Raw genomic sequence first — 40,941 nt, forward strand, 5'->3', positions numbered from 1 at the left:
CCTGGACCAGCCCCACCGGCCACACCTACCGCGCACCACCAGGCCACTACGACACCCCCCGACCAGGCCGGCGAACCCCCGCCGTTCGAGGGAGATCGTCGAGACCCCGTCGTACCTGCCGGGCGAAACTGTCAGACCGTCGCGCGATGCTGTCGGCGTCGAGAGGGGAACGCTATGACCGAGCGCATGTGGATCAAGTCGCACGTCGAGCTGCTTCTGCAGCGCGAATGGGACGTCTGCCGGGTGGTGGCCGACAGCGACGGCGACTTCCCGTTCCGGCACGGCACCGCGGCCTGCTACGTCTCGGTCCTCGACACCGAGCCGGCGATGGTGCGCGTCTTCGCGCATGCGGCCTTCGGGTTGAAGCCGACGCTCAAGCTGCTGCGCGAACTGAACGACATCCAGCACCGGTCGCTCAGCGCGCGGGTCGAGGTGCGCAACGATGTCGTGGTGGTATCGCAGACGCTCAGCCCGCTCGGGTTGACCCAGCCGGTGCTGGCGCAGGCGATGGACGCTGTGGCCACCGTCGCCGCCGACGTCGGCATCCTGCTCGCGGGCATGTTCGACGGCCGCACCCCGTTTCCGGCCGTCGTGCCGGACAGTGAGGACGCGCCCTGACGCCCCCTCAGCGGGTGACGGGCCGGGACTCGGCTCCGCCGGTCACCGCGCGCAACACCGACCCGGCCATGCCGAGACCGCGGAAGTTGCGCGCGATCGCCAACTGGACGACGTCGACACCGTCCTCGCCGCGATCCAGGATCAGTAGGCCCGCTTCGACGCCGTCGGCGATCACGATCTCGTAGCTCGCATCGGGGTGCGCAGCCTCGAGCTGGTGACGCCGCGCGCGGTATTGCGCGTCGAGAAGAACCGTCCGCACATCGGCCGGCAGGACCCACAGGTCGTCGCGCGATTCGGCGAAGAGGTTGCGCAGATATTCGTCGTCAGCCGGCGTCGCCGCCCGACGGGTCACCGTCGCCACTTCCGTCAGCATGGTCATGCCGACATGCCCTCCATCGCCGCCGACCCGCCGTTCGGACCGGCGCCAGTCAATTAGTTGAACGTACGAAGATCACGGGCGATACGTTTCACACTCGATCAAGGTCTTTGGTCCCGAGCCCGACAAATGCGCCGACCGTGATGTAACGGGTCGGCGGTCGGACATGCTGGATGCGCCACCGCTGATCGCAAGGAGGCTCTCGAAACCGTGCGCCGCTACAGCAGCCGACCGGTCACCGCCGAGCCCGACGAACACGCCGAAGGCCCGTGCTGGGACGCCCGCACCGGCCGCCTGCTCTGGATCGACCAGTACGCCGGGCTGGTGACCGTCGGCGACTTCGACCCCGCCGCTGTGCAGGTGAAACCGGCGCGCACCTACCCCCTCGGCTCCCCTGTCGGCGCCGTCGTCCCGAGCCGCGCGCTCGGCGGCGGATGGCTGACGGCCAGCGCGCAGGGCTTCGCCCACCTGGCCGAGGACGGCGCGGTCACCCCGCTCGCACAGCCCGAGGCCGACACCCCGGCGCGGACCCGGATGAACGACGGCAAGTGCGACGCGCTCGGCCGGTTCTGGGCCGGCAGCATGGCCTTCGACACGACCGAGGGTGCGGGCTCCCTCTACCGGCTCGACCCGGATCTCACGGTGACGGTCGCGCTGCGCGGTGTGACCATCTCCAACGGGCTGGCCTGGTCTTCCGACGCAACGCAGCTGTACTACATCGACACGCCGACCCAGCGGGTCGACCGGTTCCGGATCGCATCCGATGGCACGCTGCACGACCGCACGCCGGTGCTCGCCATCGAGGACGGCTTCCCCGACGGAATGTGCATCGACGACGAGGGCTGCCTGTGGGTCGCCGTCTGGGGCGGGCACGCCGTGCGCCGGTATTCCACGCAGGGCGAGCTGCTGGCCGTCGTCGACGTGGACGCCGCGCAGGTGAGCAGCTGCTGCTTCGGCGGACCGGACGGCCGCACGCTGTTCATCACCACATCCCGGGAGGGCTACGGCGCCGCCGAGCTGGCGGCCGACCCGCACGCGGGCAAGGTGTTCTGCGCCGCCGTCGACGTGTCGGCCCCGCCTGCGGCCGCTTTCGGCGCGTCCCCGTCCTGAGACGGGGCGTGCATCTGGCTTTCCAACGTTGCAAACTAGACAGATCACCGGCGGCCCGTCTCGCGGAGGAGCTACATGACGACCAAGGAATTCCCGTCCTTTCCGGTTGCCGGCTCCGAGTACGATCTCGAGCCGATCGTCCGCGACATCTACACCGACGGCATCACGGCGCTGAAGGGCGCGTTCTCCCGCGGATGGGTCACTCAGCTCGGCGAGGACGTTCTTGCCGCCTTCGATGAGGCCCGCTCCCGCGAGAACGGGGCCATCGGGCGCGGACCGAACCGGTGGTACGTCGAGGTCCACCCGGAGGCGTTCCGCGGGTTCGTCGAGCTCGTCGACCATCCATGGGTGCGGACGGTCAGCGAGGCCATCCTGGGCCCGGACTACCGGATCGTGGAGATCGGCTTCGACATCCCGTTCCCAGGGGCGATGTACCAGCCGTGGCACCGCGACTTCCGCTCGCCGCGCGAGACGACCGAGGAGCACCGACTGACCTCGTTGGCCTTCAACCTCACCACGGTCGACACTGAAGAGGACATGGGCCCCTTCGAGATCGCCCTGGGCACGCAGTTCGACGACCATCCCGACTTCGACCACGGGATGTTCCCGCCGAAGTCGTTCTATCCCCGCTACGAGGAGCGGGGAGTGCGCAAGTACCCGAAGATGGGCGACATCTCGGCCCGCTCGGCGCTGACGATCCACCGGGGCACGAAGAACCACTCCGAGAAGTTGCGGCCGGTGGTCGTGCTCGGCATGGACGGCCCGGAGGCCAACAACAGCGAGCATCACGACCTGGCGGTCACCCGGCCGTACTGGGAGAACCTGCCCGAGCGCGTGCGCCGGCACCTGTCGTGCCCGATCGTCGACGAGCTGACGCCGATCACCCAGAAGCACGATATCGAGGGCCTCGTCATGGGCGAGGCCTGAAACCTACGGTTCGGTGTTGACCCGCGCTGTGCCGCCGGCCCGCTTCGCCTTCAGCTGCTCCATCGCGTCGGCGATCTTCTTACGGTTCTCCGGCTTGCTGGCCTCGCGCTGCGCCACCTGAACGAGCTTGCCGAGGATCCCGATCTTCACTGCCTTGCTGATCAGTCCCATAAGTTCTCCAATCGATTCCTGACGGTTTACCCGAGCCTACGTAGATCTCACGTCCGTCCGTCCGTTACCCGCCGTTCGTGGCGGCCGGGAAGATCGGCAACAGCGGAATCTTGCGGTTGATCTCCCGCGTCTCGGCCAGCGTCTCGCGGGCGACCTCCAGTTGCTGCTGCTGGATCTGCCGCGACGCGCGCAAGGTGTCCAGTGTCTGGACGGCCACGGCCAGTGCCGCCTGGCCGGTGGTCAGCGTCTGCCGGGCAACCGTCAGCGTGGTTTGCGCGATCTCGACCCCGGCGCGGATGGCGCGAACGACGCTGTCGACCTTTCCTTGGAGCTGCTGCAGCGGTCCCAGCGAGGCCACAACGCGACGAACGGTATCGAGCACAGCCGTCGTCTGATCGACCAGCTCACTTGTGTGATCAGCGGTCGTCCGGGCGAGCGTCTGGGATTCCCTGGCCACCGTGAGGCCTTGCTGCTGGATCGCCAAGGACTGCTCGGTCACCTTCAGCTGACTCGTCGTACGCACCAACTGACGGCGCAGGGTGGCCACGGTCTGCCCGATGCCGATTTTCGACCCGTGCAGGTCGGCCCGGACGTGGGCCAGGTCATCGCGCGCGCCGCGGGCGGGACCGAACAGCAAGGCCGAGACGGCGGTGATCGCCACCGCGACGATGACCAGGACCGCGACGATGCGACGCTTGCGGCTCAGCATCGGCCCGCTGTCTACGTCGGCCCATCCGCGGGTCGGGTGGGGGCGGCTGGGCTCGGGCATGGCTCATCCTTCGGGTCGGTTCACTATCTCTATCCCGTTCCGGCCGGCGGGATCACATAGGCGAACCGGTCGACCGATGCGACGCTCGACACTCCGTAGGCGGTCGTGACCCTGATGTCGACGAGGCCGGCGGCGTGGGCCGGAGCCGTGATGTAGATCGTCCCGCTCGACGAGACCTGCAGGGCCGTACCGGCCACCGTCCCGAAGCGCACCCCGGTGACGGACACGAAGTTGCTGCCGGTGACCCGCACCCGCACCCCGCCGGCGACGTCCCCGGCATTCGGGCTCACGGCGGTGACGACCGGCGGGGCCACGTAGCGGAAGGTGGCGGCGGCAACCGGTGCCGACGTGCCGACCGTCGTGGTGACGCGAACCCCGACCACTCCGGCCGCGTGGGCCGGCGCCGTGACGGACAGGCTGGTCGACGACGAGACGTGCAACGACGTCCCCGCCGTACTGCTGAACGTCACCTTGCGCACGCCCCGGAAATCCCGTCCCGTGATCGTGACCCGCGTGCCGCCGGAGGTCGGGCCGGACCGCGTCGAGAGCGCCGTGACCGAGGGCGGCTTACCGTGCGCGTAGAGGTCCACGAACATGTACCCGTGCGACCGGTAATAGCTGATGATCGCCGGCAGCGCAGCCACGGTCGCCGGGTTCCCGCCGGGCTGGTTGTGCATGAGGATGACCGGGTGCGCCTGGGTGCCGCCCGCGATCGCGCGGCTCTCTATGCGGTGGACCCAGTAGGAATCGCCCGACCCGGCCGCCTTCCAGTCCTCGGTGTCGACCGACCAGTTCCACACCCACATGCCCCGGCTCTGCGCGAGCTGCAGCGTGTCAGCGTTGTAGTTGCCGTAGGGCGGCCGGAACAGGCAGGGCTCGGCGCCGGTGATGCCGGCCTGCTCGGCCCGCTCGCGATCCATCTCGCTCGCCTGCCCCGTCCGGCTGAGCAGCGGAAGGCTGGCGTGGTCCCAGGTGTGGTCGCCGAGGGCGAACCCGTAGGACTGTTCGCTGCGTACCGTCGAAGGCAGACGCGCCTCGTTCACGCCGAGGTTGAAGAACGTCGCCGTCACGTGGTTGGCCGCGAGGATGGTCATGATCCGGCCGGTGTCGCGCCCGGGCCCGTCGTCAAAGGTCAGCGCCACCGTCTTGGCGGTGATCGCCGGCGCCGAACGGTGGACCCCGTAACCGGCGCCCGGGCAGGCGGTCACCGCTCCCGCCGGCTGGATCGGCAGGATCGCCAGCCCGGCCAGCGGTAGCAGCGCGGCCACCCCGAGCCTGGAGGCCAGCGATGGCCGACGCGACGACACGGAACCCCCAACCCGACCCCCGACACGGCGAAGATCCAGGGCGGAATCTACCTCGGACGGTCCTGTTCTTCGGGGACATCCGGCCAGATTCCGCTAAGCGGGGAGCAGACTGGGTAGCCCTTTACCGAGACGACCGGACTCACAGTGAGGAACACCGAAATGAGCTTCATGGACCGCGCCCGGGAAAAGGCCGACGAGCTGGCCAAGAAGGCCAAGCCGATGGCTGAGGACCTGGCCAGGAAGGCCAAGCCGATGGCCGAGGACCTGGCCAAGAAGGCCAAGCCGGTTGCCCAGGACCTGCGGCAGAAGGCCAAGCCCGCCGCCGAATCGCTGCGCGAGCGCGCCGGCGCCTTCGCCCAGAACGCGAAGAAGTCCCGCGACGGCGGCGGGGCCGGAGCCGGCGACGCCACCGTCGGCCCGACCGCGGCCGGCGCGACCCCGACCGGCGCGACGCCCGCCGGCCCGACTCCGTCCGCACCGGATCCCGCCGAGCACATCGACGTTCCCACGGTCAACGACCAGGGCGAAGGATCGGTCTGAGCCGCGTCAGAGGGAGACGGGCCGCGGCTCGGTCGCGTCGCTCCTCGGGTCGATGAGGATCTTCGCGTGGGTCTCGGGGTCGGCGAGCGCGGTGAACGCCTCGTCGACGCCGGCCAGGCCCACTGAGCCGGTGACCACCGGCGCCGCCTTCACCTTGCCGTCGGCGAGCAGGTGCAGCGCATTGTGGAACTCGATCGGCGTGTAGCCGAGCACGAAGCGCAGGTCGATCTCCTTGTTGATCGCCATGACCGGCCGGATCCGGTCGGGCTGCATGCAGACGCCGACAACCACGACACGAGACGCGAGCGGCGCCCCAGCGATCAGCTGGTCGATCACCCCGGGGACGCCGACGCACTCGAAGATCACCGGATGCTTCGGCGTTGCCGCGCCAAGGGCCTCGGCCGCCTGGTAGATGCGGTTCCACGGCACGAGCGGGATCCGGCGCAGCTTCTCCATCGAGCCGACGGCCAGCTCGAAGAGTTCCGGAGCTCGTTCGATGTGGCCGTGCCCGGCTGTGCGCTCGAAGGGCGACTCGACCGCGGGGTCTACGACGACGTCGGCACCGCAGGCGGTCGCGAGCGCGCGGCGACCGGCGGAGAAGTCGCTGGCCACGACCGTGCGGACCCCGCGCGCCTTCAGCATCGCGATGACGGCCAGTCCCACCGGTCCGCAGCCGATGACGACTGCCACCTGGCCGCGGCCGATCTGGCTCCGGTTGACCGCGTGCAGCCCGACGGCCATCGGCTCGGTGAGCGTGGCCAGCTCGGTCGAGAGCCCGTTGGGCACCGCGAAGGCGAGCGATTCCTCGACCAGGATCTGCTCGGCGTACCCGCCCGGGGCGGCCGTCGACAGACCAGTGGGATGGACCGCCGATCCGTTGCGCAGCAGCGGGAACGCGACCACGCGCGTGCCGGCGCGGAACCGGCTCGTGCGCGGGCCGGACTCGAGCACCTCGCCGCAGAACTCGTGGCCCAGGACGACGGACTCGCTCGACCGGAACATGCCGTCGTAGCCGACCTCGGCGGTGATGTCGGCGACCTCGTCGCAGTGGTGGCGCGCGTGCAGGTCGGAGCCGCAGATGCCGCAGCGCAGGACCTCCAGGAGCAGCTGCCCGCGGGCCGGCCGCGGTGACGGCAGGTCGACGACCTCAAGCTTCGCGTCGGTGCACGTGACTGCTCTCATCGGACTCCTCCGGCGGTGGGCGTGACGCTCGCCGTTCCCAGTCGGACGGGCAGGGACGCCCAGCCGCGAAGCACCCGGGTGGGCCGGCGCGCGCCCGGCCCGGCCGCGGTGAGGTCGGGGAAGCGGTCGAACAGGGTGCGCAGGCCGACCTCCCCCTCGGCGCGGGCCAGGGCCGCCCCGAGACAGAAATGCCGTCCGCCGGAGAACGCCAAGTGCCGGCTCGCGTTCTCGCGGCGCACGTCGAAGGTGTTCGGATCGGCGAACACGGCCGGATCGCGATTCGCGCCGGCCAGGGTCATGACCAGGAAGGAGTCCTTGGCGACGGCGCGCCCGGCGACCTCGACGTCGCGGTTGGCCACGCGTCCGGTCAACTGCACCGGCGACTCGAGGCGCAGGATCTCGTCGACGGCGTTGGGCCAGCGCTCGGGCTCCGCGCGCAGGATCTCGAGTTGGTCAGGATGGTCGGTGAGCAGCCGCACCCCGTTGCCGAGCAGGTTGACCGTCGTCTCGAAGCCGGCGGCGAGGACGAGCCCGGCCGTCGCGCGGATCTCTTCGTCGGTGAGGTGCTGACCGTCGGCACTGGCCTGGATCAACTTGCTCATCAGATCGTCGCCGGGTTCGCGGCGCAACTTGGCGATGTGCTCGCCGAGCCAGCTGTCGAAGGCGACCAGGCCGCGCTCGACAGTCAGGAACTGCCGGTACGGCAAGGCGAAGTCGAGACTGGGGGCCACGTGGTCGCCGAACTCGAGGACGAGGTCGCGATCGGCGTCGGAAACGCCGAGGATGTCGCTGATGATCGCCACGGGCAGCTTCGCGCAATACCGCTCGACGATGTCGACCGGACCGCGCTGGGTGCTCAACTCGTCGAGCAAGCGGTGCGCGACCGCTTCGATGTCGCCCCGCATCGCTGCGACGGCGCGCGCGGTGAACACCGAGGACACCAGCGTGCGGTAGCGGGTGTGCGTCGGTGGCTCGACGGAGAGCAGCGACGGCGGCTCGAGCGGGTGCAGGGCGCCGGTGCGGGTGTTTCGTTCGATCCACTGCAGGCGCGGCAGCACGCTGGCGCTCACCGAAGTGGTGCGGAAGTCGTCCGACCGCAACACCGAGTGGGCGACGGCGTGCGACGCGCTGATGAAGCCGAGCCGCGTGGGGCTCAGGTCGCCACGCGCGCGGATCTCCTCATAGATGGGGTACGGGTTCTCGCGTACCGACGGGTCAGAGATCAGCCGAGCCTGCGGATCGCCCTGGGCCGCCCATCGCCGCGTGGCGAACCGGCCCAAGCCGTGCAACACCACCCACCGCGCCCTCATCTTCATGCCTTCACTCTGGCAGACGGTCTGGACGGTCGTTCCCGACCGTCGTAGTTTCGACCGATGAGCGGCGTACGGGTGCTGGTCGGCACGCGCAAAGGTGCATTCGTCCTCACGTCCGACGAGCAGCGACGCGACTGGGACGTACAGGGCCCGCACTTCCCGGGCTGGGAGGTCTACCACCTCGCCGGATCGCCGGCCGATCCCGACCGGCTCTACGCGTCGCAGTCGACCGGCTGGTTCGGCCAGCTCATCCAGCGCTCCGACGACGGGGGGCGGACGTGGGAGCCGGTCGGCAAGGACTTCTCCTACGCCGGCGTGCCCGGCACCCACCAGTGGTACGACGGAACGCCGCATCCCTGGGAGTTCGCCCGCGTGTGGCATCTCGAGCCGTCGCCGACCGACCGGGACACGGTGTACGCCGGCGTCGAGGATGCGGCCCTGTTCCGCTCGACCGACGGCGCCCAGACCTGGGAAGAGGTGCGCGGGCTGCGGGAACACGGATCGGGCTCGCACTGGCAGCCCGGCGCCGGCGGGATGTGCCTTCACACGATCGTCCTCGATCCCACGAACGCCGACCGGATGTTCGTGGCGATCTCGGCGGCCGGCGTCTTCCGCACCGAGGACGGCGGCGCGACCTGGCAGCCGGCGAACAAGGGCCTGCTCTCCGACGGCATCCCGTCCCCGGCCGCCGAGGTCGGCCACTGTGTCCACAACCTGGCCATGCATCCGTCCCGGCCCGACACGCTGTTCATGCAGAAGCACTGGGACGTCATGCGCAGCGACGACGGCGCCGATTCGTGGGAGGAGGTCAGCGGCAATCTGCCGAGCGATTTCGGCTTCCCGATCGGCGTGCACGCGCATGAGCCGGAGACGGTGTACGTCGTGCCGATCACCAGCGACTCGCACCACTTCCCGCCCGAGGGGAAGTTGCGGGTGTACCGCAGCCGCACCGGCGGCGGCGAGTGGGAGGCGCTGACCAACGGACTGCCGCAGGAGAATTGCTACGTCAACGTCCTGCGCGACGCCATGGCGATCGACTCGCTGCCCGACTGCGGCGTGTACTTCGGGACGACGGGCGGGCAGGTGTACGCCTCGCCCGACTCAGGTGACAGCTGGTCGGCGATCGTCCGCGACCTGCCCTCGGTGCTGTCCGTCGAGGTGCAGACGCTGTGAGCGACGCCTACGGAGCGAGGCTGTGAGCATCCGGGTCACGCTGCCGGCTCACCTGCGCCAGCTCGCGAAGTGCGGGCACGAGGTCTCGGTGGACGCCGAGGCCACCCAGCGGGCCTTGCTCGACGCGATCGAGCAGACCTACCCGGCGCTGCGGGGAACGATGCGCGACCCGGCCACCGGCCAGCGGCGACCGTTCGTCCGGTTCTTCGCCTGCGGCGAGGACCTCTCACACGACTCTCCGGACGGCCCCCTTCCGGACGCCGTCGCCGCCGGGAAGGAGCCGTTCATGGTCGTCGGCGCCATGGCTGGGGGGTAGCAGGGGCAGCGTGCCACGGACGCGCGGAGCGCATCCACAGCTCGGGACCCGTTCAGAATGCGGGTGGGTTGGGCACGGTCTACGGTGCGGGGTTGACGTCAGGAGCTAACAGTGCGATTGACTTTTTACGGAGTTCGCGGGTCGACGCCGTCCTTCTGTGAGGCGAACCAGCGCTACGGCGGCAACACGGCGTCGGTGGTCCTCGAGGAGGAGGGCGAGGAGCCGATCCTCTTCGACCTCGGCACTGGGCTGCGCCCGTACGGTTCGACCTGCCCGATGGACGGCACGTTCGCGGCGACCGCGTTGGTCACCCACATCCACTGGGACCATGTGCAAGGTTTGCCGTTCTTCGCTCCGGTCCACGTCCCCGGCGCCCGCCTCGATGTGTACGGCCCCCACCAGGAAGAGGGTCCCCTCGGCGAGGTGTTCGGCGACCTGATGCGGCCGCCGTATTTCCCGGTACGCCCGGACGAGCTCGGCGGCGACGTCCGCTTCGTCGACGCCACCCGCGACACCTTCGTCGTCGGGTCGCGCAAGGTGATGGTCCGCCCGGTGCCGCACAAGGGACCGACGGTCGGCTACCGGATCGAAGGTGCCCACGGCAGCGTCGCCTACGTCTCCGACCACCAAGCCCCGCTGTCCCTCGACACCGTCGACGAGAGCGTCCTCGAACTGGCCGACGGCGTGGACGCCCTCATCCACGACTCGCAGTACACGCCGGCTGAGTTCCAGAAGAAGAAGGACTGGGGGCACTGCACGCTCGACTACGCGCTGCTCGTCGCGCGAGAGGCGAAGGCCAAGCGGCTGATCACGTTCCACCACGACCCCGCGCACTCCGATGACGATCTGGACCGGTTGACGGCCGAACTGCAGGATTCGGCCAAGGAGTCCGGCGTCGAGGTGCTGGCCGCCCACGAAGGCCTCGTCCTCGACCTCTGAGCCCGCCCCAACCGTCCCGTGTCGACGTGCGTACGCTCGACCGAGGAAGATCGCGGCGCCGTAGCGCGCGCTCGGCTAGCGAAGGGTAGAGCCTCGTGTCGGTCACGCTCTCCAAGGGCGGGAACGTCTCGCTGTCCAAGGAGGCGCCCGGGCTGACCGCGGTGGTCATCGGGCTCGGGTGGCAGGCGCGGACCAGTTCCGGCGCGGATTTCGACCTGGACGCCTCGGCCCTCATGCTCGGTCCGGACGGCAAGGTGCTGTCCGACGCCCACTTCGTCTTCTTCAACAACCTGAGCAGCCCGGACGGCTCCGTGGAGCACTCAGGCGACGACCTGACCGGTGGCTCCGGACAGACCGACGACGAGCAGATCAAGGTCAACCTGCTCACCGTGCCCGCCGAGGTGCAGACCATCGTGATCGCGGTGTCCATCTACGACGCCGACAACCGCCGCCAGTCTTTCGGGCAGGTGCGGACGGCGTTCATCCGCGTCGTCAATCAGACCGACGACCGCGAGATCACCCGCTACGACCTCACCGAGGACGCGTCCACCGAGACCGCGATGATCTTCGGCGAGCTGTACCGCCGCGACGCGGAGTGGAAGTTCCGGGCCGTGGGTCAGGGTTACAGCGACGGGCTGCGGGGCATCGTCCGCAACTTCGGCGTCAACGTCGCCTGAGCGCGCATCATGTCCTGATGGACGCGCGGCGCCGGCTCGACAGCGAACGCGAGCGGCTCACTCGAATTCTCGTCGCGGCGTTTCCATCTGCGTCACCCGCGCGCATCACCGACAGCGTCCAGACGTTGATCGCCTTCGTCGATGCGTTTCCACCGTCCGCGCGGCGCGTCGTCCGGTTGAGTTCGTGGCTCCACGGGCGTCGTCGAGCGACACGCATCCCAGCGGTGGCCCGCATCGCCCGGCTCTGCCTCGATCTCGCGGTCATCGCCTATTACGAGCAGCCCGCGGTGCGGGCCGAGGTCGGGTACGAACCTGATCCCTGGATCGCCGAGCGAGCCGCGGAGCGGGAGGCACGGTGGTCTCCGGAGATCGCTGCTCATGGCCGCGTGGTGATCGAGCCTGCACCGTTGCGCCCGCGAACGGACAGCCCTCATCGGCCGACGGGGTCGATTGTTGCCGGCAGCACCATGGACGGGCCGCTGGAGGTCGACGTCGTCGTCGTGGGCTCCGGCGCAGGCGGCAGCGTCGTCGCCGCTGAGCTGGCCGAAGCCGGACTGTCGGTGGCCGTGCTCGAGGAAGGCGACCACCACCGCACGGAGGACTTCACGACGGCGACGCTCGACATGCTGCGGTTGTTGTACCGCGACGCCGGGGCGTCCTCGACCCTGAGCCGAACGCCCGTGCAGTTTTCCGAGGGGCGCTGCGTCGGCGGTTCCACCACGGTAAATGGCGCGATGGCCTTCCGTGCGTCCGAGCGGGTGCTACGGCGGTGGGCTGACTCGGCCGGGTTGCCGCGCTTCGATCTTGAGACCGAGTACTCCCGGGTCGAGCGCTTCCTCTCAGTAGCGCCGCCGGACCCGCACTCACCTGGACGTGATCAACACCTGTTGCGGGCCGGCGCTGCACGGCTCGGCTGGCGGACGATCGAGAACCAGCGCGCGCAGGTGCACTGCATCGGATGCAACGTCTGCGTCTGGGGCTGTCCGACCGGGGCGAAGCAGTCGACACTGGTGTCCTATCTGCCCCGTGCGGTCGCGTTCGGCGCCACTGTGTGGACCGGTTGCCGCGTGGACCGTCTTCTGTTCGCGGGCAAGCGGGCGACCGGCGTGACCGGTCGACTGACGTCGACTGGCGACCCGTTCACCGTCCGCGCTCGCCGCGTCGTCCTCGCGGCGGGCGCGGTGCAGACGCCGGCGCTGCTGCAGCGCTCGCACATTCGGACGCCGTCCGGTCAGGTCGGGCGCAACCTCACCCTCCATCCCGGCGCGGCAGTGACCGCGCTGTTCGACGAACCTGTCCAGGGCTGGCGGGGAGCGCATCAGAGCTACCAGGTGCGCGAGTTCGAAGATGACGGCGTCATCCTCGCCGCCGTGAACCTGCCGCCGTCACTCGCGGCGCGCTCGCTCGGCCTGCGCGGAACCGCGCTCGAGCAGGCGATGGCCGACTATCCCCGGATGTTGACCGCGGGGGTGCTCGTCGAGGACACCGGCGCCGGACGCGTGCGGACACTGGGCCGTGAGGACGTGGCCGTGACCTACCCGGTGACGCGGCGAGACGGCGACCGCATCGTGCGCGCGGTGACGCTGCTGAGCGAGGCCCTGTTCGCGGCCGGCGCCCGACGGGTGCACCTGCCGATCGACGGGACGTCGCCGGTCGACAGCATGGACGCGGTGCGTCGCTGCACCGGGGCGGTCGCGCCGCACCGACTCGAGTTATCGACCGTCCACCTGATGGGGACGGCCCGGCTCGGCGCCGATCCCATGGCGTCGGTCTGCGACCCGCTCGGCGCCGTCCGTGACACCGACCGCCTCCTCGTCGCGGACGCGAGTCTCTTCCCCGGCGCTGTCGGGGTCAATCCACAACTCACCGTCATGGCCCTTGCCACGCGGGTTGCCGGAAGGATCATCGACGAATGGTGAACACACTCCCCTCGCCGGCCTACCTCGACCTCGTCCGCCGACCGCCGCCGCTGCGGCGGCTGATGTTCGAAGGGCGAACCCCGTCCACGGACGCGCTGGCCGGCTCCCAGTTCCGGGGCACGAACCTCACCGGCACCGCGCGCGTCCTCGGCCTTCGCCGCTTCATCAAGGGATTCGAGCGGGCCGCCGACGGCACGCTCACCGGATACAACCGGCGGGTCCGCGGCGCCGAACTCGCCAGTCCCTGGACCGCGAGCCCGTGGCGCGGGCAGGAACGGTTCGGCTTTTACTCCGTCGATCCGGTCGACCCCGAGGCGAGGGACAACGCCTACCTCCACGCCCTGCTCCTCGACTACAGCCTGGGTGACAACCCGCCCCGTGACCCGTCGAAAGTCCTGCGTGACTATCTGGTCCAACTGCCCGACAGCGAAATGCTGCTCGGTCACGCGTTCGCGGCGATCGGCCCGTGGCGCCGTCCCGTCGGATACTTCCTGCTCGAGCGGATGTAGCGCGGGCGGTTGTCCACAGTGGCTGCCGGAAGTGTCCGCCCGCCGGGTGAGAATGGGTCGAACACTCACGAAAGGCGCAGGCGTGACAGAGGACAAGTACCTGACGAAGCTGGCCGCCTTGTTGCGGCAGGCCGAGTCGACCGAGAACGAGCACGAGGCCGAGGCATTCATGGCCGCGGCCCAACGGCTCGCGACGGCGACGTCGATCGACCTGGCCGTCGCCCGGGCGCACGCCGCGCGCAAGGAACGGCGCGCCGCGCCGATCGCCAAGCGCATCGAGATCGGGCCGCCCGGCAAACGAGCGCTGCGCACCTACGTCCAGCTCTTCCTCTCGATCGCCCGGGCCAACGATCTCACCTGCGACCTCGCCGGCAACTCCACCTACGTCATCGCGTACGGTTTCGAATCCGACATCGAGGTGTGCGAGGCGCTCTACGCGTCGCTGGTCGTGCAGATGGTGCGCGCGTCCGACGCCTATCTGCGCTCCGGGGCCTACCGGCGCGAGGCCCACCCTGTCGACGAGCGCGGACCCGACGGTCGGTGGCGCACCGTCCGCAAACCCGTGCACGGCATCACCGCGCGGATCAGCTTCCAGACCGCGTTCGCCGGCCGCATCGGCGAACGCCTGGCCGAAGCCCGCGAGCAGGCGACGACCGAAGTGCTGAAGATGGCCGCGGCGGAGATGTCGTCGACCACGGGCACGCAGCTGGTGCTGCAGGAGAAGGCGCTCGAGATCTCCGACTTCTACAGCCGGACGTCCACCGCCCGGGGCAGCTGGCGCGGATGGGAAGGTTCGGGACGCTCGTCGACGCTGGCGGAGCGAGCCGGGCGCCGGGCCGCCGATGCCGCACGCACGACGTCGGCCCAGGAGCTGCCGGGCCGGCGCCGCGCGCTGCCGTCGTGACGGCGCGCGACTCCTCCCGGTCGCGCCTGTACGAGGCCGAAGGCGTGCTCGCCCGGATGATCGACCGCCGCGACGACTTTCCGGTCGCCGAAGCGTTCGGGTCGCGGGTCACGGTGCCCGAAGACCGCAAGTTCGGCGACATCGACTCCGTCCAGCGCTACATCGACGCGGTGCTCGCGCTCGCCTGGGTCCGTCGTGGTGCGCCGGACCGGGCGGCGTTGCCGGTTCGCGTCCGCGCGCGGGCCGGGGCGACCAAGGCAGAGTACGAGTTCGCCACCCATACGATCGCCGTCCCGCCGCATCGTGTCGGCGGGCGTTGGGCCATGCGCGAGCTGGTCGTGCTGCACGAGCTGGCCCATCACCTCGCCCCCGACGCCGGGCACGGGCCCGAGTTCGCGGCCCAGCTGCTCGAGCTGGTCGAAGAACTCGTCGGCGTCGAAGCCGCGTTCCTGCTCCGTTCGAGCTTTCTGGACGCCGGCATCCCCATCGGCTGAGCGTGTTACGGCGCGCGACACGCGCACCGCCATGCAACCATGGCCGTGTGCTGAGGAGGCCGCTGCTGCGCGTGTCGACCGGCGCCGCGTTGCTGGGCACGTCCGCCCTCGCGCTGCTGGCTTCCGGGACTGCGACCGCCGACGCCGCGCCGCGGTCATCCTGCGTCATATCGGGAAGTGTCAGCCCGACCGTCGTCCAGCGCGGCGAGAACGTCACCGTGACGGCCGCGGTGCGCTCCAGCGGCGGAATCTGTCGCGCCGGGTCCTTCGAGGTCACTGGCGGACCGTTCGTCCTGCGAACGACCGAGATCTTCAACGGGACGGGCAGCTGCGCGATCACCTTCGGAGCGTTCGACGGGCTGTCGGGGATCGACGTCGTCCTGTCGACCGGCCAGCGCCAGCGGATCGGCACGGTCACTGTGCTGTCGCCCACGCCGACGCCCGGCACCACGAGGACTGTGGTCAGGCGCACGGCGACCGTGACCCCTCCGGCCCCGGCCGCTTCCTCCGCAGCCGCCGCCGCTTCGTCGCGGGCGGCCGCCGCAGCAGCCAGCGCCTCGCGGGCGGCGGCCACATCGGTGCGAACCTCGACCGTGACGAGTACCGCGTTCCCGGGCGACAGCGAAACGCCGTCGACCCCCGCCGCCGGGTCCGGCATGGGCACGCCGGTCGCCGCCAGCGCGTCGGCCAGCGGCTTCTCGGTCAACGTGCGAACCGACCCCAGCGGGGGCTCGTCGGTCCCCCTTCTGCCCCTCTTGATCGCTTTGCTGGTTCTGGCCGGTTTCGTGACGGCGGCGGGCCGGTTCGTCTACGCCCACATCCACGAGGAACTCCAGGCCTAGGCCGGCCTTTCGCGTCACCACCCCTCAGACCGGCGGTTGGTACCCGAGAAATGTACGTACAGCCACCCTTCGTACTCCTTCCTCGCGAGACCACTCTGGTCTCGCGGTACGGATGCGGACTGGCCGCAGCCGACCTCGTCGCGGCGAGCCTGTCGCCGCGCACCACAGGGGGTATGAACCATGCGCACACGTTCACCGGCGATAGCGCTCGCCACAACCGGACTGCTGGCGGCGGCGCTCGCCGTGGTCGCGGCGTCACCGGCCGCAGCGGCCACCCAGAACCGCGCGATCAGCTCCTCCTTCTCGGGCAGCGTCGATCCGCACGTCAACTTCAACACCACGGCGGTCTGCGACGACTGCTACCCCGACTTCGCCGGGCCCGGCCCCGGCAGTTGGGCGTTCGGGGCAAGCGTCGACACCACGGTCACCGACCTCGAATACGCCGGTGCAGCGTCGACGGCAGTCAGCTACGACGACAGCCTGCTGCGCCAGGGCCAGACCGTCGCGGTAACCGACACCCTGACGCCGGGCGCCGGCCTGGTCACCGCGAAGGGCTCGATGCTCGTCCAGTACGGCGTCTACCACGATGCGTCCGGAGGCACCGATTTCTCGCCGGCCGGAACACTCACGCCTGGGAACGTGCCGTTCACCGCCAGCTTCCCGTGCTCGATGCCGCTGCCCGGCGACGCCCCGGTCACCTGCAACTCCTCGCCGGTGAGCGTCCCCGTCGCGACCATCACGGTGATCCCGGCCGTGTTTCCCGTACCGGGCTTGAGCATCGTCCTCTCGGTCAACGTCACCGTGTCGGTGACGATCTCCGGGGACGGCGTCGCCACCCTGCGTTCTGTGCAAGTGGTCGGCGGGAGCGCCCCTCAGACGGCGCAGTTGAACTTCGGTGGCTCGAGCCCGTCGACACTGGTCGATCCGGCGCACCTCTCGTGCACCCAGCCGGCCGGCAATGACGTGAGCTACGGCTTCACCCATACTGCCTACGCTCCCGGCGTGGACCTGACGACGACGACGGCGGTCCACTTCGAGGCGACGGTCACCGACGTCCCCATCCCCGTGCCGCCCTTCCTGGTCGACCAAGGCCTGTTCGGCGGCGACCTGGGCTCGGTGACCAACCCGGCCCGCGGACTGACCCTTCCGGTGACCGCGCCGGACCAAGCCGTCACCCTCGGCACGCTGGCGAAGAACAACATCCCGCCGACCGTGGATTCCGGCGGCGACTACAGCGGAACGCAGGGCGCGCCCGTGGTCTTCGACGGCAGCGGTAGCACGAGCGTGTGCGGAGCCCCGACTCTTCGGTGGGACTTCTCCGACGGCGGTGTGGCCTTCGGCGCGCGCCCCCAGCACACGTTCAACGGCAGCGGCGTCTACAGCGGCCAGCTCACCGCGACCGACGCCACCGGGCTGACCTCGACCACGAACTTCAGCGTCGACATCGCGAACCTGCCGCCGGCCGTGACAGCCGGCCCGGACACGAGCGCGGTCTGGGGCGTCAACGTTGCCCTCAACGGGGCTGCCACCGACCCGGGCTCGGACGACCAGTCCACGCTCACCTACAGCTGGGACTTCGGCGACGGCACGCCGAGTGCGACCGGCGGCGCGCACGTGCTGCACAAGTACTCGACGCCGGGCAACTACACCGCGACACTCACCTCGTGCGACCGGCACAACGCCTGCGCGTCGGACACCGCTGCAGTCACGATCCGCAAGCGCAACGTCACGGCGGCCTACCTGACCGACACGACGGGGACGTACAACACGGCCGGCGTGCTCAAGGCGTCGCTGACCGACGAGCTGGGCAATGTGGTGGCCGGGCGGACGATGTCGTTCAGCTTCGATTCCGCTGCGGTCGGAGATGCGGCGACGAACTCGCTGGGCTTCGCCAGCCGGTCGTTCACGCCGACGACCGACGCGGGGACGCACTCGGTCGGGGTCAGCTTCGCCGGTGACACGCTGTACAACAGCTCCTCCGACAGCCGGAGCTACGTCGAGTCGCTCAAGGGGACGGCGGTCGCGTACACCGGTGCGCTGAAGGGTGGCGCGAACAAGACGGTCACTCTGAGCGCGGTGCTCACGGACGCGACCGGACTCGCGCTGTCCGGCCAGTTGATCACCTTCCGCCTGGGCACGCAGACGGTGGCGGCGACGACGAACGCCACCGGCGTCGCGTCCACGTCGCTCAAGCTGAACCAGAAGAACGGCACCTACCCGCTGACGGCAACCTATGTTCCGGCCGGCGTCGACGCGAACCACTACGTCGGCAGCGCCGCGTCGGTGTCCTTCTCGCTGCAGGTGAAGTAGCAGTATCAGTTGATCTTGTGCAGACACGCGGGCCACAGCCCGCGTGTCTGCACAAGATCGCGTCAGTTCAGAGGGGCGTGACGTAGGCGGCGCTGATCCCGCCGTCGACCAGGAACGTCGACGCCGTGATGAAGGACGCGTCGTCGCTGGCCAGGAAGGCGACGGCGCCGGCGATCTCGTCGGCCTCGCCGAAGCGTCCCATCGGGATGTGCACCATGCGGCGCGCGGCCCGGTCGGGGTCCTTGGCGAACAACTCCTGCAGCAGTGGCGTGTTGATCGGGCCGGGGCACAGCGCGTTGACCCGGATGCCTTCGCGGGCGAACTGCACCCCGAGCTCGCGGCTCATCGCCAGAACTCCGCCCTTGCTCGCGGTGTAGGAGATCTGCGACGTCGCCGAGCCGAGTACCGCGACGAAAGACGCGGTGTTGATTATCGACCCGCCGCCGGCGCTGCGCATGTGCTCGATGGCGTACTTGCAGCACAGGTAGACCGAGGTGAGGTTGACGCGCTGCACTCGGTCCCACGCCTCGAGGCCGGTGTCGAGGATCGAGTCGTCGTCCGGCGGTGAGATCCCGGCGTTGTTGAAGGCCACGTGCACGCGGCCGTAGCGCTCGACCGCCTGCTCGAAGACCACCTTGACCTGCGCCTCGTCGGACACGTCGGCCTGGACGAACTGGCCGCCGACCTCGGCCGCCGCCTTCTCCCCCGCCGCCGCGTCGAGGTCCACGCACACGACGTTGGCGCCCTCGGTGGCGAAGCGGCGCGACGTGGCCAGGCCGATACCCCCGCCCGCACCCGTGACGACTGCGGTCCTGCCCTCCAGCCGGTTCGACATCGCTACTCCTTCGTCGAGATGAAGACGTTCTTGGTCTCAGTGAACGCGAACGGGGCATCGGGTCCGAGTTCGCGGCCGAGGCCGGAGGACTTGAAACCACCGAAGGGCGTCCAGTAGCGCACGGAGGAGTTCGAGTTCACCGACAGGTTCCCGGACTCGATTCCCCGGCTGACCCGCAGCGCGCGGCCGAGGTCGCGCGTCCAGATCGAGCCGGACAGCCCGAAGTCGCTGTCGTTGGCGATCCGGACCGCGTCGGCCTCGTCCTCGAACGGCACGACGGTGACGACCGGCCCGAAGATCTCTTCGTGCAGCGTCCGATCGCGCGGGTCGCGCGGCGTGAGGACGGTGGGCGGGAACCAGAAGCCGGCATCGGTCGGCGCGCTGCCGCGGAACGCGACGTCGCTGTCGTCCGGGACGTAGTTGGCGACGCGGTCGCGCTGGGCGGCGCTGATCAGGGGGCCCATCTCCGACTTCTCGTCGGACGGGTCGAGCACGGCGACGCCCTTCACGGCCTGCTCGAACAGTTCCATGAACGGGTCGAACACGCTGCGCTCGACGAGGACGCGGGAGCGGGCGCAGCAGTCCTGGCCGGCGTTGTCGAAGGCGGCGTACGGCGCTGCGGCTGCGGCCGCGGCGAGGTGCGCGTCGGCGAAGATCACGTTCGCGCTCTTGCCGCCGAGCTCGAGGGTGACCGGCTTGATCCGCGCGGCGCAGCCGGCCATGATCTGCCGGCCGACCTCGGTCGAGCCGGTGAAGACGATCTTGGCCACGTCCGGGGAATCGACGAAGCGCTGACCGACGACGCTGCCCTTGCCCGGCAGCACTTGGAACACGTCCGGCGGGATGCCGGCCTCCAGCGCCAGCTCGGCCAGCCGCATCGCCGTCAGCGGCGTGAGTTCGGCGGGCTTGAGGACGACGGTGTTCCCCGCCGCCAGCGCCGGCGCGAACCCCCATGACGCGATGGGCATCGGGAAGTTCCACGGGACGATGACGCCGACGACGCCGAGCGGTTCGTGGAACGTCACGTCGATGCCGTCGGCTACCGGGATCTGCTGGCCGATCAGGCGTTCCGGCGTCGCCGAGTAGTACGCGATCACGTCGCGGACGTTGCCGGCTTCCCACCGCGCGTTGCCGATCGTATGGCCGGAGTTGGCCACCTCGAGCCGGGCGAGGTGCTCGCGGTCGCCGTCCACCACCTCGGCGAAGCGGCGCAGCAACCGGGCCCGGTCCCCCGGCGACACCGCGCGCCAGGCCGGCAAGGCGGCGCGGGCCCGGGCGATCGCCGCGTCGGTCTCCTCCGCGCCGAGCAGCTCGACGCTGGCCACCGTCTCCTCGGTCGCCGGGTTGATCACGTCATGTGTGGTCATGGCTTCCTACATCCGCTCGAATCCGCGGACCCGCTCCCAATCGGTGACGGCCGCGTCGAAGGCGGCGGTCTCGACGCGGGCCGCGTTCACGTAGTGGTCGACGACGGCGTCACCGAAGGCTTCACGGGCGAGGCTGCTGTCCTTCAGCAGCGCAGCGGCTTCGTGCAGCGTCGTGGGCACCCGGTCGAAGTCGGCGTCGTAGGCGTTCCCGGCGAACGCCGGCTCGAGCTCGAGGGCGTGATCGACGCCATACAGGGCCGACGCGATCATCGCCGCGACGGCGAGGTAGGGGTTCACATCGCCGCCCGGCAGCCGGTTCTCGTAGCGCAGGCTCGACCCGTGCCCGACCACCCGCAGCGAGCACGTTCGGTTGTCGTAGCCCCACGCCACCGCAGTGGGCGCGAAGGTCGACGGCTGGTACCGCTTGTAGGAGTTGATGTTCGGTGCGTAGAAGTAGCTGAGCTCGCGCAGCCCGGCGAGCTGGCCGGCCAGGCAGCGCTCGAAGTCCTCCGAGACGCCGCCGTCGCGGTCGCCGGCGAACACCGGCGTCCCGTCGGCCGTGCGCAGCGAGAGGTGGATGTGGCAGGAGTTGCCCTCGCGCTCGTTGTACTTGGCCATGAAGGTCAGCGAACTGTCCTGCTGGGCCGCGATCTCCTTGGCACCGGTCTTGTACAGGACGTGGTTGTCGCACGTGGTGAGCGCCTCGTCGAAGAGGAACGCGATCTCGTGCTGCCCCGGGTTGCACTCGCCCTTCGCCGACTCGACCTGCATGCCGGCGTCGCGCATCCCGAGCCGAATCGCCCGCAGCAGGGTCTCGACCCGGCTGGTGCCGAGGATGGAGTAGTCGATGTTGTACCGGTTCGGCGGTGTCAGCCCGCTGTAACGCCTGTCCCACGCCTCCTCGTAGGAGTCCTCGAACACGATGAACTCCAGTTCGGTTCCGACGTAGGCGCTCCACCCGCGCTCGGCGAGGCGGGCGAGCTGGCGCTTCAGGATCTGGCGCGGCGACTCGGCCACGTCGGTGCCGTCGAGCCACTGGACGTCGGCCAACAGCAAGGCGGTGCCCGGTTGCCACGGCACGGCCCGCAGCGTGTCGAGGTCGGGGATCATCGCGAAGTCGCCGTAGCCGCGCTCCCACGACGAGATCGCGTAGCCGTCGACGGTGTTCATGTCGATGTCGACGGCGAGCAGGTAGTTGCACCCCTCGGTGCCGTGTTCGAGCGTCGTGTCGAGGAAGTAGCGCGCGTCGAGCCGCTTGCCTTGCAGCCGGCCCTGCATGTCGGTGATCGCGAGGACGACGGTGTCGATGGAGCCGTCGCCGACTGCGGTACGCAGCGCGTCGATCGTCATGGGAGCTGGCATGGCGGAACACCTCTCGCAAGAAGGTACGGCCACCATACCTTCAGGATGGCCGGGGTCAATGGTCGCTCAACTCAGGAATCCGCGGAGCAGGGCGGCGGTGCCGTCGACGTGCTCCTCCATCTCGGCACGGGCCGCGTCGACCTGGCCGCCGAGGATGGCCTCGACGATGGCTGCGTGCTGCCTGTCGGAGTGTGCGATGTTGCCGGGGATGACGGGGATGGCCCGCAGCAGTTCGTCCAACCGCATCTGGACGTCGGCCACGACCGCCGTGACGAGGGCGCTGCCGCCGAGCGCGGCGATCGCGAGGTGCAGCCGCGAGTCGGCCCGCCGTCGCGTCGCCGGTGTGGTGTCGGTGGACTCGCGAAGGTACTCGCGCAGGCTGGAGCGGTCGGCGGCGCTCAACGTCCGGCTGGCCGCGAGCGCCGCGGCGCCGGGCTCGACGACCTTGCGCAGCGCCAGCGCATCGTCCAGGGCGTACCCGATCGACTCCTCGATCTTGTCGCGCGAGCGGGCGGGCTCGCGCCGCGGCGCGGCCACGAAGGTGCCGCCGCCGCGGCCTCGGCGGGACTCGACCAGGCCCGCGTCGCGCAGTGCCTTGATCGCCTCGCGCAGCGTCACCCGACTGACGCCGAGCGTCTCGGCCAGCTCGCGCTCGGGCGGCAATCGGTCGCCCTCGACCAGCACGCCGAGCCTGATGCCCTGCACCAGCCGCTCGATCGTCACCTCGAAGGCGTTGCGTACCGGGACGGGCGAGAACAGCGTCTGGGTCCAGAGCGCCTCGACGTTGCCGATCGTCATCCCCGCGCACCCGCCGGGCGGTAGTGCGCGGCGGCGGTGATGAGCGCGGCGAACAGCGCCTCGCCCTTGTAGGCCTCGGGATGCCACTGGACGCCCATCGTCCACCTGCGGTCGGCCAGCTCGACCGCCTCCACCGTGCCATCGTCGGCCCAGCCGCAGGCCTTCAGCCCGGCGCCCAACTCGTCGAGGGCCTGGTGATGGTGCGTCGCGATCTCGATCCGCTCGCCGCAGACGACCGCGAGCCGGCTGCCCGCCTCCAAGGTGACGAAGTGCCGGCCGTGCGCCCCGACCAGCGGCGCGTGCACGTCGGTTCCCACCACGTCGGGCAGGTGCTGGATCAGCGTCCCGCCCAGGGCCGTGTTCAGGACCTGCATCCCTCGACAGACGCCCAGGACGGGAAGATCGCGGTCCAGCGCTTCACGCACCAGCTCCAGCTCCCAGCCGTCGCGCTCCTCTCGGGCGCCGCCCGTGCTCGCGTCCCGCTGCGCGTGGTAGCGGCCCGGATCGACGTCCGGACCGCCGGCAACGACCAGCGCGTGCACGCCGTCGAGCGCGGGGCCGGCGTGCGTCGCGGGCGCGGGCGGCAGCAGGACGGCGACGCCACCCGCGCCCTGGACGGCGCTGCTGTAGAGCGCGGGCAGCAGGTCGGCCGGCTCCGTCCACTCGCCCCAGCGGGCCGGCTCGCGGTAGGTCGTGATCCCGATCCGGGGCGCGGTCACGGGCCCGTTCCCCTTACTCGGGTGCCGGCCGGGTCGAACAGCGGTTCGGCGACGACCTCGCCGCCGACCCACTTCCCGAACAGGTCGAGTTCCACCTGCGTTCCGGGCTTGGCGTCCACCGGCAGATAGGCGTAGGCGAGCGACGCGTCCAGCGTGTAGCCCAGTCCCCCGGAAGTCACCCGGCCGACCACCTGCCCATCGACGCGAACCGGTTCGGCGCCGAGCACGACGAAGGACGGGTCGTCGAGCACGATGGCCCGCAGCCTCCGCTGCAGGCCAGCGGCCTTGGCCGCGACCAGCGCTGCCCGGCCGAGGAACGCCTTGTCGAGCTTCACGCAGAATCCGAGACCGGCCTCGTACGGCGTGGTCTCGCCGGTGAGATCCGTGCCCCAGGCGCGGTAACCCTTCTCCAAGCGCATGCTCTCGATCGCGCGATAGCCGCCCGCGACCAGCCCGAATGGCCGGCCGGCGTCCCACAGCGTCTCCCACAGAGTGGCGCCGTACTCGCTCGACGCGTAGATCTCCCAGCCCAGCTCGCCGACGAACGTCACGCGCTGGGCGCGGGCCGGCACGTCGCCGACCGTCAGCTCCTGGGCGGTCAGGTAGGGGAACGCCTCGTTGCCGAGGTCGCTCGGCGTCACCGATTGCAGGATGTCGCGCGAGCGGGGACCCCACAACGCGTAGCAGCAAGTGGCGCCGGTGACGTCGCCGATGCGGACGTCGTCGCCGGCGCGGCGCTCGGCCTGCCGGCGGAGCCAGGCGAGGTCGTGCGCGGCCGACCCGGTGCCGGTCACGATCAGGAACGCGCCGGCTGCCAGTCGGGTGACCGTGAAGTCGGCCTCGATCCCACCGTGTTCGTTCAGGGCCTGGGTGTAGGTGACGTCGCCGACCCGGCGCGCGACGTCGTTGTCGCACACCCACTGCAGGAACTCGGCGGCGCCGGCGCCCGTCACCTCGATCTTGGCGAACGACGACTCGTCGAACAGGCCGGCCACTTCGCGGGTCGCCCGGTGCTCCGCGGCGATCGCGGGGGACCAGTAGCGTCCGGCCCAACCGGTCGGCCGGGCCCCGTCGACCGGGCCAGCGTTGGTGTCGTACCAGTCGACCCGTTCCCAGCCGGACTTCTCGGCGAATCGCGCGCCGTGCCGGCGATGCCACTCGAACGCCGGCGAACGGCGCAGTGGACGGCCGGCTTCGCGCTGAAGGCCGGGATAGGGGATGTCGTAATACCTCCGATAGGCCTCGACCGTGCGGGCCAGCGTGTGCCCCGGTGACCGGTACTGCTGCCCGAACCGCGAGATGTCCATGTGCGACACGTCCATCGACGGCTCGCCCTGCGTGATCCACTCGGCCATCAGCCGGCCGATGCCGCCGGCCCCGGCGATGCCGTGCGCGCAGAATCCGGCGGCGACGAAGAAGCCCGGCACGGCCGTCTCGCCGAGGCAGAACTCGTTGTCCGGCGTGAACGCCTCCGGCCCGTTGATCATCCGGCGCAGGCCGACCTCGCCCATGACAGGGACGCGGCGCTGCGCGTTGGCCGCGATCTGTTCGAACCGTGGCCAGTCCTCGGCCAGCAGCCGGCCGTTGAAGTCGCTGGGCACGGCGTCGTAGCTGTGCGGGGTTGCCGTCCACGGCGCAGGATCGCGTTCGTAACCGCCCATGAGCAGCCCATCGACCTCTTGACGGAAGTACACGAGGTTGTCCGGGTCGCGCAGCGTGGGCAGCGCCGGATCCTCGCGCGTGCGGAACGGTTCGGTGATCAGGTATTGATGCGCCATCGGGACGATCGGGATCCGGACGCCGACGAGCCGCCCGATCTCGGCCGCGAACAGGCCGGCGCAGTTGACGACCACCTCGCATGCGATGTCGCCGCGGTCGGTGCGCACGACACTGACCCGGCCGGCGTCGGTACCGATGCCGGTGACGCGGGTGTGCTGCGCGACGTGCACGCCGTTGGCCCGGGCACCGGCAGCCAGCGCGTACGTCAGCTGCGACGGGTCGAGGTAGCCGTCGGATTCGAGATAGGCGGCCCCGACAACACCGTCCAGGTCGACGAGGGGGAAACGTTGCGCCGCCTCGGCCGGGGAGATCTCGTGCAGCGTCAGGTCGAAGGTGCGGGCCCAGCTGATCTGGCGCCGGATCTCCTGGAGCCGTTCGGGGGAGGACGCCAGCTTGATGCCGCCACTCTCCCTCCAGCCGACCGGATGTTCGCCGGCCTCCAGAGCGCGGTAGAGCTCCACCGAGTACACGTTCATCCGGGTCAGGGTCGGATCCGAGCGCAGCTGCCCGACCAGGCCGGCCGAGTGGAACGTGGAACCGCTCGTCAGCTCGGCGCGGTCGACGACCACTACGTCGCGTTCGCCCTGCTCTGCGAGGTGGTAGGCGACACTCATCCCCCCGACCCCGCCACCGATCACGACGACGCGCGCCGATTCGGGGAGTGCGGGGCTCGGCACGGTTCGATGATTGCGCGCCGCGCGACCCGCCACAAGCCCAAAAGGTCTGCCCCCTAGACCAGAACCGACAACCGGTCCTACGATCCGGAAAACCATCGCTCGGGCTGCCGAGTGGCGGTCATCGCTGCTGGCGGGAGGTGGCGTTTGACGGGACGACCTGCACCGGCCCTTCGTGCCGGTCGCCTTCCGGACGCCGCCGATGCCGTCGCGGTGTTGCAGCGCCTCGACACGCTCGCCGGTCAGGACTTCGAGCTGGAGTTGTTGACCGGCGGCCTCACCAACCGCAACTACCGGGTCATCACCCGCGGCGGCGCGCAGTATGTCGCCCGCTTCTCCAGCGTGAAGACCTCGCTGCTCGCAATCGATCGTGAGGCCGAGTTCCACAACTCGACCATCGCCGCTGCCGCGGGTGTCGGTCCGGCGGTGGCCGAGTTCGCCCCCGACGAAGGCGTGCTGCTCGTGGAATGGATCGCCGGGCGGACCTTCGCACCGGCCGATCTCGACGACCAGGATCAACTCGGGCGCCTGGCCGACGTCTGCCGGCGGCTGCACGCTGCCCCCGTCTTCGCGAGCGACTTCGACATGTTCGCCGTCCAGCAGCGCTATTTGGCGATCGTGCGCGAACTCGGCTTCCGCCTGCCCGAGGACTACCTGTCCTTCGAGCCGATCGTGGCCCGGGTCGAACAGGTGTTGCGCGGGTCGGCCCTCGACAGCGTCCCCTGCCACAACGACCTGCTGGCGGCCAACATCATGGACGACGGCGAGCGCATCTGGCTGATCGACTTCGAGTACTCGGGCAACAACGATCCGTGCTTCGAGCTCGGCAACATATGGAGCGAGGCAGTGCTCGGCGTCGACCGCCTCGAGCACCTGGTGACGTCCTACTTCGGTGTGGCGTCGCCGGTACAGACGGCCCGGGCGCGACTGTTCGGGCTCATGGCCAACTACGGCTGGACGCTGTGGGCGTCCATCCAGTCGTCGGTGAGCGATGTCGACTTCGACTTCTGGGAGTGGGGCCTGGAGAAGTACGCCCGCGCCCGCAGCGAGTTCCAGAGCGCCGAGTTCGACGACCTGATCTCGACCATCCGGGAATCCATCCGAACCGAGGGAGCCAAACCGTGGCCGACACCGTCGCGCTGAACGAAGACGAGCAACGCCTGGCCGAAATGGGGTACAAGCAGGAGCTCAACCGGTCCTGGTCGGGGTTCTCCAACTTCGCGATCTCCTTCTCGATCATCTCCATCCTGGCGGGCTGCTTCACGACGTTCGGCGTCGGTTGGAACAACGGCGGCCCGGCCGCGATCGCCTGGGGCTGGCCGGTAGTCTCGCTGTTCATCCTGGTCATCGGGTTCTGCATGTCGGAGCTGGTCTCGGCCTTCCCGACGTCGGGCGGCATCTACTGGTGGGCATCGAAGCTGGGCGGGGCCAAGGCCGGTTACTACACCGGCTGGCTCAACCTGATCGGGCTGTTGGCCATCGACGCGTCGGTGGCCTACGGCTGCGCCACGTTCTTCGACCTGACGCTCGACGTCTACAACAAGTCGTGGGCCGCCCACTACAGCCTCAACCGGGTGTTCGTGATCTTCCTGGTGGTGCTGTTCCTCGTCGCGCTGGTCAACATCTTCTCCAGCCAGCTGCTCGCGGTGCTCAACAACATCTCCGTCTGGTGGCACGTCGCCGGTGCTTCAGCAGTGATCCTGATCCTGCTGTTCGTGCCCGACCACCACGCGAGCACGTCGTCGGTATTCACGCACACGGTCAACAACACCGGGTTCTTCGGCGGCCACACCCACGGCGTGGGATTCCTCTTCTACGTGTTGCCGTTGGCGGCGATCCTCACTCAGTACACGATCACCGGTTACGACGCATCCGCTCACCTGTCGGAGGAAACGAGGTCGGCCGCGAACTCGGCCGCGAAGGGCATCTGGCGCTCGATCTTCTACTCGGCCATCGGCGGCTGGATCTTGCTGCTCACCTTCCTCTACGCGGTGCAGGACGAGGCCGGCGTGACCAAGGGCGGCGGCGGGGTCGCGGTCATCTTCAGCCAGGCGCTGACCTCCAAGTGGGCCGCCCTGGTGCTACTGATCTCCACCGTCGGCCAGTTCTTCTGCACCGTCGCTTGCATGACCAGCACCACCCGCATGCTGTACGCGTTCAGCCGCGACGGCGCCGTCCCCGGTAGCCAGTTGTGGTCGAAGCTGAACCACAACCGGGTGCCCGTCTACGGCGTGATCCTGTCTGCCGTCATCGCGGTCCTGCTCACCTCGCCTGCGCTGGTGAAGGTGGACATCAACGGCGCCCCGGTGCCGGTGGCGTTCTTCGCCGTCGTGTCCATCGGCGTGGTCGGTTTGTACGTCGCCTTCGCCATCCCCATCTGGTTGCGCTGGAAGGCCGGTAGCAACTTCACTGCCGGTGGCTGGACGCTCGGTCCGAAGTACAAGTGGATGTGCCTCGTGGCCGTGGCCGAGATCGCGGTGACGTCGATCATCGCGCTGCTGCCGACGAGCTCGCTCGGCGTGCCGTGGAACGACGGGTTCGCGGCGAAGTACGTGAACTACACGATCCTCGTCGTCCCCATCGCCCTCATCCTGCTGTGGATCTGGTGGCACCTCTCGGTGAAGAACTGGTTCACCGGACCGAAGACGACGGTCAACCTCCCCGCCGGAATGTCGTCCGCCGACGAGATCGCCCTGGAACACAAGCAGCATTACCAGCTGCCTGACTGAGAGCGGACGGCTAAACGAGAGGCGGCTCGACCTCGTCGGCCCAGGCGGCGTGCTCCCTGCGCGCCCACGCCGAGGAGACCCATCCGGTGCGCATGCCGCGCCGCGCCTCGTGGTCGCTCAGCGCGAAGAAGACGTGCCCGAGCACCAACAGCCCGAGGGCGAGGGCGAACCAGTCGTGGACGAACGTCGCGCCGGTCCGCCAGGTGAGCCGGGCCAGGTCGGGGAAGTACATCAGGAGCCCGGTGCCGAGCAGCACGAGGATCGCGCCGGCGCTCAACGCGGCGTTGATCTTCTGCCCTGCGTTGAACTTGGCCACTCGGATCGTCCCGTCGCGCCGGGTGCGGGAGCGCAGCCAGCGCCAATCGGCCGGAGTGAACCGGTTGAGCCGGCGGAGATCGGCGCGGTAGGCAACCGAGGCCGCGCCGAGCAGCATGGGCAGCGGCAGGGCGAACCCGGCGTAGACGTGGATCAGCTCGATGATCCGACGGTGCCCGAACCAGACTGCGAGCTGGCCGTTGTAGAGAATCGCGGCGGTGGCGATGCACACGGTCATCAGCACCGCCGTCGTGCGGTGGACGATGCGTTCGGCGCGGGCGAAGCGGTGCAGGTCGCGCGACGTCGGGGTGTCCGGGCGGCTCATGGGGGTTCGCGCTCAGTCCCGGTACGAGCCGTCGATGTCGTAGCCGCGCGGTTCCCAGTATCCGGGGACCTGTTCGCTGGTGAGCTCGATGCCGGACAGCCACTTCGTGCTCTTGTAGCCGTACATCGACCCGCAGTACATGCGGACGGGACCGCCGTGGTCATGCGTGACCGGGGCGCCCAACATCTGGAGCGCGACGAGCACATCCGGCCGCTGCGCCTCCTCCAGCGTCAGGCTCTCGGTGTACGTGCCGTCGAAGGACGTGAAGCGGACCGCTTTCGCCGCGGCCGACGGCTCGGCTCGCTGCAGCAGTGTCGAGAGCCGGACACCGACCCAGTGCACGTCCGGGACGCGCCATCCAGTGACGCACTGGAACTCGCGGACCAGCTTCGTCTGCGGCAGGGCCTGCAGGTCGGCGAAGCTGTAGGTCGCCGGCCGCGCGGCGAGGCCCGACACGCCGAGCTGATAGTCCCGCGTCGTCCGGCGGGGTACGGAGCCGGTCACCGAGTAGTAGCGGAACGTGTCGCCCAGCGGGATTAGGCCGGTCAGCCCGGTCGGATCGTGGTTCTGGATCGGCGTCAGGAAGCGGGCCAGGCCGTTCTGGATGCGGCTGCCGGTGACGACGCCGATCCCGCCGAGGGCGAGCAGCCCCAGCACGGTGCGCCGACCCACCGGCGACTCGCGCTCGCTCGGTTCCGGCTGCGCCTCGGTCATCTCGAGCGGCCGCGGAATCCGGCAGCAGCGATCGCGAGTCCGACGAGGGCGATGATCGGGCCGGCGACCGACCAGGTCGTGGTGTTGCTCATCGAACTGCCCTTGAGCACCCCGACACCTTGCAGGAAGAAGACGATCCCGAGCAGCGCAATGACCACCCCCGCCGCGGCCAGCGCCGGATTGCGCATTGCGACCTCGTCTCGGTATCCGTGCGCGGTCCTTCTGCACCGCGTCGTCCTCGACCATACGGTTACGCACAATTATTGGTTCAGTCTCCGCGCAACCACTCGGATTTCGTCCGGCCGCCGCAGCCGCGACGATCCCCGGTCGCGTCCCCGTGAAACCGGCCCGCCATACGATCGATCCGTGGACGGACCGCCGCGGGTGACCGAGCCACTCGCCGCTGTCGTGGACCGCGCGCGGGCGCTGATCTCTCCGGGCAAGCGGACGCTCCTCGGCATTGCCGGCGCACCCGGCGCCGGCAAGTCGACGTTGGTCGAGCACCTGGCGGCCGCGCTCGACGGTGCGACCGCGGTCGTCGGGATGGACGGGTTCCATCTTGCCAACGTCGAGCTCGACCGCCTCGGTCGCCGGTCCGGCAAAGGCGCGCCGGACACCTTCGACGCATGCGGCTACGCGGCCCTGCTCGCGCGGCTGCGGGTCAACGACGAGTCGGTGGTGTACGCGCCGCTGTTCGACCGCGCACTGGACGAGCCGATCAGCAGTGCCGTACCGGTTGCCCGCGAGGTGCCGCTGGTCATCACCGAAGGCAACTACCTGTTGCTCGACGGTCAGGGCTGGTCGTCGCTCCGGCGGCTCCTCGACCAGGTGTGGTTCCTCGATCTTCCCGACGACGTCCGCACTCACCGCCTGGTCGCGCGGCACGAGCGGTACGGCATGGCGCGGGCTGTCGCGCAAGAGCGGGTGCGCTCCGGCACCGACGGGCGCAACGCGCAGCTGGTGCAGGCGACACGTGACCGCGCTGACCTCATAGTGCAGTTGACGTGACGATGCGCCCGGTCTGTGCGGTGTCGACCGACGATGCCGGCGCCGCGACGAGCTGGTGCAGGTAGGCGAGAACATGATCCGGCGCCCGTCCCGACGCGCGAACCGCGACGACACCGTCGGGCCGCACGAGCGTGAGCGCGGCTCCCGGATCGTGGCCGACCGCCTCGACGACCTCGACCAGCTCCGCCCAGTTGCCGAATCGGTCCAACGCGGTCGCCGCCGACGGTGCCTTGCTCGACACGATGAGCACGTGCCGGCCGGAGCCGAGCAGCCGGTGCAGTCGGCCGACGCCGGCTCGGCCGCGGACCTCGAAGTCAGGACACCGCTGCCCCGGCCGCAGTCCTCGACGGATGTCGTCCGGACGGACGAGCGCACCCGGTCCGTACGCCACCAACGTCTGTGCCAGCCGGCCGGCCGCTCGCCTCTGGACGGCAGGCAGCGAGGTGACAATCGGCAGGACGGTGTCGCGCACGGCCCGCTTCACCGGCTGCCGCATGGTCAAGAGCCCGACCAGCTTGTCGGTGAGGCCAAGTACGGCCCGCGCGACCGGCAGGCGCTCCTGCTCATAGGTGTCGAGGAGGGCGTCCGGCGCACGACGGTCGGCAACCAGCGCCAGCTTCCAGGAGAGGTTGGCGGCGTCGAGCATTCCGGTGTTCATTCCCTGGCCGCCGGCCGGTGAATGGACGTGGGCGGCGTCGCCGGCCAGCAGCACGCGGCCGCGGCGATATGACGTCGTGATCCGGAGCTGGGCCCGGAAGCAGGACAGCCACCTGGGGTCGGCCAGCGTCATCGGGCGCGGCGCCCGCTGGGCGACGAGCTCCTGGATCTCGTCGAAGGTCGGCGGCCTCCCGGCGCGGTCACCCGCATTCGGCATCGTCACGCGCCAACGCGAGCCGCCGATCGGGATGCAGGTCAAGGGCAGACCGTTGGCGCGGAAGAAGAGGTGCACCGCGTCGTCGCTGCCGGCGCCGTCGAGCGTGACGTCGGCCAGCAGCCAGTCCTGCGGGTATGGCTGGCCGACGAATCCGAAGCCGAGACGCTCGCGCACCACGCTGTGTGCGCCGTCGCAACCGACCACATACCCGACACTCGTCTGCGACGTCTGTCCATGTGCGGTGCGCAGCGTCACGTCGACACCGGCGTCGTTCGCGTCGAAGCCCGCGAGTTCGACGCCGTGCTCCACGGTGCCGCCGAGCTCGGCCACTCGGGCCCGCAGCAGCGTCTCCGTCTGCTCCTGTGGCAGATGCAGCACGAACCCGAAACGCGAGCCGTTGTGCCGGAACGATTCACGGACCAAGGTGCGGTGACCGCTGTACATGCGGATCTCGTGCACCCGGTGACCGACGTCGACGAACGCGTCCGACATGCCCATCGTGTCGAGCAGCTCGAGGGTGCGGGCGCTCACTCCGAGGGCTCGACTGTAGGGGGCCGGGGTTCGTCGCTTGTCGACGATCCGAGTGGGGATGCCGCGTGCCAGCAGCTGCGCGGCGAGCGTGAGGCCGGTGGGACCGGCGCCGACGACGAGAACTTGGCACTGGTTGGAACGCGAGGACGTGGTCATGGCGATCAGGGTGGCTGCGTGCGACCGCCCGAATCGTCTGCAGAACTACGTAGGGGATACGTATTTCGCGGCGACCTCGGTGCGGTTGCGCAGCCCGAGCTTGGTGAGAATGCGGTCGACATGCACCTCGACCGTCCGTACCGAGAGGTACAGCTGAGCCGCGATTTCGCGATTGGTGAGTCCGCGCGCGACGAGGGCCGCCACCTCGGACTCGCGGCGGGTCAGTCCGGAGGTGCGCGGTGGGCTGTCGGGCGCGCTGCCGAGCCCGAGGGCGACCGCGTCGGCCAATGACAGCTGCCGCCCCTCCTCGAATGTCTCGGCCGCGTCGGGCGCTTTCTGGGCCGGGCGCAGCCAGCCCTCGAGAAACAGGCGCAGCGCCACCGGCCGGTAGGTGCGGTTGGTCTCTTCATATGCAGCGGCGGCGCCGGCCAACTTGAGCGCCACCCGCGGCCGGCCGCTCTTCGCCGCAAGCCCGGCAAGGGCGCTCAACCCGCCCGGGATGCCAAACCGGTCGCCGATGTCCACGAGGGCGGGCACGCCTTGCGCGAGAACCTCCCGCGCACCGGCCAGATCACCGAGCTCGACCCGCGCGACGCCCAGGAGCAGCCACGAACGCGCGGCGACAGCCGGAGCGTCGGCTTCCTGGGCCAACTCCGCCGAGCGCGCGAGCAGGTCAGCCGCCACCTCGATGTCCCCGTCGACCATCAGATGGGGCAGCGCGGCGAACCAGAGTGCCGCGGCGCGGCCGGCCTCATCGCCGACATCGGCCTGCAGTTGCATTGCCTGCGCGATGTCCGCGCGGCCCCCTGGGGGATCGTCGGATATGAGTCGGCAGCGACCTCGATAGAACAGCGCAGTGCCCTCGCCGGCGGTGTCCCCAACGGCGCGAGCATGGCTCACGCTGCGGTCGAGCAGCCCTCGGGCCGAGGCGGAGGCGCCCTGATCGGTGGCCAGCCATGCGGCGCCGTTCATCCCGTCGATCCAGCCACGATCGTCGGATCCCACGACTTCGAGCAACTCGCCGAGGCGGCGGCGGCCCTCGGAGAAGTGACCGCGCGCCGACCAGAACGCGGTCAGCCGATTGGCGAGCTGCAACCCCCCACTCGGGCTCCGGTCGCGATACCAATCCAATGCGGCACGGAAGTTGTCGTGTTCGGATTCGAGCCGGTCGAGGCCTTCTCGTGCCGGCCACAGAGGTGGGCGGGCGAGCCCGTCGGCCCGCCGGGCGAACACGGCCGCATGAGCCGCGTGAACGGCGTCTGCCTCCGGCATCGTGCGCAGCTGCTCGGCAGCGAACTCCCGGACCGTCTCCAGCATGGCGTAGCGCGGCACGGTCGCCGACGCAACCAGGCGCACGAGGCTGTGATCGACCAGCTCCTGCAGGGCGTCGAGAACGTTCAGGTCCGGGCGCACGCCTTCTCGGCAGACCGCCTCGATGTCGTCCAAGGCGGCGCCACCTCGGAATGGGGACATGGCGGCGAGGACCAGTCGTGCACCGTCGCTGAGCAGGTCGTGGCTCCAGCCGATCGTGGCGCGCAGCGTCCGCTGTCGATCCGGCACGTCGCGCCCGGTGCCGACCAAGAGGCCGAGCGAGCGGTCCAAGCGCGCTTGTATCGCTTCCGGGGGTAACAGCTTGACGCGGGCCGCCGCCAGCTCGATGGCCAACGGCAGACCACCGAGCCGTTGCACGATGCTCGCGATCGGCATCGCGTTGCGCTCGTCGATGCTGAAACCCGGTACCGCCGCGGACGCCCGCATCGCGAACAGCTGCGCCGAGTCGGCGGCGGCCACCGACTCGGCTGACAGCTCAGCTCCCGAGCGGGGCACCGACAGCGGTGGTACCGGGAACTCCTGCTCACCCGACAAGTGGAGCGGCGCGCGGCTCGTGACGAGAATCCGCAGCCGGGCGCAGGCGGCGAGCAGCTCGGACACGAATTTCCCCGCCGGTAGGATCTGCTCGAAGTTGTCCAAGACGAGTAGGACTTCGCCGTCCGCGAGGTAGCCGGTGAGGTGCTCGAGCAGCGAGCCCCCGCGCGAGTCCTGCAGCCCGATGCCCTGGGCGATGGAGATCGGCACCAATGACGGTTCCGTGATCGCCGCCAGCGAGACGAAGTGCACGCCATCGGGAAAGTCGTCCGTGACGCTGCCGGCGACCGCGACCGCCAACCGGGTCTTGCCGCACCCGCCCGGCCCGGTCAACGTCAGCAGCCGATTGCGCGACAGAAGGCGGCGGGCGTCTTCCAGTTCGCTCTTGCGGCCTACCAGGCTCGTCCGCGGTTGGGGGATCCCGCGCCGTACTCCCACCGATGGGTTCCTCATCGTCTCAGAAGTCGAAGCGGACGATCGCGCGACGCAAGGAGGGTTTGGAGACGATGCGGTAACCGGCGGCGAGGAACGCACTGAGCGCGCCGACGTGCATCTCGCCCCACGGCACATCTTTGCCGGGCGCCGGCTCCATCGGGTACGCCTCGACGGCCCGGGCGCCCGCATCGCGCGCGAAGTCGACGGTGGCACCGGCCAGCGCCCGGCTCACGCCCTGACCGCGGTACCCGGCGCGAATGGCGAAACAGGTGACCGCCCAGGCGCTCGAATCGGCCTTGTCCTCGTTGCGGCCCTTCCATGTGGGCTGGCGCAGGTAGGTGTAGTCGCAGCGCGGGGCCACCGAGCACCAGCCCACCGGCTCGTCCTCGGGGTAGGCCAGCAGGCCGTGCCCCTCACTCACCTGGTCACGCAACAGCTCGCGGCGGCCGGCGACGTTGTCGGACTGATGGTCGTACCAGCCCATCCGGTAGCGCTGGCACTGGCAGCGGAAGGCCTGTCCCCTGTCGCCGAACACTGTCTGGACGTCGTCGAACGTCGCTTCGCTGACCGGCGAAACGAGAACTGCCATGACCTCACATTGGCACATCGGAAACGAAGCCGCGACAGCCGCGGAAACCCTGTCTCCGTGAGCGAATGAGGCCTGGCTCGTTACGTCGACCGTTCGGCCGGTCAGCGGTCCAGTTCGGTCGACTTGGAGTTCGCGGAGCCGCCGACGCCCTTCTTGATCGAGTCGAGGATCGCCAGCCCCTGCCCGACCATTGACGACACGATCTCGTTCACGCCGTCCGATCCGTTGAGCACGGTCAGATGCGACCCGGCCAGGCCCATCGCGGCTTTCTCGACGATCAGCGGAAGCTGGGCGATGAGCTGCTGGTCGAGGGCCACCCGGTTGTGGGACTGGGCCGCTTCGGCAAGGATCTTCGTCCGCTCGGCATCGGCCGCGGCCAGGATCTTGACCCGCTCGGCGTCGGCCTCGGCCGGCCGGACGACCGTGGACACGAGGGTCTGGCGGGCCAGCTCGGCCTGCTGCTGGGCCAGGGCCGTCTGGGCGTCGATGACCTGCTGCTGGGCGATCGCGTGGGCAAGCGGCCCGGATTGGTCGGCCTTCGCCTGGGCCGCCTGGGTCTCGGCCGCGAAGGTCGCCTTGGCGACGGCGGTCTGCCGGGCGAAGTCGGCCTGGTTGCGATCGGACTCCTGCTGGGCCTCGGCCGCCACCTGCGCCGCCTTGGACCGGGTGACCGCGGTCTCGGCCTCGTAGTTGGCCTGGTTGCGAGCGGATTCCTGCGCGGCCGCGGCGGCCGTCGCGGCGGCCGCGGACTTGGCCGCCTCGACGTCGGCCGCGTACTGCGCCTGAACGACCTCTGTCTGGCGCGCGTACTCGGCCTGCGCGCGCAACGACGCCTGCTGGGCCTCAGCGGCGGCCTGATCGGCCTGCGACAGCGCGACCTTGGCGGCTCGTTGGATCGCGGCGTTGTGCGGCGCGGCCATCGCCGCGATGTAGCCGAGGCCCATGTCGTCGATGGACTGGATCTGCAGCGCATCGACCGTCAGTCCGATCTTGGCCATCTCCTCCTTGGAGCCGTCGAGGACCTCGGAGGCGAGCTTCTGCCGCTCGGTGACGATCTCCTCGACCGTCATCGAGCCGATGATCGAGCGGAGGTGACCCGAGAAGATCCGGCCGGTCAGCACCGACATCTGCGACTGGTCGGACAGGAATCGCTGGGCGGCATTGACGATCGACTCGGTGTCGTTACCGACCTTGAACGCGATCACCGCCTTGACCTTCAAGGCGATGCCTTGCTTGGTCACGCAGTTCTCCTCGACCTCGGCCTCGGACATCGACAGCGTTATGAACCGCACCTTGCGGAGGACTGGCGTCACGAATCCGCCGCGTCCGGTGACCACGCGGAACGGCGCGTCTGTCCCCTTGGCCCGTCCGCCTGAAATCAGCATTGCCTCGTCGGGAGCGGGCACGTGGTAACCGAACATCGTGGAATCTCCTCAATAGCTAAATGCGGATCACAGTTCTAGCAGCGAGTCGACCGGGTCGGCCCAGGGCAGGACGATCACCGTTCGCGGGCCGAGCGTCTGCACGATGATCACCGACTGACCCTTGGCCAGCGGTTCGGCGGAGCGGGCGATGAAGGTCTCGGTCCCGCCACGAATGCGCACCTCTACCTCACCCGGGCCGAGTTCACCGCGGGTTGCCGTGGTCAGCCTTCCGGCCAACCCGATCGGCGAGCCGTCCGAAGCCGTCATCTGTCTCGTTTGGGCCGAACAGCGCCGATCATCCTCACGCGCCGGATGCTACGTACCGGAGCTGGACGTTCGCTAGGGGCAAGAACCTATCCAGTGGCGCGTCGACCGGACCGACAAGAACCCGGCCACCCTCAGTTCCACCGACGCCACTGTCGTCAAGACACTGCTGAAACTGCTGTAGGGCGGCCCTCACGCGGTTCACGTGAACCGCGCGGTTGGCACCGTCGAAACTGTCGTAGGGCGGCGTTAACGTTCGATCATGAACGACGCAGCAAAGCCCTACCGCGCAACGGTTTCGCACCTGTCCCGACCCGCCTTGGCCCTGGTAGGTGACGATATCCCCGATGCAGAATTGAGCGTCGACCAGCTGGGCTCGCGCATCGTCGGGATGGCCGGCCGGCTTGCGTCGGCGATGTGTCGCTGGCTACTGCTCGTCGCCGAGTTCGATGCCCGAGGCGGTGCCGCAAAGTTCTGTCTTCCCACGACATCCCGCTGGCTCGGCCACTACTGCGGGCATTCGGCCCGGACCGCGCGGGAACACGTCCGCGCCGCACGGGTACTTGCCGCGTATCCGCACTTGACCGAGTCATTCGGGGCCGGACGCATCTCCTACTCCCACGTCCGGGCGATCGCCCGCGCCGCCGAGCTCGGGGGCGAGCGGCTGGTCACCGATCTGGTCATGGTGGCCGAGCACGGCACAGTGGGCCAGCTGGAGGACACCGTCCGAGGATTACGCACCGTGGACAAGAACAACGGTGGGTCACCCCAGCCGCCGAGCGAGACAGTGTCGCACCGCTGGCGCGAAGACTCCCATCTCGGCTTCTCCGCGAGAGTGGATCCCGAACACGGAGCCTTGGTGCTGTCCGCGGTCGACGCGCTCGCCCGCCGCGAGAACATCACGCACGCGGAAGCGCTGACCCGGATGGCCGAGATCGCCCTGGCGACGGTCAACAACAGCGATGGGCCGGCGCCGTCGCTGCGTGGCGACGAGTACGCGGCGATCGTCATCAACGTGGACGCCGACCAACTTCGACCGGACGAAACCGAGCGGGCCAGCTCGACGACGTCGGGCGGCGAGCCTCAAGCCCAGATCGAGAGCGGTTCACGTGAACCGCTCGACCGTCCGGCCGGGCGCATTGCCGGTGGCCCGGGACTGCCCGACGCCACCGTCAAACGCTTACTGTGCAGCGGGCGCATCCGGGTCGTCGTGACTACCGACGACAGCGACGACGACGAGCCCGCAGGGGCTGCAGTGCAGCGCTACCGGTGGCGCGCCGGAGTCCTCGATGTCGGCGCCAACCGACGCCTCGTGTCGGACAAACAGTTCCGCGCGCTGATGATTCGCGACTTCGGCTGCTGCACGGTGCCCGGCTGCCCGTCCACCATCGGGCTCGAGGCGCACCACGTCCAGTTCTGGGCCTGGGGCGGCAAGACGATCATGGCCAACCTGATCTTGCTCTGCCGCGCCCACCACCACGCCGGCTACGACGGCGCCTTTCGCATCGTGGCCGTCGGTGACGGACGCTTCCGCTTCCATCGCCCCGACGGGCGCGAGCTACCCGTGCACAGCGAGCCGGACAAGCTCAGCGCCACCCCCGGGCGGATCGAGGACGAACATGACCACGTCGAACCGACCGCCGCCATCACCCGCTGGGACGGCAGCCACCTCGACCGGCACTACGCCGTCGCCACCCTGGCGCCCGGACTCACCAGCGCGGTTCGAAATTCGCGAACGGCATTTGGCCGCGGGGGGTGCGCCGCTGCAGGCTGAGTGGTGGGATCGATGAATGGGCGAAGAAGTAGAGAGCCAGGACTTCAGCCGCACCGACCGCCAGCGCTATCGCGAGAAGCTGCGCCTGTGCCTCGACGTGTTCGCCCGGATGCTCAGTGAGTCGAAGTTCGACTTCGAACGGCCGCTCACCGGGCTGGAGATCGAGTTCAACCTGGTCGACGACCATGTCGACCCGGCGATGCGCAACGCCGACGTGCTCGCCGCCATCGCCGATCCCGACTTCCAGACCGAACTCGGCCAGTTCAACATCGAGGTCAACGTCCCGCCGCGCAGCCTCGTCGGCTCGGCCGCCGACGAACTCGAGACGGAACTACGGGCGAGTCTCAACGCGGCCGAGCAGCACGCCCGGTCCGTCGGCGCGCACATCGTCATGATCGGCATGTTGCCGACGCTGACCCCGGCTGACCTGACCGGCGAGGCACTGAGCGCGAACCCGCGGTACAAGCTGCTCAACGAGCAGGTCTTCGCCGCCCGCGGTGAGGACCTGTACATCAACATCGACGGTGTGGAGCGGCTGTCGACCCACGCCGACACGATCGCGCCCGAGGCGGCCTGCACGAGCGTGCAGTTCCATCTTCAGGTGAGCCCGCAGGACTACGCGCGAACCTGGAACGCCGCGCAGTGCATCGCCGGCGTCCAGCTGGCGTTGGGGGCGAACTCGCCGTTCCTGTTCGGCAAGGAGCTCTGGCGCGAAACCCGGGTGGCCCTGTTCGAACAGGCCACCGACACCCGCCCGCAGGAGTTGAAGGAGCAGGGCGTCCGACCGCGCGTCTGGTTCGGCGAACGATGGATCACCTCGGTCTTCGACCAGTTCGAGGAGAACGTCCGCTACTTCCCCGCGCTGCTTCCCGTGTGCGAAGACGAGGACCCCGCGGCCGTGCTGGCCCGCGGCGACACCCCCAAGCTGTCCGAGCTGCGGATGCACAACGGCACGGTCTACCGGTGGAATCGCCCGGTCTATGACGTGTTCCGCGGCCGCCCGCACTTGCGGGTCGAGAACCGGATCCTGCCGGCCGGGCCCACCGTGGTCGACGTCCTCGCCAACGGTGCCTTCTACTACGGGCTGGTTCGGGCACTGGTCGAAGAGGATCGTCCGCTGTGGTCGCAGATGTCCTTTCCGGCCGCGTTCGACAACTTCGAGACCGGCGCCCGGCGCGGAATCGACGCCCACCTCTACTGGCCCGGTCTCGGCGAGGTGCCCGCGACCGAACTCGTCCTGCGGCGGCTGCTGCCGATGGCGCACGAGGGGCTGGCTGCGTGGGGCGTCGACACGCCAGTGCGGGAACGGCTGCTCGGCATCATCGAGCGCCGGTGCACCACCCACCAGAACGGCGCCGAATGGCAGGCGCGGACCTTCCATCAGATCGACGAGCGTCGGCAACCGCTGGATCGCCGCGACTCGTTGCGCGAGATGCTGCGCCGCTACATCGAGCTGATGCACTCGAACGAGCCCGTTCACGCATGGCCGGTCGGGTGATCCTCGGGCATGATTGCGTCCGAGGATCCTGACGGGGGTTTCGGGACCTCACCCCGGAGGTGAGCGTGCCCGCGACCTGTCCGAGCTGCGGCCTGACCGATCCGTCGCCCGGGCGTTTCTGCCGCGACTGCGAAACGCCGCTGAGTTCGACTTGTCCCTCGTGCTCCGCGCCGGTGCAGACGCAGCAGCGATTCTGCGGCGACTGCGGGACGGCGCTGGGTGGCGCGGGTCGGTCCACCGGGGACCAGGCGCAATCGCTCCCGTTGGCCGAGCGCCGGGTCTGCTCCGTCCTCTTCTGCGACCTTGTGGGCTTCACACCGCTCTCGGAGTCCCGCGACCCGGAAGAGGTTCGCGAGCTGCTCTCCCGGAGGCGCGCGCACTGATCAACCTGGCCGATGTCCTCGGCCGCGTGGATCCACCCGCTTCCCTGGAAGCGGCGCAGACCGCGATCGACCTTCTCGCCCGCACGGGAGACAGGGGGCGGCTCGCCTTCGCCGTGATCAACGCGG

The 40,941-nt window shown here is 69.6% G+C and carries 40 protein-coding genes; 20 read left to right on the forward strand and 20 right to left on the reverse strand.

Annotated elements, in window-relative coordinates; genetic code table 11:
* Window positions 1-174: 174 nt before the first annotated feature.
* On the forward strand, window positions 175-618 hold the full coding sequence (locus ABR571_RS12420; RefSeq protein ID WP_409453520.1) for a T3SS (YopN, CesT) and YbjN peptide-binding chaperone 1: 444 nt from the start codon (window positions 175-177) through the stop codon (window positions 616-618).
* Window positions 619-625: 7 nt separating this feature from the next.
* Here the strand turns inward: ABR571_RS12420 and ABR571_RS12425 are convergent, their stop codons facing one another.
* Entirely contained in the window at window positions 626-997 is a 372-nt protein-coding gene (locus tag ABR571_RS12425; RefSeq protein WP_409453521.1) for a hypothetical protein, read from the reverse strand.
* 207 nt (window positions 998-1,204) lie between these two features.
* On the opposite strand from ABR571_RS12425, the gene ABR571_RS12430 reads away from it, so the two are divergent.
* Window positions 1,205-2,104: an SMP-30/gluconolactonase/LRE family protein gene (locus ABR571_RS12430; RefSeq protein ID WP_409453522.1), complete on the forward strand. Its 900-nt coding sequence runs from the start codon at window positions 1,205-1,207 to the stop codon at window positions 2,102-2,104.
* A 75-nt stretch (window positions 2,105-2,179) separates the two neighbouring features.
* Window positions 2,180-3,031 carry a phytanoyl-CoA dioxygenase family protein gene (locus ABR571_RS12435; protein WP_409453523.1) on the forward strand — a complete coding sequence of 284 codons (852 nt, stop codon included), beginning with the start codon at window positions 2,180-2,182 and terminating at the stop codon, window positions 3,029-3,031.
* A gap of 3 nt (window positions 3,032-3,034) precedes the next feature.
* Here ABR571_RS12435 and ABR571_RS12440 read toward each other — a convergent pair whose 3' ends face one another.
* The 3 genes from ABR571_RS12440 to ABR571_RS12450 all read right to left on the reverse strand — a co-directional run bounded on the left by ABR571_RS12440 (window position 3,035) and on the right by ABR571_RS12450 (window position 5,278).
* Window positions 3,035-3,202 (reverse strand): hypothetical protein, encoded by a 168-nt coding sequence (locus ABR571_RS12440; protein ID WP_409453524.1) that lies wholly within the window; start codon window positions 3,200-3,202, stop codon window positions 3,035-3,037.
* 64 nt (window positions 3,203-3,266) lie between these two features.
* Complete coding sequence (locus ABR571_RS12445) at window positions 3,267-3,971, reverse strand: hypothetical protein (RefSeq protein WP_409453525.1); 705 nt, start codon at window positions 3,969-3,971, stop codon at window positions 3,267-3,269.
* 29 nt (window positions 3,972-4,000) lie between these two features.
* Window positions 4,001-5,278, reverse strand: a complete 1,278-nt coding sequence (locus ABR571_RS12450) for a polysaccharide deacetylase family protein (protein ID WP_409453526.1) — start codon at window positions 5,276-5,278, stop codon at window positions 4,001-4,003.
* A 144-nt stretch (window positions 5,279-5,422) separates the two neighbouring features.
* Here ABR571_RS12450 and ABR571_RS12455 point away from each other — a divergent pair, with 144 nt between their 5' ends.
* The gene (locus ABR571_RS12455) at window positions 5,423-5,818 is read left to right on the forward strand and encodes a hypothetical protein (protein WP_409453527.1); all 396 of its coding nucleotides are present in this window, start codon (window positions 5,423-5,425) and stop codon (window positions 5,816-5,818) included.
* A gap of 6 nt (window positions 5,819-5,824) precedes the next feature.
* Here the strand turns inward: ABR571_RS12455 and ABR571_RS12460 are convergent, their stop codons facing one another.
* Entirely contained in the window at window positions 5,825-7,000 is a 1,176-nt protein-coding gene (locus ABR571_RS12460) for a zinc-binding dehydrogenase (protein WP_409453528.1), read from the reverse strand.
* Window positions 6,997-8,316 (reverse strand): cytochrome P450, encoded by a 1,320-nt coding sequence (locus tag ABR571_RS12465; protein ID WP_409453529.1) that lies wholly within the window; start codon window positions 8,314-8,316, stop codon window positions 6,997-6,999. Before ABR571_RS12465 ends, ABR571_RS12460 begins: the two co-directional genes overlap by 4 nt.
* 57 nt (window positions 8,317-8,373) lie before the next feature.
* Here ABR571_RS12465 and ABR571_RS12470 point away from each other — a divergent pair, with 57 nt between their 5' ends.
* The 10 genes from ABR571_RS12470 to ABR571_RS12515 all read left to right on the forward strand — a co-directional run bounded on the left by ABR571_RS12470 (window position 8,374) and on the right by ABR571_RS12515 (window position 18,396).
* Window positions 8,374-9,486 (forward strand): WD40/YVTN/BNR-like repeat-containing protein, encoded by a 1,113-nt coding sequence (locus ABR571_RS12470; RefSeq protein WP_409453530.1) that lies wholly within the window; start codon window positions 8,374-8,376, stop codon window positions 9,484-9,486.
* A gap of 22 nt (window positions 9,487-9,508) precedes the next feature.
* Window positions 9,509-9,802 (forward strand): MoaD/ThiS family protein, encoded by a 294-nt coding sequence (locus tag ABR571_RS12475; protein ID WP_409453531.1) that lies wholly within the window; start codon window positions 9,509-9,511, stop codon window positions 9,800-9,802.
* 111 nt (window positions 9,803-9,913) lie between these two features.
* Window positions 9,914-10,741, forward strand: coding sequence for an MBL fold metallo-hydrolase (locus tag ABR571_RS12480; protein ID WP_409453532.1), 828 nt, complete (start codon window positions 9,914-9,916; stop codon window positions 10,739-10,741).
* 95 nt (window positions 10,742-10,836) lie between these two features.
* Window positions 10,837-11,418 (forward strand): TerD family protein, encoded by a 582-nt coding sequence (locus ABR571_RS12485; protein ID WP_409453533.1) that lies wholly within the window; start codon window positions 10,837-10,839, stop codon window positions 11,416-11,418.
* A 17-nt stretch (window positions 11,419-11,435) separates the two neighbouring features.
* Window positions 11,436-13,337 carry an FAD-dependent oxidoreductase gene (locus tag ABR571_RS12490; RefSeq protein ID WP_409453534.1) on the forward strand — a complete coding sequence of 634 codons (1,902 nt, stop codon included), beginning with the start codon at window positions 11,436-11,438 and terminating at the stop codon, window positions 13,335-13,337.
* Window positions 13,331-13,846 (forward strand): hypothetical protein, encoded by a 516-nt coding sequence (locus ABR571_RS12495; RefSeq protein ID WP_409453535.1) that lies wholly within the window; start codon window positions 13,331-13,333, stop codon window positions 13,844-13,846. Before ABR571_RS12490 ends, ABR571_RS12495 begins: the two co-directional genes overlap by 7 nt.
* 82 nt (window positions 13,847-13,928) lie before the next feature.
* The gene (locus tag ABR571_RS12500) at window positions 13,929-14,750 is read left to right on the forward strand and encodes a DUF2786 domain-containing protein (protein ID WP_409453536.1); all 822 of its coding nucleotides are present in this window, start codon (window positions 13,929-13,931) and stop codon (window positions 14,748-14,750) included.
* A complete protein-coding gene (locus tag ABR571_RS12505) occupies window positions 14,747-15,244 on the forward strand; it encodes a TIGR04338 family metallohydrolase (protein WP_409453537.1) in 498 nt (165 codons plus the stop codon). Before ABR571_RS12500 ends, ABR571_RS12505 begins: the two co-directional genes overlap by 4 nt.
* A gap of 47 nt (window positions 15,245-15,291) precedes the next feature.
* Entirely contained in the window at window positions 15,292-16,086 is a 795-nt protein-coding gene (locus tag ABR571_RS12510) for a hypothetical protein (protein ID WP_409453538.1), read from the forward strand.
* Between the two features lie 180 nt (window positions 16,087-16,266).
* Entirely contained in the window at window positions 16,267-18,396 is a 2,130-nt protein-coding gene (locus tag ABR571_RS12515; protein WP_409453539.1) for a PKD domain-containing protein, read from the forward strand.
* Window positions 18,397-18,463: 67 nt separating this feature from the next.
* Here ABR571_RS12515 and ABR571_RS12520 read toward each other — a convergent pair whose 3' ends face one another.
* The 6 genes from ABR571_RS12520 to ABR571_RS12545 form a co-directional block, all read right to left on the reverse strand.
* Window positions 18,464-19,231: a 3-oxoacyl-ACP reductase gene (locus ABR571_RS12520; protein ID WP_409453540.1), complete on the reverse strand. Its 768-nt coding sequence runs from the start codon at window positions 19,229-19,231 to the stop codon at window positions 18,464-18,466.
* 2 nt (window positions 19,232-19,233) lie between these two features.
* Window positions 19,234-20,598, reverse strand: coding sequence for an aldehyde dehydrogenase family protein (locus ABR571_RS12525; protein ID WP_409453541.1), 1,365 nt, complete (start codon window positions 20,596-20,598; stop codon window positions 19,234-19,236).
* A 6-nt stretch (window positions 20,599-20,604) separates the two neighbouring features.
* A complete protein-coding gene (locus ABR571_RS12530; protein ID WP_409453542.1) occupies window positions 20,605-21,960 on the reverse strand; it encodes a glutamine synthetase family protein in 1,356 nt (451 codons plus the stop codon).
* 66 nt (window positions 21,961-22,026) lie between these two features.
* Window positions 22,027-22,758 carry a FadR/GntR family transcriptional regulator gene (locus ABR571_RS12535; protein WP_409453543.1) on the reverse strand — a complete coding sequence of 244 codons (732 nt, stop codon included), beginning with the start codon at window positions 22,756-22,758 and terminating at the stop codon, window positions 22,027-22,029.
* A complete protein-coding gene (locus ABR571_RS12540; protein ID WP_409453544.1) occupies window positions 22,755-23,477 on the reverse strand; it encodes a gamma-glutamyl-gamma-aminobutyrate hydrolase family protein in 723 nt (240 codons plus the stop codon). Before ABR571_RS12540 ends, ABR571_RS12535 begins: the two co-directional genes overlap by 4 nt.
* Complete coding sequence (locus tag ABR571_RS12545) at window positions 23,474-25,933, reverse strand: FAD-dependent oxidoreductase (protein WP_409453545.1); 2,460 nt, start codon at window positions 25,931-25,933, stop codon at window positions 23,474-23,476. Before ABR571_RS12545 ends, ABR571_RS12540 begins: the two co-directional genes overlap by 4 nt.
* Before the next feature lie 144 nt (window positions 25,934-26,077).
* Here ABR571_RS12545 and ABR571_RS12550 point away from each other — a divergent pair, with 144 nt between their 5' ends.
* Window positions 26,078-27,073: a phosphotransferase gene (locus ABR571_RS12550; protein WP_409453546.1), complete on the forward strand. Its 996-nt coding sequence runs from the start codon at window positions 26,078-26,080 to the stop codon at window positions 27,071-27,073.
* Between the two features lie 26 nt (window positions 27,074-27,099).
* Window positions 27,100-28,659 (forward strand): amino acid permease, encoded by a 1,560-nt coding sequence (locus tag ABR571_RS12555; protein ID WP_409453559.1) that lies wholly within the window; start codon window positions 27,100-27,102, stop codon window positions 28,657-28,659.
* Between the two features lie 10 nt (window positions 28,660-28,669).
* Here ABR571_RS12555 and ABR571_RS12560 read toward each other — a convergent pair whose 3' ends face one another.
* From ABR571_RS12560 to ABR571_RS12570, 3 genes are read right to left on the reverse strand one after another with little or no spacing between them, the layout of a single operon-like run.
* Window positions 28,670-29,299 carry a cytochrome b/b6 domain-containing protein gene (locus tag ABR571_RS12560; RefSeq protein ID WP_409453547.1) on the reverse strand — a complete coding sequence of 210 codons (630 nt, stop codon included), beginning with the start codon at window positions 29,297-29,299 and terminating at the stop codon, window positions 28,670-28,672.
* A 12-nt stretch (window positions 29,300-29,311) separates the two neighbouring features.
* Window positions 29,312-30,013: a molybdopterin-dependent oxidoreductase gene (locus tag ABR571_RS12565; RefSeq protein WP_409453548.1), complete on the reverse strand. Its 702-nt coding sequence runs from the start codon at window positions 30,011-30,013 to the stop codon at window positions 29,312-29,314.
* Window positions 30,010-30,201 (reverse strand): hypothetical protein, encoded by a 192-nt coding sequence (locus ABR571_RS12570; RefSeq protein ID WP_409453549.1) that lies wholly within the window; start codon window positions 30,199-30,201, stop codon window positions 30,010-30,012. Before ABR571_RS12570 ends, ABR571_RS12565 begins: the two co-directional genes overlap by 4 nt.
* A 178-nt stretch (window positions 30,202-30,379) precedes the next feature.
* Here ABR571_RS12570 and ABR571_RS12575 point away from each other — a divergent pair, with 178 nt between their 5' ends.
* On the forward strand, window positions 30,380-31,021 hold the full coding sequence (locus ABR571_RS12575) for a nucleoside/nucleotide kinase family protein (RefSeq protein ID WP_409453550.1): 642 nt from the start codon (window positions 30,380-30,382) through the stop codon (window positions 31,019-31,021).
* Here the strand turns inward: ABR571_RS12575 and ABR571_RS12580 are convergent.
* The 5 genes from ABR571_RS12580 to ABR571_RS12600 form a co-directional block, all read right to left on the reverse strand.
* Complete coding sequence (locus ABR571_RS12580; protein WP_409453551.1) at window positions 31,002-32,582, reverse strand: FAD-dependent monooxygenase; 1,581 nt, start codon at window positions 32,580-32,582, stop codon at window positions 31,002-31,004. The two genes, ABR571_RS12575 and ABR571_RS12580, sit on opposite strands and share 20 nt — an antisense overlap.
* A 45-nt stretch (window positions 32,583-32,627) precedes the next feature.
* Window positions 32,628-34,886, reverse strand: coding sequence for an ATP-binding protein (locus ABR571_RS12585; RefSeq protein ID WP_409453552.1), 2,259 nt, complete (start codon window positions 34,884-34,886; stop codon window positions 32,628-32,630).
* A gap of 19 nt (window positions 34,887-34,905) precedes the next feature.
* Entirely contained in the window at window positions 34,906-35,472 is a 567-nt protein-coding gene (locus ABR571_RS12590; protein WP_409453553.1) for an N-acetyltransferase family protein, read from the reverse strand.
* A gap of 101 nt (window positions 35,473-35,573) precedes the next feature.
* Window positions 35,574-36,893: an SPFH domain-containing protein gene (locus ABR571_RS12595; protein ID WP_409453554.1), complete on the reverse strand. Its 1,320-nt coding sequence runs from the start codon at window positions 36,891-36,893 to the stop codon at window positions 35,574-35,576.
* A gap of 30 nt (window positions 36,894-36,923) precedes the next feature.
* On the reverse strand, window positions 36,924-37,163 hold the full coding sequence (locus tag ABR571_RS12600; RefSeq protein ID WP_409453555.1) for a hypothetical protein: 240 nt from the start codon (window positions 37,161-37,163) through the stop codon (window positions 36,924-36,926).
* Between the two features lie 259 nt (window positions 37,164-37,422).
* On the opposite strand from ABR571_RS12600, the gene ABR571_RS12605 reads away from it, so the two are divergent.
* The 3 genes from ABR571_RS12605 (at window position 37,423) to ABR571_RS12615 (ending at window position 40,815) form a co-directional block, all read left to right on the forward strand.
* On the forward strand, window positions 37,423-38,934 hold the full coding sequence (locus ABR571_RS12605; protein WP_409453556.1) for an HNH endonuclease signature motif containing protein: 1,512 nt from the start codon (window positions 37,423-37,425) through the stop codon (window positions 38,932-38,934).
* A 16-nt stretch (window positions 38,935-38,950) separates the two neighbouring features.
* Entirely contained in the window at window positions 38,951-40,432 is a 1,482-nt protein-coding gene (locus ABR571_RS12610) for a glutamate-cysteine ligase family protein (protein ID WP_409453557.1), read from the forward strand.
* Window positions 40,433-40,497: 65 nt separating this feature from the next.
* Window positions 40,498-40,815, forward strand: a complete 318-nt coding sequence (locus ABR571_RS12615) for a double zinc ribbon domain-containing protein (protein ID WP_409453558.1) — start codon at window positions 40,498-40,500, stop codon at window positions 40,813-40,815.
* Window positions 40,816-40,941: the final 126 nt, after the last annotated feature.

The sequence above is a fragment of the Jatrophihabitans sp. genome, from assembly GCF_046262535.1.
Taxonomy (GTDB): domain Bacteria; phylum Actinomycetota; class Actinomycetes; order Mycobacteriales; family Jatrophihabitantaceae; genus Jatrophihabitans.

Bases quoted from the DNA above. Each gene is read 5' to 3' on its own strand.
- ABR571_RS12420 (WP_409453520.1), top strand. From the start codon at position 175: ATGACCGAGCGCATGTGGATCAAGTCGCACGTCGAGCTGCTTCTGCAG.
- ABR571_RS12425 (WP_409453521.1), bottom strand. From the start codon at position 997: ATGACCATGCTGACGGAAGTGGCGACGGTGACCCGTCGGGCGGCGACG.
- ABR571_RS12435 (WP_409453523.1), top strand. From the start codon at position 2,180: ATGACGACCAAGGAATTCCCGTCCTTTCCGGTTGCCGGCTCCGAGTAC.
- ABR571_RS12440 (WP_409453524.1), bottom strand. From the start codon at position 3,202: ATGGGACTGATCAGCAAGGCAGTGAAGATCGGGATCCTCGGCAAGCTC.
- ABR571_RS12445 (WP_409453525.1), bottom strand. From the start codon at position 3,971: ATGCCCGAGCCCAGCCGCCCCCACCCGACCCGCGGATGGGCCGACGTA.
- ABR571_RS12460 (WP_409453528.1), bottom strand. From the start codon at position 7,000: ATGAGAGCAGTCACGTGCACCGACGCGAAGCTTGAGGTCGTCGACCTG.
- ABR571_RS12465 (WP_409453529.1), bottom strand. From the start codon at position 8,316: ATGAAGATGAGGGCGCGGTGGGTGGTGTTGCACGGCTTGGGCCGGTTC.
- ABR571_RS12470 (WP_409453530.1), top strand. From the start codon at position 8,374: ATGAGCGGCGTACGGGTGCTGGTCGGCACGCGCAAAGGTGCATTCGTC.
- ABR571_RS12490 (WP_409453534.1), top strand. From the start codon at position 11,436: ATGGACGCGCGGCGCCGGCTCGACAGCGAACGCGAGCGGCTCACTCGA.
- ABR571_RS12495 (WP_409453535.1), top strand. From the start codon at position 13,331: ATGGTGAACACACTCCCCTCGCCGGCCTACCTCGACCTCGTCCGCCGA.
- ABR571_RS12515 (WP_409453539.1), top strand. From the start codon at position 16,267: ATGCGCACACGTTCACCGGCGATAGCGCTCGCCACAACCGGACTGCTG.
- ABR571_RS12520 (WP_409453540.1), bottom strand. From the start codon at position 19,231: ATGTCGAACCGGCTGGAGGGCAGGACCGCAGTCGTCACGGGTGCGGGC.
- ABR571_RS12525 (WP_409453541.1), bottom strand. From the start codon at position 20,598: ATGACCACACATGACGTGATCAACCCGGCGACCGAGGAGACGGTGGCC.
- ABR571_RS12530 (WP_409453542.1), bottom strand. From the start codon at position 21,960: ATGCCAGCTCCCATGACGATCGACGCGCTGCGTACCGCAGTCGGCGAC.
- ABR571_RS12535 (WP_409453543.1), bottom strand. From the start codon at position 22,758: ATGACGATCGGCAACGTCGAGGCGCTCTGGACCCAGACGCTGTTCTCG.
- ABR571_RS12555 (WP_409453559.1), top strand. From the start codon at position 27,100: ATGGGGTACAAGCAGGAGCTCAACCGGTCCTGGTCGGGGTTCTCCAAC.
- ABR571_RS12560 (WP_409453547.1), bottom strand. From the start codon at position 29,299: ATGAGCCGCCCGGACACCCCGACGTCGCGCGACCTGCACCGCTTCGCC.
- ABR571_RS12565 (WP_409453548.1), bottom strand. From the start codon at position 30,013: ATGACCGAGGCGCAGCCGGAACCGAGCGAGCGCGAGTCGCCGGTGGGT.
- ABR571_RS12570 (WP_409453549.1), bottom strand. From the start codon at position 30,201: ATGCGCAATCCGGCGCTGGCCGCGGCGGGGGTGGTCATTGCGCTGCTC.
- ABR571_RS12580 (WP_409453551.1), bottom strand. From the start codon at position 32,582: ATGACCACGTCCTCGCGTTCCAACCAGTGCCAAGTTCTCGTCGTCGGC.
- ABR571_RS12590 (WP_409453553.1), bottom strand. From the start codon at position 35,472: ATGGCAGTTCTCGTTTCGCCGGTCAGCGAAGCGACGTTCGACGACGTC.
- ABR571_RS12595 (WP_409453554.1), bottom strand. From the start codon at position 36,893: ATGTTCGGTTACCACGTGCCCGCTCCCGACGAGGCAATGCTGATTTCA.
- ABR571_RS12600 (WP_409453555.1), bottom strand. From the start codon at position 37,163: ATGACGGCTTCGGACGGCTCGCCGATCGGGTTGGCCGGAAGGCTGACC.
- ABR571_RS12605 (WP_409453556.1), top strand. From the start codon at position 37,423: ATGAACGACGCAGCAAAGCCCTACCGCGCAACGGTTTCGCACCTGTCC.
- ABR571_RS12610 (WP_409453557.1), top strand. From the start codon at position 38,951: ATGGGCGAAGAAGTAGAGAGCCAGGACTTCAGCCGCACCGACCGCCAG.